General features: G+C 73.6%; 45 protein-coding genes (1 of these 45 running past the window's edge). 28 read left to right on the top strand and 17 right to left on the bottom strand.

The window, feature by feature from the left end; all coding sequences use genetic code 11:
- Positions 1–50, top strand: partial view of a metal-sulfur cluster assembly factor gene (locus ABZ444_RS22950; RefSeq protein ID WP_352325530.1) — the 3' portion only. 310 nt of this gene lie to the left of the window's left edge; only the last 50 of its 360 coding nucleotides appear in the window; its start codon lies off the left edge, out of view; its stop codon occupies positions 48–50.
- 307 nt (positions 51–357) lie between these two features.
- On the top strand, positions 358–2,280 hold the full coding sequence (locus ABZ444_RS22945) for a DEAD/DEAH box helicase (RefSeq protein ID WP_358000208.1): 1,923 nt from the start codon (positions 358–360) through the stop codon (positions 2,278–2,280).
- Between the two features lie 75 nt (positions 2,281–2,355).
- Here the strand turns inward: ABZ444_RS22945 and ABZ444_RS22940 are convergent, their stop codons facing one another.
- The gene (locus ABZ444_RS22940; RefSeq protein WP_358000205.1) at positions 2,356–3,378 is read right to left on the bottom strand and encodes an aminotransferase class V-fold PLP-dependent enzyme; all 1,023 of its coding nucleotides are present in this window, start codon (positions 3,376–3,378) and stop codon (positions 2,356–2,358) included.
- 150 nt (positions 3,379–3,528) lie between these two features.
- Here ABZ444_RS22940 and ABZ444_RS22935 point away from each other — a divergent pair, with 150 nt between their 5' ends.
- From ABZ444_RS22935 to ABZ444_RS22910, 6 genes are all read left to right on the top strand, one after another.
- Positions 3,529–3,792 (top strand): phosphoribosyl-ATP diphosphatase, encoded by a 264-nt coding sequence (locus ABZ444_RS22935; protein ID WP_189652386.1) that lies wholly within the window; start codon positions 3,529–3,531, stop codon positions 3,790–3,792.
- 58 nt (positions 3,793–3,850) lie between these two features.
- Positions 3,851–4,696: an ATP phosphoribosyltransferase gene (hisG, locus tag ABZ444_RS22930; protein WP_358000381.1), complete on the top strand. Its 846-nt coding sequence runs from the start codon at positions 3,851–3,853 to the stop codon at positions 4,694–4,696.
- Positions 4,697–4,766: 70 nt separating this feature from the next.
- Positions 4,767–5,651, top strand: a complete 885-nt coding sequence (locus ABZ444_RS22925; protein ID WP_357983299.1) for an ABC transporter ATP-binding protein — start codon at positions 4,767–4,769, stop codon at positions 5,649–5,651.
- Entirely contained in the window at positions 5,651–6,385 is a 735-nt protein-coding gene (locus ABZ444_RS22920; protein WP_358000202.1) for an ABC transporter permease, read from the top strand. Before ABZ444_RS22925 ends, ABZ444_RS22920 begins: the two co-directional genes overlap by 1 nt.
- Positions 6,382–7,515, top strand: coding sequence for a sensor histidine kinase (locus tag ABZ444_RS22915; RefSeq protein ID WP_358000199.1), 1,134 nt, complete (start codon positions 6,382–6,384; stop codon positions 7,513–7,515). The genes ABZ444_RS22920 and ABZ444_RS22915 overlap by 4 nt, the downstream gene beginning before the upstream one ends.
- Positions 7,512–8,117: a response regulator transcription factor gene (locus tag ABZ444_RS22910; protein ID WP_358000196.1), complete on the top strand. Its 606-nt coding sequence runs from the start codon at positions 7,512–7,514 to the stop codon at positions 8,115–8,117. The genes ABZ444_RS22915 and ABZ444_RS22910 overlap by 4 nt, the downstream gene beginning before the upstream one ends.
- A gap of 22 nt (positions 8,118–8,139) precedes the next feature.
- On the opposite strand, the gene ABZ444_RS22905 is transcribed toward ABZ444_RS22910, so the two are convergent.
- Positions 8,140–9,165, bottom strand: coding sequence for an EAL domain-containing protein (locus tag ABZ444_RS22905; protein WP_358000193.1), 1,026 nt, complete (start codon positions 9,163–9,165; stop codon positions 8,140–8,142).
- A 119-nt stretch (positions 9,166–9,284) separates the two neighbouring features.
- On the opposite strand from ABZ444_RS22905, the gene ABZ444_RS22900 reads away from it, so the two are divergent.
- Positions 9,285–9,938: an acVLRF1 family peptidyl-tRNA hydrolase gene (locus ABZ444_RS22900; RefSeq protein ID WP_358000190.1), complete on the top strand. Its 654-nt coding sequence runs from the start codon at positions 9,285–9,287 to the stop codon at positions 9,936–9,938.
- Positions 9,939–9,961: 23 nt separating this feature from the next.
- Here ABZ444_RS22900 and ABZ444_RS22895 read toward each other — a convergent pair whose 3' ends face one another.
- Positions 9,962–10,786, bottom strand: coding sequence for an NAD(P)H-binding protein (locus tag ABZ444_RS22895; protein WP_358000187.1), 825 nt, complete (start codon positions 10,784–10,786; stop codon positions 9,962–9,964).
- A gap of 86 nt (positions 10,787–10,872) precedes the next feature.
- On the opposite strand from ABZ444_RS22895, the gene ABZ444_RS22890 reads away from it, so the two are divergent.
- From ABZ444_RS22890 to ABZ444_RS22870, 5 genes are all read left to right on the top strand, one after another.
- On the top strand, positions 10,873–11,451 hold the full coding sequence (locus ABZ444_RS22890) for a helix-turn-helix domain-containing protein (RefSeq protein WP_358000184.1): 579 nt from the start codon (positions 10,873–10,875) through the stop codon (positions 11,449–11,451).
- A gap of 156 nt (positions 11,452–11,607) precedes the next feature.
- Positions 11,608–13,206, top strand: coding sequence for an ABC-F family ATP-binding cassette domain-containing protein (locus tag ABZ444_RS22885; RefSeq protein WP_358000181.1), 1,599 nt, complete (start codon positions 11,608–11,610; stop codon positions 13,204–13,206).
- A gap of 113 nt (positions 13,207–13,319) precedes the next feature.
- Positions 13,320–13,535 (top strand): helix-turn-helix domain-containing protein, encoded by a 216-nt coding sequence (locus ABZ444_RS22880; RefSeq protein ID WP_125642298.1) that lies wholly within the window; start codon positions 13,320–13,322, stop codon positions 13,533–13,535.
- 145 nt (positions 13,536–13,680) lie between these two features.
- Positions 13,681–14,508, top strand: coding sequence for an enoyl-CoA hydratase/isomerase family protein (locus ABZ444_RS22875; RefSeq protein ID WP_352363543.1), 828 nt, complete (start codon positions 13,681–13,683; stop codon positions 14,506–14,508).
- 103 nt (positions 14,509–14,611) lie between these two features.
- Positions 14,612–16,501, top strand: a complete 1,890-nt coding sequence (locus ABZ444_RS22870) for an ABC transporter ATP-binding protein (RefSeq protein WP_358000178.1) — start codon at positions 14,612–14,614, stop codon at positions 16,499–16,501.
- Here the strand turns inward: ABZ444_RS22870 and ABZ444_RS22865 are convergent.
- A complete protein-coding gene (locus ABZ444_RS22865) occupies positions 16,473–17,357 on the bottom strand; it encodes a sulfotransferase (protein ID WP_358000175.1) in 885 nt (294 codons plus the stop codon). The two genes, ABZ444_RS22870 and ABZ444_RS22865, sit on opposite strands and share 29 nt — an antisense overlap.
- A gap of 101 nt (positions 17,358–17,458) precedes the next feature.
- Between ABZ444_RS22865 and ABZ444_RS22860 the strand changes: the two genes are divergently transcribed.
- Both ABZ444_RS22860 and ABZ444_RS22855 read left to right on the top strand, forming a co-directional pair.
- Entirely contained in the window at positions 17,459–18,352 is an 894-nt protein-coding gene (locus ABZ444_RS22860) for an LD-carboxypeptidase (RefSeq protein WP_358000172.1), read from the top strand.
- A 41-nt stretch (positions 18,353–18,393) separates the two neighbouring features.
- Positions 18,394–19,269 (top strand): hypothetical protein, encoded by an 876-nt coding sequence (locus ABZ444_RS22855; protein WP_358000169.1) that lies wholly within the window; start codon positions 18,394–18,396, stop codon positions 19,267–19,269.
- A 70-nt stretch (positions 19,270–19,339) separates the two neighbouring features.
- Here the strand turns inward: ABZ444_RS22855 and ABZ444_RS22850 are convergent, their stop codons facing one another.
- The 4 genes from ABZ444_RS22850 to ABZ444_RS22835 all read right to left on the bottom strand — a co-directional run bounded on the left by ABZ444_RS22850 (position 19,340) and on the right by ABZ444_RS22835 (position 31,384).
- On the bottom strand, positions 19,340–21,649 hold the full coding sequence (locus ABZ444_RS22850; RefSeq protein WP_358000166.1) for an excinuclease ABC subunit UvrA: 2,310 nt from the start codon (positions 21,647–21,649) through the stop codon (positions 19,340–19,342).
- 91 nt (positions 21,650–21,740) lie between these two features.
- Positions 21,741–22,112, bottom strand: a complete 372-nt coding sequence (locus tag ABZ444_RS22845; protein WP_358000163.1) for a hypothetical protein — start codon at positions 22,110–22,112, stop codon at positions 21,741–21,743.
- A gap of 70 nt (positions 22,113–22,182) precedes the next feature.
- The gene (locus tag ABZ444_RS22840) at positions 22,183–25,167 is read right to left on the bottom strand and encodes a BTAD domain-containing putative transcriptional regulator (protein WP_358000160.1); all 2,985 of its coding nucleotides are present in this window, start codon (positions 25,165–25,167) and stop codon (positions 22,183–22,185) included.
- 151 nt (positions 25,168–25,318) lie between these two features.
- Positions 25,319–31,384, bottom strand: a complete 6,066-nt coding sequence (locus tag ABZ444_RS22835; protein ID WP_358000157.1) for a phospholipase A2 — start codon at positions 31,382–31,384, stop codon at positions 25,319–25,321.
- 228 nt (positions 31,385–31,612) lie between these two features.
- On the opposite strand from ABZ444_RS22835, the gene ABZ444_RS22830 reads away from it, so the two are divergent.
- The 5 genes from ABZ444_RS22830 (at position 31,613) to ABZ444_RS22810 (ending at position 37,128) form a co-directional block, all read left to right on the top strand.
- Complete coding sequence (locus ABZ444_RS22830; protein WP_358000154.1) at positions 31,613–33,382, top strand: ABC transporter ATP-binding protein; 1,770 nt, start codon at positions 31,613–31,615, stop codon at positions 33,380–33,382.
- 50 nt (positions 33,383–33,432) lie between these two features.
- A complete protein-coding gene (locus ABZ444_RS22825; protein WP_358000151.1) occupies positions 33,433–35,346 on the top strand; it encodes an ABC transporter ATP-binding protein in 1,914 nt (637 codons plus the stop codon).
- Complete coding sequence (locus ABZ444_RS22820; RefSeq protein ID WP_358000148.1) at positions 35,343–35,723, top strand: VOC family protein; 381 nt, start codon at positions 35,343–35,345, stop codon at positions 35,721–35,723. Before ABZ444_RS22825 ends, ABZ444_RS22820 begins: the two co-directional genes overlap by 4 nt.
- Positions 35,724–35,777: 54 nt before the next feature.
- A complete protein-coding gene (locus ABZ444_RS22815) occupies positions 35,778–36,608 on the top strand; it encodes an NAD-dependent protein deacetylase (RefSeq protein ID WP_358000146.1) in 831 nt (276 codons plus the stop codon).
- A 232-nt stretch (positions 36,609–36,840) separates the two neighbouring features.
- The gene (locus tag ABZ444_RS22810; RefSeq protein WP_358000143.1) at positions 36,841–37,128 is read left to right on the top strand and encodes a YchJ family metal-binding protein; all 288 of its coding nucleotides are present in this window, start codon (positions 36,841–36,843) and stop codon (positions 37,126–37,128) included.
- Here the strand turns inward: ABZ444_RS22810 and ABZ444_RS22805 are convergent.
- The 5 genes from ABZ444_RS22805 to ABZ444_RS22785 all read right to left on the bottom strand — a co-directional run bounded on the left by ABZ444_RS22805 (position 37,098) and on the right by ABZ444_RS22785 (position 43,535).
- On the bottom strand, positions 37,098–38,162 hold the full coding sequence (locus ABZ444_RS22805; RefSeq protein ID WP_352329660.1) for a DUF917 domain-containing protein: 1,065 nt from the start codon (positions 38,160–38,162) through the stop codon (positions 37,098–37,100). The two genes, ABZ444_RS22810 and ABZ444_RS22805, sit on opposite strands and share 31 nt — an antisense overlap.
- Positions 38,155–39,672 (bottom strand): hydantoinase/oxoprolinase family protein, encoded by a 1,518-nt coding sequence (locus tag ABZ444_RS22800; protein WP_358000141.1) that lies wholly within the window; start codon positions 39,670–39,672, stop codon positions 38,155–38,157. The genes ABZ444_RS22805 and ABZ444_RS22800 overlap by 8 nt, the downstream gene beginning before the upstream one ends.
- 75 nt (positions 39,673–39,747) lie before the next feature.
- Positions 39,748–41,067 carry a cytosine permease gene (locus ABZ444_RS22795; protein ID WP_358000139.1) on the bottom strand — a complete coding sequence of 440 codons (1,320 nt, stop codon included), beginning with the start codon at positions 41,065–41,067 and terminating at the stop codon, positions 39,748–39,750.
- Positions 41,068–41,145: 78 nt separating this feature from the next.
- Entirely contained in the window at positions 41,146–42,462 is a 1,317-nt protein-coding gene (locus tag ABZ444_RS22790) for a hydantoinase/oxoprolinase N-terminal domain-containing protein (RefSeq protein WP_358000136.1), read from the bottom strand.
- The gene (locus ABZ444_RS22785; protein WP_358000133.1) at positions 42,459–43,535 is read right to left on the bottom strand and encodes a DUF917 domain-containing protein; all 1,077 of its coding nucleotides are present in this window, start codon (positions 43,533–43,535) and stop codon (positions 42,459–42,461) included. The genes ABZ444_RS22790 and ABZ444_RS22785 overlap by 4 nt, the downstream gene beginning before the upstream one ends.
- An 89-nt stretch (positions 43,536–43,624) precedes the next feature.
- Between ABZ444_RS22785 and ABZ444_RS22780 the strand changes: the two genes are divergently transcribed.
- From ABZ444_RS22780 to ABZ444_RS22760, 5 genes are all read left to right on the top strand, one after another.
- A complete protein-coding gene (locus ABZ444_RS22780) occupies positions 43,625–45,049 on the top strand; it encodes a helix-turn-helix domain-containing protein (RefSeq protein ID WP_358000130.1) in 1,425 nt (474 codons plus the stop codon).
- Positions 45,050–45,388: 339 nt separating this feature from the next.
- A complete protein-coding gene (locus ABZ444_RS22775; protein WP_358000127.1) occupies positions 45,389–45,568 on the top strand; it encodes a hypothetical protein in 180 nt (59 codons plus the stop codon).
- Positions 45,569–45,670: 102 nt separating this feature from the next.
- Positions 45,671–47,677, top strand: coding sequence for a M14 family zinc carboxypeptidase (locus ABZ444_RS22770; RefSeq protein WP_358000124.1), 2,007 nt, complete (start codon positions 45,671–45,673; stop codon positions 47,675–47,677).
- Positions 47,678–48,042: 365 nt separating this feature from the next.
- Positions 48,043–48,600, top strand: a complete 558-nt coding sequence (locus tag ABZ444_RS22765) for a hypothetical protein (protein WP_358000121.1) — start codon at positions 48,043–48,045, stop codon at positions 48,598–48,600.
- Between the two features lie 134 nt (positions 48,601–48,734).
- Positions 48,735–52,904 (top strand): serine protease, encoded by a 4,170-nt coding sequence (locus tag ABZ444_RS22760; RefSeq protein WP_358000378.1) that lies wholly within the window; start codon positions 48,735–48,737, stop codon positions 52,902–52,904.
- A 3-nt stretch (positions 52,905–52,907) separates the two neighbouring features.
- On the opposite strand, the gene ABZ444_RS22755 is transcribed toward ABZ444_RS22760, so the two are convergent.
- Entirely contained in the window at positions 52,908–53,738 is an 831-nt protein-coding gene (locus ABZ444_RS22755) for an SAM-dependent methyltransferase (protein WP_358000118.1), read from the bottom strand.
- Between the two features lie 132 nt (positions 53,739–53,870).
- Between ABZ444_RS22755 and ABZ444_RS22750 the strand changes: the two genes are divergently transcribed.
- Both ABZ444_RS22750 and ABZ444_RS22745 read left to right on the top strand, forming a co-directional pair.
- Positions 53,871–54,521, top strand: a complete 651-nt coding sequence (locus ABZ444_RS22750; protein ID WP_358000115.1) for a nitroreductase family protein — start codon at positions 53,871–53,873, stop codon at positions 54,519–54,521.
- 135 nt (positions 54,522–54,656) lie between these two features.
- Entirely contained in the window at positions 54,657–55,406 is a 750-nt protein-coding gene (locus ABZ444_RS22745) for a GNAT family N-acetyltransferase (RefSeq protein ID WP_358000112.1), read from the top strand.
- Positions 55,407–55,420: 14 nt separating this feature from the next.
- On the opposite strand, the gene ABZ444_RS22740 is transcribed toward ABZ444_RS22745, so the two are convergent.
- The 3 genes from ABZ444_RS22740 to ABZ444_RS22730 all read right to left on the bottom strand — a co-directional run bounded on the left by ABZ444_RS22740 (position 55,421) and on the right by ABZ444_RS22730 (position 57,489).
- Entirely contained in the window at positions 55,421–56,455 is a 1,035-nt protein-coding gene (locus ABZ444_RS22740) for a DUF5685 family protein (protein ID WP_358000109.1), read from the bottom strand.
- 71 nt (positions 56,456–56,526) lie between these two features.
- Positions 56,527–56,955 (bottom strand): hypothetical protein, encoded by a 429-nt coding sequence (locus ABZ444_RS22735; RefSeq protein WP_358000106.1) that lies wholly within the window; start codon positions 56,953–56,955, stop codon positions 56,527–56,529.
- Between the two features lie 3 nt (positions 56,956–56,958).
- Positions 56,959–57,489: a hypothetical protein gene (locus tag ABZ444_RS22730; RefSeq protein ID WP_357989002.1), complete on the bottom strand. Its 531-nt coding sequence runs from the start codon at positions 57,487–57,489 to the stop codon at positions 56,959–56,961.
- Between the last annotated feature and the right edge of the window lie 182 nt (positions 57,490–57,671).

Genomic DNA, 57,671 nt, shown 5'->3' with positions numbered 1-57,671 from the left:
TCACTGACGAGGGGCGTGAGCAGCTCCGTATGCTAGGCTTCAACGTCTGATCTTTCTAGCTGTTACGGCTGGCGTTGGGCGTCAGCCGTAACAGTGTGCCAGGGAGGGGTTCGGAAGGCCCGTACCCAGCCAGGGAATATCCGATAACATCCCCGGCGTTGGCACCAGGTATACACCAGACGCCTCATCTCGCGTCATCGCGCCGCCTGCGGCCGGTGCCCCGGTGTATCCCCCCTGTGAAGTCCCGCCTCGATGGCGGGCGTACTGCAACTTGTACGGCATCAGGCCGTATGTCCCGGCTCGTCCTTTCGCAGAAGTGACGCGCCACTTCGACTGAAAGGCACGAATTTCGTGACCATGCTTGACTCTGTCATGCCCGCGATCGACGAGACCGCCCCCGAGGCGGGCCCGTCGGAGTTCGAACTGCTCGGCCTTCCCAAGCCGCTCATCAGCGGTCTGGCCAAGCAGGGCATCGACAGCCCGTTCCCCATCCAGAGTGCGACGATCCCCGACGTGCTCGCCGGCCATGACGTCCTGGGCCGTGGCCAGACCGGCTCGGGCAAGACCCTGGCCTTCGGTTTGCCGACCATGGCTCGCATCGCGGGGGTGCGGCCCGCCGCCGGCCACCCGCGCGCGATGATCCTTGTGCCCACCCGTGAGCTGGCCCTTCAGGTGCACGACGCGCTCGAACCGCTCGGACGCGGCCTCGGGCTGCGGATGAAGGTCGTCGTGGGCGGCATGTCCATGGGCAAGCAGATCGAGGCACTGCGCCGCGGCGTCGACATCGTGATCGCCACCCCGGGCCGCCTGGGCGACCTGATCCGGCAGGGCGAGTGCTCGCTGGCCCAGGTCCAGGTCTCCGTCCTCGACGAGGCCGACCACATGTGCGACCTCGGCTTCTTCCCCGTCGTCACCGAGCTGCTGGCCCAGACCCCGACCGACGGGCAGCGGCTGCTGTTCTCGGCCACCCTCGACGGCGACGTCGACAAGCTGGTGCGCCGCTTCCTCAAGGACCCGATCACCCACTCCGTGGCCCCGGCGACCTCCCCGGTCGACACCATGGAGCACCACGTGATGCAGGTCACGCGTGACGACAAGTTCGACGTCACGGCCGAGATCGCCAACCGCGAGGGCCGTACGATCATCTTCGTCCGCACCCAGCACGGCGTCGACCGGCTGTGCAAGCAGCTCGCCCGGGTCGGCATCAAGGCCGGCGGCCTGCACGGCGGCAAGCGCCAGAACCAGCGCACCCGCATCCTGGCCGAGTTCCGCGAGGGCTCGATCAACGTGCTGGTCTGCACCGACGTCGCGGCCCGCGGCATCCACGTCGACAACATCAGCCTCGTGCTGCACGTCGACCCGCCGCAGGACCACAAGAGCTACCTGCACCGCGGCGGCCGTACCGCCCGCGCGGGCGAGAAGGGCACCGTCGTCACCCTGGTGCTGCCCAACGAGCGCCGCTCGACCGACGCCCTGACCAGGCGCGCCGGCATCCACCCGTTCCGGCTCAAGGCCACCCCGGGGCACCCCCGGCTGGCCGAGGTGGCCGGGGCCAGGATGCCGAGCGGCGAGGCCATCCCCGTGTGGGAGCCCGACGTGCGCAAGCCGCTGCGCCCGCGCCGTGAGGGCGGTCACGGCGGCGCCGAGCGCCGGGGCGGGCGTCGTCCGCGCCGCGAGTTCGACGGCGAGCGCCGTCCGCGCCGGCACGAGGACGGCACCTTCGCCGGCGGCGGCGACGACCGCCGTCCGCGCCGCCACGAGGAGGCCGGTGGCGAGGACCGTCGTCCGCGCCGGCACGCCGAGGGCGAGCGGCCGTTCGGCGGTGGGCAGCGCTCCGGCGAGCCGCGCACGTTCGGCGACGACCGCAGGCGTGGCGACCGGCCGCGCGGCGGTTTCCGTTCCGACGACCGTCCCGCCCGTCAGGACGACCGCGGTGGTTTCCGCTCGGATGACCGTCCCGCCCGTCAGGACGACCGTGGTGGCTTCCGTTCCGACGACCGCCCGTTCCGCCAGGACGACCGCGGCTACCGGTCCGAGGGGCCGCGTGGCGGCGGGTTCCGTGACGGCCAGCGCAGCGGCGGCGGCGGTTTCCGCTCCGACGACCGCGGCCGCTTCGGCGCCGACCGTGGCCGCCCGTTCTCGGGCGACCGTGACCGGCCCGCCCGCTCCGATGAGCGCGCCCCCCGCGACGGCTTCCGCTCCGGCGGCGGCTTCCGTTCCGAGGAGCGCGGCAACGGCGGCTTCCGCCGTAACAACGGCGGCCGCCGCTTCGAGCGCTGACCCCGGCTGAACGACCGACTGCCCGTCGCACCTCCCACCGGGGAGGGGCGGCGGGCTTCGTCGTTCCCGAGCGTCCTACGAGGTCAGGACCTCAAGAGCGCGGTCGACGTCGTCCGTGGTGTTGTAGACGTGGAAGCCCGCACGGACCCGGCCGGCGCGCACCGCTGCGCGGATGCCGGCCGCCGCCAGCCGCTCGCCCGGCGCCTCCACCGACACGATCGCCGAGTCGGACGGTTCCAGCCCCAGCCCGGCCCTGAACCGGTTGGCCAGCCCGACGTCGTGCTCGTGGACGCGCTGGGCGCCGATCTCGTTGAGCAGTTCGAGCGCGGGCGCCGCGCCGACGTAGCAGAACCAGGCCGGCGACAGGTCGAAGGCGCGGGCGTCGGCGGCCAGCCGCAGCGGCGGCCCGTAGTAGGAGCCGCCCGGATCCTCACCGGCGTACCAGTTGGCCGCCAGCGGGCGCATGAGGGAGCGCACCCGGGGCGACAGGTACCCGAACGCGGCCCCGCGCGGCGCCATGAGCCACTTGTACGCCGCGCACGCCAGCACGTCGATCCCGTCGGCCACCGACACCGGCAGCCACCCGCACGCCTGGGAGCCGTCGGCGATGACCAGCGCGTCGTGGGCGCGGGCGGCGGCGACGACGTCGTGCAAAGGCGTCACGTAGCCGGTGGCCGACTGGACGAGGCTGAAGGCGACGGCGTCGATCCGGCTCGTGACGGCGTCGGCCAGGCGCTCGGCGGGCACGGTCTCGACCTCGGCCGCCACCGCCCACGGGAACAGGTTGCTGGTGAACTCGATCTCCGGCACCAGCACCCGCGCCCCCGGCGGCAGCGCGGTCGCCACCGTGGACATGATCTGCGACACCGTCGAGCCGACCGTGACGTCTGCCGGGCCGGCGCCGACCAGGTGGGCGAAGGCCGTGCGGGCCCGGCCGACCGAGGCGTCCCAGGGCGCCCAGTCGCCGCTGCCGTGCCGCCACTCGGTGAGCACGGCCTGCAACTCCTCGAACGCCGGGCGGGGCGGAAGGCCGTACGAAGGGGTGTTGAGCCAGCCGGGATCGGCGTCCCAGAGCTTGCCAACGGTCGCGATGTCCATGACCACCAGCCTAGAAGGGCCTTCTGGAGATCAAGCGGCGCCCGTACGACGGGCAGGAAGCGGCCGTCTCGCGTGGCGGACTCCGGGCGGCGTCACCGCCGCGCGCAGACTAGGCTTGTCAGGCACGCCACCCGACCGACGAGAGAGACCATGAAGACCTTCGAAGAGCTGTTCGCCGAGCTGTCAGACAAGGCGCGTACCAGGCCCGCGGGCTCGGGCACCGTGGCCGCGCTCGACGCCGGCGTGCATGCCATCGGCAAGAAGGTCGTCGAGGAGGCCGCCGAGAGCTGGATGGCCGCCGAGCACGAGTCGAACGACAGGGCGGCGGAGGAGATCTCCCAGCTCCTCTACCACGTGCAGGTGCTCATGATCGCCAAGGGAATCGGGCTCGACGAGGTGTACAAGCATCTCTAGGGCGCCTCGCGCCCGCCCCGGCGTCCCATCGACCATGAGTGAGGAAGAAGACCCGAACATGCTGCGTCTGGCCGTACCGAACAAGGGCGCGCTCAGCGAAGCCGCCCAGAACATGCTCAAGGAGGCCGGCTACCGGTCCCGCAGGGACAGCAAGGAGCTCGTCGTCGTCGACGAGGACAACGGCTGCGAGCTGTTCTTCCTGCGTCCCCGCGACATCGCCGTCTACGTCGGGGAGGGCACCCTCGACCTCGGCATCACCGGCCGCGACATGCTGATCGACTCCGGCGCGCCGGTCGAGGAGATCATGCCGCTCGGCTTCGGCGGCTCCACCTTCCGCCTGGCCGCCAGGGCGGGCACGATGTCGTCGGTCAAAGATCTCGACGGGCAGCGCATCGCCACCTCCTACGCGGGGCTGCTCGACAAGTACCTGTCCGACCAGGGCGTCGACGCCCGCGTGATCAAGCTCGACGGCGCCGTCGAGACCGCGATCCGGCTCGGCGTGGCCGACGCGGTCGCCGACGTCGTGGAGACCGGCACCACGCTGCGCAACGTCGGCCTGGAGGTGTTCGGCGAGCCGATCATGCGTTCGGAGGGCGTGCTGATCAAGCGGCAGAGCGCGCCGGAGACGCCGGGCATGGGCCAGCTCGTCCGCCGCATCCAGGGCGTCGTGCACGCCCGCGACTTCGTCATGATGGACTACGACATCCGCGCCGAGCGCATCGAGGAGGCCATCGCCCTCACGCCCGGCATGGAGGGGCCCACGGTCTCGCCGCTCCACCGCGAGGGCTGGGTCGCCGTCCGGGCCATGGTCCGGCGCAAGGGCCACCAGCAGGTGATGGACCAGCTCTGGGACATCGGCGCGCGGGCCATCCTGGTCACCGACATCTACGCCTGCCGCCTCTGACAAATGTCACGGTCAACCCCGGAAGGATCACACTAACGGGGGAAAAGCCGCGCCCGTAGCGTTTGCTGACATGAACGCCATCGTGTTCGACCAGGTCAGCAAGCGCTACGGGGACGTGCTTGCCGTCGACGACCTCTCGCTCGCCATCGAGCCGGGCAAGACCGTGGCCCTGCTCGGCCCCAACGGCGCGGGCAAGTCCACCTCGATCAACATGCTGCTCGGCCTGCTGCGTCCCAGCAGCGGCACGATCACCATCCACGGCCGCACGCCCGACCACGCGGTGCGCTCCGGCGAGCTGGGCGCGATGCTCCAGAACGGCGCCCTCATCCCCGAGCTGTCGGTCAAGGAGCTCATCGACCTCGTCCGCCGGCTCTACCCCGACCCGCTGCCGCTGGCCGAGATCCTCCAGCTGGCCGACCTGTCGGACCTGGTCAAGCGGCGCGCGAACAAGCTGTCCGGCGGCCAGACGCAGCGCGTCAGGTTCGCCCTGGCCATCGCCGGCGCGCCGAAGATCCTGCTGCTCGACGAGCCGACCGCGGCCATGGACGTGGAGTCCAGGCTGCGGTTCTGGGCCAGCATGCACGACTACGCCGCCGGCGGCAGGACCGTGCTGTTCGCCACCCACTACCTGGAGGAGGCCGACGAGCACTCCGACCGGGTGATCGTCATCGCCCGCGGCCGGCTGGCCGCCGACGGGACCGCCGCCGAGATCAAGGCGGGCGTGGGCGGGCAGGTCGTCCGCTTCACCCTGGGCGACCAGCCCGCGGCCGGGCTCGACCGGCTGCCCGGCGTCACCGCCGTCGAGGTGGCCGCCGGCACCGCCACGCTGCACACCTCCGACCCCGACGCGACCGTGGCCGCCCTGTTCCGGGGCACCGAGCTCGACGTACGGGGCCTCCAGCTCACCGGCGCCGACCTCGAAGACGCCTTCCTCGCGCTCACCAGGGAGTCCTGATGTTGTTCTACGCCAAGACCGAGGCGATGCGCATGCTGCGCAACCGGCGCTACATCATCTTCGTGGTCATCTTCCCGGTCGTGCTGTACCTGATCAACGCCAACATCTACGGCAAGCAGACCGACGGCGCCGGGGTGAGCTACAGCGTCGTGCTGATGGTCTCCATGGCCGCCTACGGGGCGCTGGCCTCGTCGATGATGAGCTCGGCGGTGCCGTGGGCGACCGAACGGCAGTCCGGCTGGCTGCGCCAGCTCCAGATCACCCCGCTGCCGAACTGGATGATCATCGCCACCAAGCTCGGCACCGCCATGCTGCTCGTGCTGCCCTCGCTGCTGCTGGTGGCCGTCGTCGGGGTCGTCCAGCAGGGCGTGTCGATGCCGGTCGGCCGGTGGGTGCCGCTGCTGCTGGCCATGTGGCTGGGGACGATCCCGTTCATCGCGCTGGGCCTGGCGATCGGGTCGCTGCTGACGGCCGACGCCGCGCAGCCGGCCGCGATGATCTGCATGTTCGTCCTGGCCATCGCGGGCGGCCTGTGGTTCCCGCCCGAGGTGTTCGGCGACACCATGCGGACCGTGGCCGACGTCATGCCCTCCTACCACTACGCGAGCCTCGGCTGGAGCATCGTCGCCGGGAACGGCGTCGCGCTGACCGACGTGCTGGTGGTCGGCGGATGGGCGGTCGTCCTGGGCGGGGCTGCCGCCTACCTCTACCGCCGGGCTACTGTTCGGGCATGAGTTTCGCCGACAAGCTGCACTTCGGCGACGGGCGGCCGTCGCCCAGGCGGCGGCTGCTCGGGATGTCCGTCGGCATGGTCTACCTCGTCTTCCCGATCGCCGAGATCGTCGCGGGCGGCGTCACGGGCGCCCGCGCGGTCTGGGGGGCCGTGGCGCTGGTCGCGTTCGTCGGCTGCTTCGCCGCCACGGTGATCAGCGCCAAGAGCTTCCACGAGCGCTCGCGCGCCACCTTCCCCCTGCTCGGGGTGACCGCGGTGATCGCGGTGATCAGCGCGTTCGCCTTCGGCGGCGCCTGGCTCACCCTGCCCGTCTACACGGTCGTGCTCTACGGGTTCACCCTCCCGCCCGCCTGGGCGCTGGCCGGGGTGGGCGTGAACCTGGCGGTGGTGGTGGCGGCCGGGGTGCTGACCGGCGACGAGTTCGCCGGCGTCGTCGTCCTGGGGCTGCAGGTCGTCACGCTGGGCGTGTTGTTCATCAGCATCCGCAACAGCAGGGTGCTGACGCTGAGGCTGCACGAGGCGCAGGGCGAGGTGGCCAGGCTGGCGGCCACGGAGGAGCGCCTGCGCATCGCCCGCGACCTGCACGACCTGCTCGGCCACAGCCTGTCGCTGATCGTGCTCAAGAGCGAGCTGGCCGGTCGGCTGGCCGAGGAGTCGCCGCAGGTGCGGCAGGAGATCGCCGACATCGAGTCCGTCGCCAGGCAGGCGCTGGTGGAGGTGCGCGAGGCGGTCACCGGCTACCGGCAGCGCAGCCTGTCGGAGGAGCTCGACGGCGCCCGGTCGGTGCTGCGGGCGGCGGGCGTGCGGGCCGAGGTGCGGGTGTCCGGCACACCGCTGCCCGACCTGCTCGACGGGCTGTTCGGCTGGGCGGTGCGCGAGGGCGTCACCAACGTCGTACGGCACGCGCGGGCCGCCCGTTGCGAGATCCAGGTGACGTACGACGGCGAACACGCCACCCTTGAGATCATGGACGACGGACGCGGCGGCGAGCCGCAGGGCACCGGCAGCGGGCTCAGCGGCCTGCGCGAACGGGTGACGGGCGCGGGCGGCACCATGGAGGCCGGCGGTGCGCCCACGGGCGGGTTCCGGCTGCGGGTGCTCGTCCCGGCCAAGGTGGGGACGGCCGCGTGATCCGGGTGATGCTGGCCGAGGACCAGGGCATGATCCGCGGCGCCCTGGCCTCGCTGCTCGGCCTGGAGCCCGACATCGAGGTGGTCGGCGAGGCCGCCGACGGGAACGAGGCCGTCGCCGTCGCGCTGGCCGTGACCCCCGACATCGCGCTGCTCGACATCGAGATGCCCGGCAAGGACGGCCTCACCGCCGCCGCCGAGATCGCCGCCCGGGTGCCGGGCTGCCGGGTGATGATCCTGACCACGTTCGGGCGGCCCGGCTACCTGCGTACCGCGATGGAGGCGGGGGCGGTGGCGTTCCTGGTCAAGGACAGCCCGGCCAAGGACCTCGCGGCGGCCATCCGCCGGGTGCAGGCGGGGGAGCGGGTCATCGACCCGGGGCTGGCCGCGGCGGCGCTGAGCGCGGGGCCGAACCCGCTGTCGGCGCGCGAGCGCGACGTGCTGGCCGCCGCCGCCGACGGCTCCACGATCGGGGACGTCGCCCGGCGCCTGCACCTGTCGGAGGGCACCGTGCGCAACTACCTGTCCTCGGCCATCCAGAAGACGCACGCGCGCAACCGCATCGAGGCCGTGCGGCGGGCCAGGGCGCAGGGCTGGGTCTAGCCGGGGCAGGGCCGGCGGGGGCTCACGTCCGCATGGCGGCGATCTGGCGGATCAGGTCCGACACCCGGACGATGCCCAGGCAGCGGTTGAGCTCGTCGGTGACCACCAGGTCGTCGTAGATGCGGGCCGCGTCCCGGCCGGCGGCCTGCATGGCGGCGATGGCGGGGGTCGTCCTCGGGACCGTGCGCGGCGGGTCGGCCAGGCGCTGGGCGGGCTTGGCGCCGTGCAGGGCGTGCCCGTACCGGGCGGCGAAGGACAGCAGGAAGCGGCTGCGGTCCAGGCTGCCCTTGGGGCGCTGGTACTCGTCCACCAGGATCACGCTGGTGATCGTGGGCTCGTGCCCGAACGCCGCCACGACCTCCTCCGCCTTGGCGCCGGCCGGCAGCGTCACCGCCGGGATCAGCAGCTCCTGCACGCGCGGGCCGAGCATCAGCGTGTCCGGCGACTCGTCGGCCACCGGGAGCGGCACCCGGATCTTGCCGTCGGGGCCGGGCGCCAGCAGCGGGCCGTGGGCCAGGCGCACGCCCAGGCCGCGGGCCACCGCCACCTGCCCCTCGCGCTCGACGCCCGGGGCCAGCACGTGCGCGCCGATCCCGCGGGCCAGCGTCACCACCGCGCGCGCCACCGCCGCCGCCCGGTGGTCGCCCGGCAACCTGGTCACCAGCTCCTCGTCCAGGGCCAGCAGGTACGGCGCGGAGTCGGTGACGACGTCCAGCGCCGGGCCGCCCGCGCCCACGTCGGCGAAGCCCAGCAGGTAGCCGATCGTGCGCAGCCCGTCGAGGCCGACCTTCAGCAGGCGGCGGTCCTGCTCCTGGCACGTTCCGGTGAGCATCAGGATCGCCTCACGAGGATGCCTGCCCGCCCGCCGCAGGGCCTCGTGGAGCGGCGCCAGCGCCCCGGCGCCCGAGAGCACCACGTGCAGGGGCAGTGGCAGCACCATGGGCAGCGGAGCCGCCCGGAGAACGCCCGCCGGGTCGACGGCGGCGGGCTGCGCGATGACGGCCCCGTTGTCGAGATCCACTACGGGGCTGGTGAGCAGGGAGGACACGTTCAGATGATCCGACCGGCACAGTTACGGCAGAAGCCCCCCGAAACGAAGTTCACCGACATTTCCGCTATAGTTCCCCCCTTCTCGTGAAGGGAATGTCGTTCGGTTACCCTTCCCGCATGAGCGCGCGTCCGGCCAGAGGCGGCGGCCGCTGGGTCACGGTGCCGCCCGAGCGCGTGCACCCCTGGATCGACGGGTTCGCCGGCCGCCACGGTCCCTTCGAGGCCGCCGGCGACGACCGCGTGGTCCGCCTGACCGCCGCCGACGGCGCGCTGGCCGAGCTGCACGTGCCGTTCCCGCCCATGGCCCCCGGCCCGCCGCACGTGACCAGGCTGGTCGCGCACGCGCAGGCCGCGCGGCGGGTGGGCGTGCTGCTGGTGCGGCTCGGCGGTTACGCGGCCGGTGTGTTCCACGGCGCCGACCTGCTGGACTCCAAGGTCGGCTCCCGGCTGGTGCAGGGCCGTACGGCGGCCGGCGGGTGGTCGCAGCAGCGCTTCGCCAGGAGGCGGCAGAAGCAGGCGGCCCAGGCTTTCGACAGCGCGGCGGAGACGGCGGTGCGGGTGCTCTTGCCGGCGCTCGGGGAGCTGGAGGCGGTGGTGCTCGGCGGCGACCGGCGGGCGGTCGACGCGCTGCGCGGCGACCGGCGGCTCGCGCCGGTGTTCGCGCTGGAGAGCGAGCCGTTCCTGGTTGTGCCCGACCCGAGGCTCACGGTCCTGCGCGACGCGCCCGCCCGGTTCCGGGCCGTCCGGATCCGGGTGGTCGACCCGTCCTGAGCCCTGAGGGGTCGATCAGGCGGTCAGGACGCCGGGAGGAAGGCGTCGGCGTGGTCGGCGACGAAGGCGGCAAGGGTCCGGGGCGGGCGGCCGGTGACGTCCTCGACGGTCGTGGTGATCTCCGCCCAGCCGGTCTCGCTCAGCGTCGCCTGCGCGGTGGCCAGCTCGGTGGCGAACGGCTCCGGGATCCCCTGCCCGGCCAGCAGCGCGGCCATCTCGGGCACCGGCAGGTCCACGTAGGAGACGGGACGCCCGAGCACGCCGGTCATCGTCGCCGCGATCTCCTCGTGGCTGGGCGACTCGGGCCCGGTCAGCAGGTACGAGCCCGACGCGCCCACCGGCCGGGTCAGCAGGGCGGCGGCCACCGCGGCGATGTCCCTGGCGTCGATGTAGTTCATCCCGCCGGTGCCCCAGGAGCCGTGGAAGCGGTCGCCGCGCACCTCGCCGAGCAGGTTCTGCATGAACCCGGTCGGCTGCAGGACGGCGTGCGGCACGCCGGAGGCCCGCAGGTGCTCGTCGACCTCGCCGTGGGGGCCGGCGCTGAGCGCGGCGCCGGGGGCGGCGTCGCGTACGGAGACCTCGACGATCTGTGCCACGCCCGCCTCGGCGGCCAGGTCGACGACCTCGTTGAGCCGCTCGGCGAACCCGGGGAACGGCGAGCTGTTGAGGAACAGCCGGTCGCCGGGGGACAGCAGACCGCCGATCGTCTCCGGCCGGGTGAAGTCCCCGACGGCGTGCCGTACGCCCAGGTCGGCGGGCGTACGGGACACCGCGAGCACGTCCTGGCCGGCGAGCTGGGCGACCAGGGCCCGGCCGATGGACCCGGTCGCGCCGGTGATCACGATCATGATGGCCTCCTAAGTGGAATCTCTTCGTCCGCTTACCCGGACGGTACACTAAGCGGAAACAGTTCGTCCACTTAGGAGGTCGGGACGTGCGCGCGGACGCCAGAAGGAACCTGGTCAAGATCCTCGACGCGGCCGCGCGGGTGATGGCCGAGCGTGGCGTCAACGCGCCCATGGAGCTCATCGCGCGGCAGGCCGGCGTCGGCGTCGGCACCCTCTACCGCCGCTTCCCCGACCGCGACGCGCTCATCGCCGCGCTGGGCGAGCATTACGTCCAGTCGCTGGCCGAGGCCCTGGAGGACGCCGTCGACGGCGAGCGGGACGCCTGGAGCGCGCTGCGGGGCTTCGTGGTGTGGGCCGCCGCCCCCGGCCGCGTCGCGCTGGCCGCCGCGCTGGCCCACCTGCCGCAGGAGGCGATCGCGGGCACGGCGGAGTTCGCCGAGAGCAAGGAGCGCTGGCTGGGCCTGCTCCAGGGGCTCGTCCGCCGGGCCCAGGCCGAGGGCGGCATGCGTCCCGACGTGACCTGGGAGGACGTCGTCAGCCTGCTCAACGTCTTCACCTGCCACCCCGACGGGCTGCCCGCCCCCGTGGCCGCCCGTCCGGAGAAGTACCTGCACCTCATGCTCGACGGGATGGCCGCCGGGGCCGCGACTTCGCTGCCGGCCTGACGGCGTCCGTCACACGCGTACCGGGGGCACCTGGAGCCCCCATAAGCAGAGGTAGTGCCTGGCACGGGGGCCCTACACTGATCTGTATGCATACTCCCGATTGACCGGCGGTCGCACGCCCAATCCTCGTTTCCTAGCTCGGGAGTGTCCGCCAACATGATCATCGCCAATGACATCGAGCTGCGCGCGGGCGCGCGCCTGCTCATCGAGAACGCCTCCTTCCGGGTCAACCCCGGCGACAAGATAGGTCTGGTCGGCCGCAACGGCGCCGGCAAGACCACCCTGACCAAGGTGCTCGCGGGGGAGGCGCTGCCCGCCGCGGGCGCGGTCACCTCCTCCGGCAGCATCGGCTACCTGCCCCAGGACCCCCGTACGGGTGACCTTCAGGTGCTGGCCCGCGACCGCATCCTGTCCGCGCGCGGCCTCGACGAGGTCCTGCGCAAGCTGCGCGAGGCCGAGGTCGGCATGTCCTCGGCCGACGAGCGCACCCGCGAGAAGGCCGTCAGGCAGTACGGCAGGCTCGAGGACCAGATGCACGTGCTCGGCGGCTACGCGGCCGAGTCCGAGGCCGCCTCCATCGCCTCCAGCCTCGGTCTGCCCGACCGGGTCCTCGGCCAGACGTTGCAAACGCTTTCCGGCGGTCAGCGGCGCCGCGTGGAATTGGCGCGAATTCTTTTCAGCGGAGCGGAAACTCTCCTTCTCGACGAGCCGACAAACCACCTAGATGCGGACTCAATCGGGTGGCTTCGTGATTTTTTGCGATCTCATCAAGGTGGCTTGGTGATCATCAGTCACGACGTCGGCCTTCTTGAAGCCACGGTCAACAAGGTCCTCCACCTCGACGCCAACCGCTCGGTGATCGACCACTACAACGTCGGCTGGACGACCTACCTGGCCCAGCGCGAGACCGACGAGAAGCGCAGGAAGCGCGAGCGCGCCAACGCCGAGAAGCAGGCGGGCGCGCTGCTGGCCCAGGCCGACAAGATGCGCGCCAAGGCCACCAAGGCCAAGGCGGCCCAGGACATGATGCGCCGCGCCCACCGGCTGCTGGCCGGCACCGAGGAGGAGCGCCAGAGCGACAAGGTCGCCCGCCTGCGCTTCCCCGAGCCCCTGCCGTGCGGCCGCACGCCGCTCATGGCCGAGGGCCTGTCGAAGTCCTACGGCTCCCTGGAGGTGTTCACCGACGTCGACGTGGCCATCGACCGAGGTCACAGGGTCGTCATCCTCGGCCTCAACGGCGCCGGCAAGACCACGCTGCTGCGCATACTCGGCGGCATCGAGTCTCCCGACACCGGCGAGCTGCGGCCCGGCCACGGCCTGAAGGTCGGCTACTACGCCCAGGAGCACGAGACCCTCGACGCCGGCCGCACGCTCCTGGAGAACATGCGCTCGGCGGGCGGCGAGTTCACCGACACCGAGTTGCGCAAGGTCCTCGGCTCGTTCCTGTTCTCCGGCGACGACGTCGACAAGCCCGCCGGTGTCCTGTCCGGCGGCGAGAAGACCCGGCTCGCGCTGGCCATCCTGGTGCTGTCGAGCGCCAACGTCCTGCTGCTCGACGAGCCCACGAACAACCTCGATCCGGTCAGCCGCGAGCAGGTTCTCAACGCTCTGAGGTCGTATTCAGGAGCAATCGTCCTCGTCACCCATGACGAGGGTGCCGTTGACGCCTTGTCACCGGATAGGGTGATCTTGCTGCCTGACGGAACTGAAGACGCGTGGAGCGACGAATTTTCCGATCTTGTGGCACTTGCCTGATCTTAATTTGAGTGGGTACGGATCTTTTCCCGTGGAGTAGGTAGCCGATCCCGCTGAAATGACTGATCATGGCGGAGTAACGCTGCGGAAGTCCGGCACTACAGGAGGTACTCGTGGCCGAGACACTGAAGAAGGGCACCCGGGTCACCGGGGCCGACCGGGAAAAACTGGCCGGCGATCTCAAGAAGCGCTACGCGCAGGGCGAGAGCATCCGCGCCCTGGCCGCTTCGACCGGTCGGTCTTACGGGTTCATCCACCGCATCCTTAGCGAGTCCGGCGTGACTCTGCGCGGGCGCGGCGGGGCGACTCGAGGCAAGTCCAAGCGCTGACGGCTGCCTTGGAACGTGCGACCGCAGCCGCCCGTCCCTAGTCAGCCGCTGTCGCGCCCGAGCCAGAATCATATTCTGTAAGCTCGGGCGCGACGGTCAGCCTTGGTGGCGCACCCCGTGCGCGACCGGACACAGGGAGCAGGCGATGGCGGAAGCACAGGCACCACAGCGCGGGGGGAACGCGGAGGACGTCTCTGCCGAAAGGCTGGCGGAGATCGGGCTTCGCTATGAGGTGGACGGTGAGATAGCGACGATCACGCTGGACCGGCCGGAAAAGCGCAACGCCCAGACGTTCGCGACATGGTCGGCGTTGGCTCGCATCGGGGAGAGCCTTCCCGAACAGGTGCGCGTCGTCGTCGTGAAAGGTGAGGGACCGTCCTTCTCGGCAGGAATCGACCTGCGGATGTTCACACCGGAGGGAGTGCCCGGACAGGGCTCGTTCAGCTCGGCCGCCGCAACCGACGGCGAGACCTTCGAGCAGCGCATACGTCAGGCACAGGACGGTTTCCTGTGGCTGCGCCGCCCGGAGATCGTCTCCATCGCCGCCGTGCAGGGGCACGCGATCGGCGCGGGGTTCCAGCTCGCGCTCGCCTGCGACCTGCGGATCGTGGCCGACGACGTCACCTTCTGCATGAAAGAGCCCGCACTGGGCCTGGTCCCGGATCTGACGGGGACCAAACCGCTGGTCGAGCTGGTCGGACTGGCCAAGGCGATCGACATCTGCCTGACCGCCAGGAACGTGTACGCCGAGGAGGCCATGCGCATCGGCCTCGCGGAGCAGGTGGTCGCCGGGGGCGACCTGGACAAGACCGTACAGAACAAGATCGCGGAGCTGCTGTCGACGAACCGGGACGCGGCGGTGGCGACGAAGCGCCTCCTCCAGGGGGCGCGGGCGCGCACCCTGGAGGAGCAGAGTGCGGCCGAGGGCAGGGAGCAGGCCAAGCGCATCAAAGCCCTGTTCGGACCGCGGTAGGACGGCCGGCCGGAGGCGGGGCTCCGGTTCGCCGTGAGCGGATCGCGGAATCGCCGGAGGCCCTCGCGACGCTGAATCCGGGGGAGGAGGAGGGATCCCCCGTATGGCGATGATGGGAGGGGGCTTCGGCCCTCAGGTCTGGACGTCGCTGCGCCGTGACGGCTCGGTGACCAAGCAACGCATCGCGCCGGGCACGGTCCGGCGCATCGGCCGGCACGCGCGCCCGCACACCAGGAAGATCGCGGCGTTCCTGCTGCTCGTGGTGGCCGGGGCGGTGATCGTGGTGGCCAATCCGCTGCTGATGAAGGCGATCATCGACGACGGCATCCTGACCGGCCGCACCAACGTGGTGATCGGCCTGGCCGTGGCCATCGCCGCGCTCGCGGTCGTCGACGCCGCGCTGACGCTGGCGCAGCGCTGGTTCTCCGCGCGCATCGGCGAGGGGCTCATCTACGACCTGCGCACCGAGGTCTTCGACCACGTGCAGCGCATGCCGGTGGCCTTCTTCATGCGGGCGCAGACCGGCGCGCTGGTCAGCAGGCTCAACAGCGACGTGATCGGCGCCCAGCGGGCGCTGACCAGCACGCTGTCGTCCGTGGTGTCCAACGTGGTCAGCCTGGTCCTGGTGCTGGGCGCGATGCTGGCGCTGTCATGGCAGGTCACGCTGGTCGCGCTGGTGCTGCTGCCGATCTTCATCGTGCCCGCCAAGTACGTCGGCCGGCGCATGTCCGCGCTGACCCGCGAGCAGATGCAGCTCGACGCCGAGATGAGCTCGGTCACCACCGAGCGCTTCAACGTGGCCGGCGCGATGGTCGCCAAGCTCTACGGCAGGCCCGAGGACGACGCGGCCACCTTCGCCGCCCGCGCGGCCCGCGTCCGCGACGTCGGCGTGACCGTCGGCATGTACGGCACGGTCTTCCGGGTCGCGCTCGGCCTGGTCGCCGCCCTGGCCACCGCGCTGGTCTACGGCATCGGCGGCGTGCTCGCCGTCGGCGGCGCCTTCGAGCTGGGCACGCTGGTGGCCCTGACCGCCCTGCTGATGCGCCTGTACGGCCCGCTGACGTCCCTGTCCAACGTGCACGTCGACGTGATGACGGCGCTGGTCAGCTTCGACCGCGTCTTCGAGATCCTCGACCTCAAGCCGATGGTCGCGGAGCGGCCCGGCGCGCGTCCGGTGCCCGAGGGCCCGGTCACCATCGAGTTCGACGACGTGCGCTTCCGCTACCCGGCGGCCGAGGAGGTCTCGCTCGCCTCCCTGGAGTCGGTGGCCCGCCAGGACTCCGGGGGCCCGTCGCAGGAGGTGCTGAAGGGCGTCTCCTTCACCGCGCGGCCGGGCGAGATGATCGCGCTGGTCGGCCACTCCGGCGCGGGCAAGACCACCATCACCTCCCTGGTCTCCCGGCTCTACGACGTCAACGCGGGGGCCGTCCGGATCAACGGGCTCGACGTGCGCGAGGCCACGCTCGACTCGCTGCGCGACACCGTCGGCGTCGTCATGCAGGACGCCCACCTGTTCCACGACACGATCGGGGCCAACCTCCGCTACGCCAGGCCCGGCGCGAGCGAGGAGGAGATCCGCGACGCGCTGCGGGCCGCGCAGATCGGCGACCTGGTCGAGGGGCTGCCCGACGGGCTCGACACCGTCGTCGGCGACCGCGGCTACCGGCTGTCCGGCGGCGAGAAGCAGCGGCTCGCGCTGGCCAGGCTGCTGCTGAAGGCGCCGCGCGTGGTCGTGCTCGACGAGGCGACCGCGCACCTCGACTCCGAGTCCGAGGCGGCCGTGCAGCTCGCGCTCAAGACGGCCCTGCACGGCCGTACGTCGCTGGTCATCGCCCACCGGCTGTCCACGATCAGGGAGGCCGACGAGATCCTCGTCGTGCACGACGGGCGCGTGGCCGAGCGCGGCCGGCACGAGGAGCTGCTGGCGCGCGGCGGCCACTACGCCGAGCTCTACCGCACCCAGTTCAGCTCGGGAGGTAGCCCAGCCGGGTGAGCTCCTGCCGGGCGACCTTCTCCACCAGCTCCAGGTCGGCCGGCCGCAGCCGGGCGCGCCAGGCGCCGACCTCGGGGACGCGCGAGCCGTACAGCGCGATCTTGGACACGCGCGCCTCCAGGAACTCGGTGAGCGCGGCGAGCGTGTCGGCGGGCTTGAGCGCCAGGTCCTCGTAGCGGACGGTGAGGAGCTGCCGCTCGGGCAGCTCCCGGCGCAGCTCGGCGCTTAGCCGCACGGCGCTGCGCCAGCGCAGCGCCGCCTTGCCCGCCGCGGGCATGCCCTTCCACCGGTCGAGGTGCTCGTCCTTGTTGACGCCGAGGAAGGCGTTGGGGAACTCGGTGCTGTCGGAGAGCATCGCGGGCTTGAACCAGGCCAGGCACGCCGGGTCGCCGAGCATGCCGGCGACGGCGTCCCTGCCGTCCCTGATGAGCTGGACGAACCGGGCGTCGGGGAACGCCTGGAGCAGCACGGGCGCGCTGTAGAGCAGGTCGGGGCTGCCGTCGCCGAACCGCGTCACCTCGCCGGGCTCCACGCACGGCCCGCTGCCGGTCACGCCGCCCGCCTCCCGGCACGGCTCGGCGCACTGCCCGCACGACCGCGGGGAGACCTGCCAGGACTCCGCCAGCGCGTCGCGCAGCACGCGGACCGCGCCCGACGTACGGCCGATGGACGGTTTGCGGGCGAAGGCGTACACGACGTGCGTCACGCTCGCGCGGCCCGTCGTGACGTGGAAGCCCGGGGACCGTTTCAGGGCGCGGGCCAGCAGGTCCGCGCCGGAGTGCGGGGCGCCGAGCAGGAAGACGGGCCTGCGGACCTTGATGCCGTTGACCACGAGGATGTGGGGCGGAAGTCGCATACTGGACCACAAGTGTGACACCGTTTGGCAGGTGAACGAGCCAATCAGCGTTTCGGTGCTTACCCGGGCCCCGGCGCTCCCAGGCGTGCAGGAGTTGACCGATGCAGCAAGGTGACACCGTCGCGATCGTCATGCCGTCGGGGCCGCCCTCACCCGTCCTGTTCAGGCGGGGCGTCGAGCGGCTGGAGGCCCTCGGGCTGAAGGTGGTGGCCGGGACGCACGCGCTCGACCGCCAGGACCTCGACTACCTGGCCGGCCAGGACGCCGCCCGCGCCGCCGACCTCCAGGCCGCCTGGTGCGACCCGGCCGTGTCGGTGGTGTTCTGCGGCCGCGGCGGCTACGGCGCGGCCAGGCTGCTCGACCTGCTCGACTGGGACGCCATGCGCGCGGCCGGGCCCAAGGTGCTGGTCGGGTCGAGCGACATCACGGCGCTGCACAACGCCTTCGCGATCGAGCTGGGCGTGCCCACGCTGCACGGGCCGATGACGGCCTGCGACACGATCGCCGCCGAGCAGGGCCCCGAGCCGCGTTCGTGGGAGAGCCTGCGGGCGGCGCTGGCCGGGGAGAGCGCGACCGTGCGGGGCGACCGGGTGCTGGTGCCCGGACGGGCCGAGGGCGTGCTCACCGGGGGCAACCTGTCGCTGCTGGCCTCGATGTGCGGTACCCGGTACCAGCCCTCGTTCGACGGCAAGCTGGTGCTGCTGGAGGACATCGGCGAGGAGCCGTACCGGATCGACCGGATGCTGACGCAGCTGCTGCAGGCCGGGGCGTTCGACGGCGTGCGCGGGATCGCGCTCGGGTCGTGGGTGGACTGCGGCGATCCGTACCCGGTGCTGGCGGACCGGCTCGTGCCGCTCGGGGTGCCGGTGGTGGCCGGGCTGCCGGTGGGGCACGGGTCACCACAGATGAGCGTGTGGCTGGGGGAGCTTGGGGCTATCGATACCGAATCGTGCTCCCTGGCTGGTCCGTTCCGCGACGGCGAGCAGGCAAGGTAGGAAGACACCTAAAGGGACGAATCCGACAGAGGGGACGGTGTGTGAGCTTCTTCAGGCGTGACCGGGAGCCCTCCCGCCGGCCGATCGAGGACGTCGACCTCGACTCCCTGCTCGGCCTCGTCGCGGAGTCCCTGGGGTTCGTGTGCGAGTTCGCCCGCGACGGCGCGTCGCTGACCCTGCGCGGCGACGGCGTCGCGGAGCTGGTGGTGAAGCTGACCGGGCTGCGCCGCGAGGCCGGGCGCCGGGCCAGGGAGGACTGGCCGGTGCTGGTCTCCGAGCACCTCGCGCACGCCCTGGCCACCGCCGACGAGCGTTACGACGCCTGCGACCTCGACCAGGTCGCGCCCCTGCTGCGCACCCGGGTGGAGGCGGTGGACGAGGTCCCCGACCTGACCCGGGTGGTGGGGCGGCACCTCAACGCCGACCTGGTGGAGCTGCTGACCGTCGGCTCCCGCCTGGTGCGGCCCGAGGAGGCCGGCTGCTGGCCCGTCCCGACGGCCCAGGCGCTCGACCTGGCCGTGGCGAACGTCCGGCGGGCCGAGCGGCTGCAGGTCGAGCGCATCGAGCTGGGCGGCACGCCGGTGACCCGGCTGACCGGCATGAGCCCGTCGGCCGCCACGCATCTGCGCTGGCTCGGCGACCACCTCACGGTGCCCGCCGACGGGGTGCTGGTGGTGCTGCCGGACCCGTACACGGTGCTGGTGCGCCCGGTGGACGGCATCGGGGTGGTACGGGCCATCGAGCGGCTGCGGGTGCACGCCGCCCGCACGGGCGGGCTGAGCGCGCAGGTCTACTGGTGGCACCAGGGGCGGCTGACGCTGATCAAGGCCGACATCGTGTTGCAGCAGGGGCAGACGAGGCTGGTGGTGGCGCCGCCGCCGGAGTTCGCCCGCATCCTCGCCCGCCTGGCCGTCTGAACCCCCGTCGGGGCCGCCTGAACCCCCGTCGGGCGGGCCCCCTGAGCCCGGTGGCCCAGGGGGCGTCGCGTCACTCCTGTCCCACGTAGTCGCGCAGGTGCACGGCGGTGAGCGAGTCGCCCTCCGCCACGAGCTCGGCCGGGGTGCCGGTGAACACCACCTGGCCGCCGTCGTGGCCGGCGCCGGGACCCAGGTCGATGATCCAGTCGGCGTGGGCCATCACCGCCTGGTGGTGCTCGATGACGATGACCGTGTTGCCGTCGTCCACCAGCCGGTCCAGCAGGGCCAGGAGCTGGTCCACGTCGGCCAGGTGCAGGCCGGTGGTGGGCTCGTCCAGCACGTACGTGGTGCCGTTCTTGGCCATGTGGATGGCCAGCTTGAGCCGCTGGCGCTCGCCGCCCGACAGCGTGGTGAGCGGCTGGCCGAGCCCGAGGTAGCCCAGGCCGACCGAGTCGAGGCGGTCGAGGATCGTCCTTGCCTGGCCGCTCGGGAAGAACTCGCGCGCCTCGGCCACCGGCATCTCCAGCACCTCGCTGATGTTCTTGCCGCGCAGCCGGTACGTCAGCACCTCCGGCGTGAACCGCCGCCCCTCGCACGCCTCGCACACCGAGGCCACGTCGGCCATCATCGCCAGCTCGGTGTAGATCAGGCCGATGCCCTTGCAGGCCGGGCAGGCGCCCTCGGAGTTCGCGCTGAACAGGGCCGGCTTGACCCCGTTGGCCTTGGCGAACGCCGTGCGGATGGGGTCGAGCACGCCCGTGTACGTGGCCGGGTTGCTGCGCCGCGAGCCGCGGATCGGCGACTGGTCGGCGACCACCACGCCCTCGCGGCCGGACACGTACCCGTGGATGAGCGAGCTCTTGCCCGAGCCGGCCACGCCCGTGACGACGGTGAGCACCCCGAGCGGGATGTCCACGTCGACGCCGCGCAGGTTGTGCAGCGTGGCGCCGCGCACCTCCAGATGCCCCTTGGCCGGGCGGACGGCGCCGCGCAGCGCGGCCCGGTGGCCGAGGTAGCGGCCGGTCAGGGTGCCCGAGCCGGGCAGCCCGTCGAGGTCGCCGGCGTAGCAGATGCGGCCGCCGCCGGTGCCCGCGCCGGGACCGAGGTCCACGATGTGGTCGGCGATCTCGATCACCTCGGGCTTGTGCTCGACCACGAGCACGGTGTTGCCCTTGTCGCGGAGCTGGAGCAGCAGGTTGTTCATCCGCTGGATGTCGTGCGGGTGCAGCCCGGCCGTCGGCTCGTCGAAGACGTAGGTGACGTCGGTCAGGCTGGAGGTGAGGTGCCGCACCATCTTGACCCGCTGGGCCTCGCCGCCCGACAGCGTGCCGGACTCGCGGTCGAGGCTGAGGTAGCCGAGGCCGATCTCGACCAGCGAGTCCAGCGTGTCGCGCAGCCCGTGGAGCACCGGGCCGACGCTCGGGTCGCCGATGCCCTTGACGAACTCGGCCAGGTCGTTGATCTGCATGGCCGAGCAGTCGGCGATGTTGCGGCCGTCGATGCGGGAGGACCGGGCGGCCTCGTTCAGGCGGGAGCCGCCGCAGGCGGTGCAGCCGGTCAGCTTGAGCGCCCGGTCGGCGAAGGCGCGCGCCTGCGGCTGCATCGACTCACGGTCCTTGGCCAGGTACTGGCGCTTGACCTTGGTGACGAGCCCTTCGTAGGTGAAGTTGCTGGTGCCGTACCTGATCTTCGTGGCCGGCTTGTCGAGCAGGTCCGCCCACTGCTCGGGGGTGAAGTCGCGCAGCTTGGTGTCGGGGTCGTACAGGCCCGAGCCGACCATGATCTGCCAGTACCAGGTGTCCACCGCGTACCCGGGGACCTTGATGGCGCCCTCGTTCAGCGTCTTGTCCCGGTCCACCAGCTCGTCGACGTCGACGCCGGCGACCTTGCCGAGCCCCTCGCACTCGGGGCACATGCCCTCGGCGCGGTTGAAGCTGAACGCGAACGGCGGCCCCACCTGCGGGGAGCCCAGCCGGCTGAACAGGATCCGGAGCATCGTGTAGGTGTCGGTGGCCGTGCCCACGGTCGAGCGGGCGTTGGCGCCCATCCGCTCCTGGTCCACGATGATCGCCGCGCTGAGGTTCCGCAGCGAGTCCACGTCGGGACGGGCCAGGCTCGGCATGAAGTTCTGGACGAACGTGGTGTACGTCTCGTCGATCAGCCGCCGGGACTCCGCGGCGATCGTGTCGAAGACGAGCGAGGACTTCCCGGAGCCGGACACGCCGGTGAACACGGTGAGGCGGCGCTTGGGCAGGTCGAGGTCGACGCCGGTGAGGTTGTTCTCGCGGGCGCCGCGTACCTGGATGACGTCGTGGCTGTCGGCGGCGGTGTGATCGGCGGATCGGGTGCGTACGGCGTCGGACTTGGCGCTGGTGGCCACGGAATCCCTTCTTGTCACATCAAATGGGGAGCGGGTAGGCGATCGTACCGTACGCAGTACGGTCGCCGTGGGCTCCGCGGGATCCGGGCGATCAGCGGGATCTGGCGACCAGCGACGTGACGAGCGAGGCGGCCAGGGGCAGCAGTGTCAGGCCGGCCAGGAACATCAACCCGATCGGCCACAATCCCTGCCCGCCCCCGCGCAGCTCGCTCACCACCCCGGCGGCGAAGTGCACGAAGAACGGTGCGGCGGCCACCGCCCCCCACAACGGATGCGGGACGGCCCACGCGGCCAGCCCCGCCAGGACCGCCAGCGCCGCGAAGGCCGGAAGAAGCGCCGGGGAGTCCAGGATGTCCTTCGGCGCGCCGGGCGCCACCGCGGGCGCGGTGAGCACGCACACGGCCACGGCGGCGACGCCTCCGGCGATCAGGATCACGGCCCACAGCAGGGCGGAACGCGGCATCTCACTCCTCACCTCGGTTCTGACGGCCAGCATGCCCGCGACGGGGACGGGGACACGAGCGCGCGGATACTCAACCCGTCCGAGGAGAACCGGCAAGCGACTGAGCCTCCAGCCGGGCCGCGGCCGCCGCCGCCGGGTCGCCCGCCGCCGTGTACGCCTCGGCCAGGCTGTCCAGCGCCCCCGCCAGGAACTCCTGCCAGCCCCGCGCGCGCCACAGCCGCACCGACTCCTCCAGGTGGGCGACGGCCTCGTCCACCAGGCCCTCGGCCAGGTCCACCCCGCCCAGCACCCACAGCGCGTCGGCCTGGTGGTGGGCCAGCCGGTGGGAGCGGCTCAGCAGCTCGGCCGCCTCGGCGATCGCCCTGGCCCGCGGGTCGTGGTGGCCGGCGTACAGCTTGGCCAGCGCCACCAGGCCCATGGCCTCCAGCAGCGGGTCGCGGATCTGCCGGTAGATGGCCAGCGCCCGCACCATGTACTCGAGCCCGGCCTCGAACTCCTTGGCGTGGGCGTGGGCGAGGCCGAGGAACTGCAGGGTGGTGGCCTCGAAGCGGGGGTTGCCGAGCTTGGCGGCCAGGTCGAGACCGCGCAGCAGGTGGACGATGGCCATCCTGATGTCCCTGGTGCCGTAGGCGACGGCCATGCACACGTGCGCCCTGGCCTCGCCGCCCTGGTGGCCGCTGCGTTCGGCCAGCTCCAGCGCGATGCGGCCCGAGCGCAGGCCCTGCGCCATGTCGCCCCTGGCCGCCTCGCCCCAGGCGCGCAGGACGTACGCGTCGGACAGGCCGCGCCGCTCGTCCAGCTCGGTGAACATGGTAATCAGGCGTTCGGCGCCGTCGTACTGGGCGGCCATGGCGCCGCCGGTCTCGGTCCAGGTGGTGGCGTGCATGAGGCCGCGCCTGATCACCGCCTCGCCCAGCCGGTCGCCGGCGGCCAGGCAGGCGGCCAGCACCCGCTCGTGCAGCGCCCGCCAGTCGTCGAACAGGCCGCTGACGTCGAAGTAGCGCTCGGCGCAGCAGGCGGTGTCCCAGGCGACCTCGGCCAGGCCGAGCGCGCACGCCTGCCGGATCGCCGCGACCAGCGCGGTGCGCTCGGTGTCGAACCAGGCCATCGGGTCCTGCCGGATCTCCCACGGCGTGCCGTCGGGCGAGCTCCAGCGCGGGGCCGAGCCGTGGATGATGGCCGAGGAACTGCCCTGGACGCGTTCGGTCGCCTGCTCGGCCAGCGCGAGCCAGCCGCCGAAGGCCCGGCCGAGCGCCGCCGCGACCGCCTCGGGCCGGTCCTCCAGCTCGGCGCGCTCGCGGGCGTACAGGCGGACCAGGTCGTGGAAGCGGTAGCGCGGCTGCCCGGCCGGGTCGACGCCGCTGATCAGCACGAGCTGGGTGTCCACCAGCGACTCCACCAGCTCCTCGCCCACCGGTACGGGCAGGTCCAGCAGCGCGCCCGCCACCCATCCGGCGAAGTCGGGCACCTCCAGCGTGCCGAGCAGCCGGAAGGCCCGCCGCGCGGCCGGTTCCAGCCCCACGTAGCTGAGCGCCAGGCTCGCCCGGACCGCCAGGTCGCCGGTCGCGAACTGGTCGAGCCGCCGCCGCTCGTCCTTGAGCTGCCCGGCCAGCAGGGTCAGCGGCCAGTGCGGCCGGGCCACCAGCCGGGCCCCGGCCACCCGCACGGCCAGCGGGATCCCGTCGGAGAGCCGGACGATCTCCGCCGCCGCCTCCGGCTCGGCCGCCACCCGCCCGGCGCCGGCGATCCTGGCCAGCAGGCGCACGCCCTGCCGCAGGTGCAGCACCGACAGCTCGATCAGGGCCGCGCCGGACAGGCCGCTCAGCCTGGCCCTGCTGGTGATGATGACGGCGCAGCCGGACGTGCCGGGCAGCAGCGGGCGCACCTGCTGCTCGGAGGCGGCGTTGTCGAGCACGATCAGCATGCGCCGCTCGGCCAGGCTGCTGCGGAACAGCGCGGCCCGCTCGTCCACGCTCTCGGGCAGCGTGGAGCGCGGCACGCCGAGCGCGGTGAGGAAGGCGGCCAGCACCTGGCCCGGGTCGGCGGGGCTGGCCTCGGCGCCGTGCAGGTTCGTGTGGAGCTGGCCGCCCGGGTAGTGGCGGGCGATGCGGTGCGCGGCGTGCACGGCCAGCGTGGTCTTGCCGACGCCGCCCATGCCCGCGATCACGCACACCCGCACCTGGCCGGGGCCCTGCGGCGGTTCGTCGCCGAGCTGGGCGGTGAGCTGGGCGAGCTGCTCGCCGCGTCCGGTGAAGTCGGAGATGTCGGTCGGGAGCTGGGCGGGGGAGCGCGCCGCGGGCGCGGCGGCGCCGCCGGGGGCCGGGTCGAGGGTGCCGGTGAGGATGGCCTGGTGCAGGCGGTTGAGCTCGGCGCCGGGGTCCAGGCCCAGCTCGGCGGCGAACACCCGGCGGGCCTCGCGGTAGCTGGCCAGCGCCTCGGCCTGCCGTCCCGACCTGGCCAGGGCGAGCATGAGCTGGCGGCGCGGGCGTTCGCGCAGCGGGTGCTCGGCGACCAGCTCGGCCAGCTCCGCGATGAGCACGGCGTGCAGGCCGCGGGCCAGGTCCGCCTCGATCCGGTGCTCCAGGGCCGCCAGGCGCTCCTCCTCCAGGCGGCGGGCGTGGTCGCGGAGCCCGGCGGTGAGGTTCAGCCCCGCGTAGGCGGGGCCGCGCCACACCTCCAGCGCCTGCCGCAGCAGCGCGGCGGCCTGTTCGTGGTCGCCGCCGGACAGCGCGTCGCCGCCCCGGCCGGCCAGGGTCTCGAAGCGTTCGGCGTCCAGCTCGCCGGGGTGTACGGCCAGGACGAAACCGGCGTCGGTGCGGGTGATGCGGTCCTGGCCGAGCGTGCGGCGGAGCTGGTGCACGTACAGGCGGAGGTTGTCGGCGGCGGTGCGCGGCGGGCGCTGCTCCCACAGGGCCTCGACGAGCGTGGCGGGGGAGACCGGGCGGCCGGCCCGGCACAGGAGCTCGGCCAGCAGGGTGCGCTGCTTGCCGACGCCGAGCGGCAGCGGCCCTTGGTCACCCGAGACGTGAAGCGGCCCAAGTACGGCGAACTCCATCGCGCTCCCGGCAAGGACGTTGGTGCACAAGGAAGATCAAAGCTGCTTCAATGTGCATCAACGTCCGACTCCCGTCAACCCTGCGCCGACCGGGAGAAAAGGCACCGGCGGGAGCCTTTCGTGGTAGCTCCCGCCGGTGGCTCATCCTAGGTCACGGGTGGCCGAAGGCGACCACCGAAAGGAAGTACGCGTACGCGATGCGGCGACATGTCCCCTTGAAGAAGTAGTGGGAGCAGACGCCCCAGTACAGGACGTAATAGAAGATGTAGTCCACCTGGTACTTGCTATGGACATACCCCATATTTCGCAGGGCGTACCCGTAGTCGTGCATCATGCACGCCTGGCGGAAGTCGTAGCCGAGCGGCTTGTCCGGTGACTTGGTGCAGTAGTCGTAGTACACGCCGCGCACCCACCAGCCGGCCGGCGTCTTCTTCCACTGCACGTAACGCCAGCTCCCGTGGTAGTAGGCGTAGCTGACGCCGCAGTGGTTGAAGGCGAAGTGCCAGAAGTTGGTGCACCAGTACCACTTCTTGCCGTCCAGGTCGGCGTTGGAGGTCGGCGACTGGTTGGCGTAGTCGTAGGCGTTGGCGCTGCCGCCCTCCACCGGGTCGGTCTGCAGGAACCGCCCGAGTTTGGGCTGGTAGAGCCGCACGCCCATGAGGATCGTGCCGTCGGGGGTGTCGGCGGCCCGCTCGGCCGCGCCGTGCCAGCCGTAGCGCATCGCGGGCTGGCCGGCGCGCGGGTTGCCGAACTCGTCGAAGTCCAGCGCCAGTGGCACGCCGTCGGCGTGGACCACGTTGATGTCGTCGTGCAGGTTCGTCAGCTGCAGCCGCACGTCCCCGGTCGCCGAGGTGACCGCGGCCAGGCCGCCGGAGATGGAGTGCACGTTCCTGGTGACCGCGCCGCCCTCCACGACCCAGGCGGGCGTGTCGTCGTCGGCGTCGAAGTGCTCGACCCGCTTGCCGGCCGCGCTCCACGTGCCGCCGGACAGCTGCTCCAGCGTGGTGGTGTTGCGGCGCAGCTCCGGGTCCAGCGTGTACGACTGCCGCACCGCCCCCGACGTCATCTGCCGGACCAGGTCGGTGGTGTAGTACTCCGCCTTCAGCCCGGCCGGCGTGGCCGTGGTGCGGCCGTAGGCGTCGTACTCGTAGCCGGCGTCGGCCAGCCGGTCGCCGCCGTCGTAGGCGTGGTTCTCGGTGACCGCCCCCGAGCCGTCGCAGGCGCTCGTGGTCAGCCCGGTCCTGTTGGAGTTGGCGTCGTAGCCGTAGGCCCGGCGCGAGCAGAGGCCGCTCACGGTGTCGTCCACCGAGGCGATCCTGCCCAGCTTGTCGTAGCCGATCTTCTGGGCGGACAGCCCGTTGTGGCTCACCTGCTGGCCGTGGATCGACCAGGTCACCGAGTCGTCCAGCAGCCGCACCCCCGCCGCGGTCCGGTAGACCCGCGAGACCGGCGCGCCGGACGGGTCCCGGGCGAGGTCGTAGGAGAGGCCGCCCGGCAGGTTCTCGTGGCTGATCGAGCCGTCGACGGTGTACGTGGCGGTGAACGTCCCGGCCACCGAGTCGGTCATGGTGGACAGCGCGCCGCGCACGTCGTCGTAGGCGTAGGTGACCGTCGAGGGCGCGCCGTCGGTCTTCCTGGTGATGCGGTCGAGGGCGTCGTACTCGACCCTGGTCACGCCGCCGTCGGCGTCGGTGTAGGACGTCTGGCGGCCCAACGCGTCGTACTCGCGGGTGATCGAGGTCCCGTTGGAGGCCGTGCTCCCGACCGCCCGCCCGGCCGCGTCGTAGGTGGTGCTCACCTCGGGCACCGCCGTCCCGGCCCCGCCGGTCACGGCGGTCCGCACGATGTCGCCCGCCGGGTTGTACGTGGTCGTCGTGGTCCTGGTCACCCCGTTGGCCGTCTCGGTCACCGACGACACGCGGCCGCCGGGCTCGTAGGCGTACACCTTGGTGACCAGCTCGGCGGGACGGGTGCCGCTGTCACCGACGCCCGCCTTGGACCTCGTCCGGCACAGCTGCCCGGCCCACTCGGCCTTGCCGCCGCACGCGCCGGTGCCGTCGGCGGTGTAGTACTCGCTGGTCGTGGTGCCCGCGTCGTCGCCCGACGACTTCGGCATCGTGGTGGCGACCACCCGCCCGTCGGAGTCGTACGCCGTGGTCCTGGTGATCGCCAGGCCGCCGGGGTCCTCCACCGTCTTGACGCTCTTGCCGGTGTTCCAGTCGTAGTACGTCCGGCTCGTCCGCACGTCGGCGTCGGAGGCCGCCCCGGGCACGTACGCGCCCACCGCGACCGTCGTGGCCAGGTTCGACACCTTGGCGTCGGCCGGCCGGCCCTCGTCGAAGGTGTTGACCGTGTGCTTCCTGGCCGCGACCTGCGCGCCGTTCAGCGTGACCAGGTGCAGCGGGCCCAGCTCGGAGACCATCCGCTGCCCGTCGGTGCTGTAGGCGGACTCCTCGGCCAGCAGCCGCGCCCGGTCGGCGGGCGAGGCGTTGAGCAGGCCGAGCCGGGTCAGCTCGGCGCCCGCGTCCGGCGTCTGACCGAGGGCGAGCGCCCTGTTGCCGGCCGACAGCGACGACACCGTGTTGCCCTGAGCGTCGTACTGGCTGGTGGAGACCGCGCCGCCGGGCTCCACCCGGTTGACCGTCTGCCCGGAGACGTTCAGGTAGGTGATCGTGGCGCGGACGTAGTCGGAGGCGGCCAGGCCGCCGCGCCCGGTGTGGTTGGCCGGCACCTGGTCGGCCGGGAAGATCGCGGTCGCGTCCACCGGGGAGTCGCCCTGCCCCCAGGCGGCCGTGGCCGTCTCGCTCATCCCGTACGGCGCCCCCGTCCCGCTGATCGGCACGTCGTAGACCACCGACGTGACCGCGGCGCCGTTCGTCTCGCTCGGCGTGCCGGGCCGCAGCGTCGGGCGGGAGACGGCGAGCAGCATGCCGTCGGCGGCGGTGTCGGCGTTGCCCGCCTTGCCGTAACTGAACGTCCACGGCAGCTCGCCGGGCGGGGTGTAGCGGTTCACCCGGCCGCCGAGGTCGTAGTCGTAGCGCGTCCTGATGCCGGGGGTGGCCGGGTTCCACTGCTCGCGCAGGCGGCCCAGGTCGTCGTAGCGGTACTCCGACAGGCCCAGCGGCGCGCTCGCGCCGCCCTCCCACAGGCTGATCGCCCTGACCTGCCCGGCCACGTCGCCGAGCTGCGCGCCCGCGGTCGTGGTCGTGGCGTAGTCCAGCCTGATCAGGCGGCAGCCCTGCGGCAGGCTCGCCAGCGTGTCCACGTCGCAGTCGGCCTGCGTGTACGACGGTGCGATGATCTTGATCGGCCGGGCCAGCGCCTTGCCGTCCGAGCCGGTCACCGACTGCCACACGAACGCCGTGCTGCCCTTGCCGCCGGCCGGGTAGACCGCCCGCACCAGGTAGATCGGCGCGGCGGCGGCCACCTTGGCGAACACCGTGCGCTCGGCCGAGTTCGTGTCCGACAACGTGTAGCGGTCGGCCGCGGCGTCGAAGGTCAGCTGCAGGCTCGCCGCGTCCTGCTGCGGCTCGTACGAGCCGTCGGCGTTCTTGGTGAAGGCCACCGCCGAGCCCTCGCCGCTCAGCTCGACCGAGGTGGAGGAGGTGGCCCGGAGCTGGGCGAACGTGCCCTGACCCGACTGGGCGAGCCCGGTCGGCGTCCACTCGGTGCCGAAGATCGCCGCCACGCCCGGCAGCGCCGAGCCCTTGCGCGGGTCACGCGAGGAGAACGAGCGCATCAGGCCGATGCCGTACACGTTGGCGTCCGTGGCGGCCATCCTGAAGTCGCCGGTCAGCGTGTTGACCGAGCCGGGGCCGACCGGCTGGGTGGAGGCGCCCTCGCCGTCCCGGTCCACGACCAGGTCCACCGGCTGGGAGGCGGCCGTGCCCGAGGAGGTGACGAACTCGGCCCTGATCTCGATCGAGCCGTCCTCGGCCAGCGTGTGCGTGGTGTCCCAGACCAGCTCGGGCGAGGCGCCCGCGCTCATCGCCACCGGCCAGGTGACCGCCGACCCGCCGGACCTCCTGCGCACGTCGGCCGCCGGCACCTGGTGCCAGGAGTCGGCCTCACCGCGCCGGTAGGAGAAGGTGACCGCGCTCAGCCCCGCGCTGCCCGTGGCCGAAAGGACCGTCCGGCGGGCGGTGGACTGCCCGTCCTTGGGCGAGGTGACCGCCGAGCCGCCCACGTTGAACGCGTACGTCGTCGCCGGCGACAGGTTGCCCGCCTTGTCCTTGACCCACGCCTTGAGCGTGTGCGGGCCGTCGGCGGGCGGCGTCCAGCTCACCGTGTGCGGCGCGCCGGAACCGGCGGCGGACTGCTGGGCCCCGCCGTCGAACGACCACAGCACCGAGGACGCGTCGGCCGAGGCCGGGGTGATGGTGAACTGGCCGGCCTGACCGGCGCCCTTGGCCCACGCGTCCTGCGGGTAGTCGCCGGAGGACACCTCCGGGGCGGGCGGCGGGGCGGCGTCCACCGTGAAGGCGAACCACGCCGACCAGGGGCCGTAGTCGGTGCCGTCGTGCGAGCGCACCCGCCAGGCGTACGACGTGTTCGCCAGGGCCGTGCCGGTCTTCCAGGAGGCGGTGGCGCCGTTCGCCACGTTCGCGGCCGAGCCGCCGGTCACCTTGGTCGCGTGGTCGGCCGTCCAGATCTCGAAGTCGGCCCGCTGCGCCTGCCCGTCGGCGTCGCTCACCTTGGCCGACAGCGTCGGCTGCGCCGCGCCCACCATGGCCGGGCCGGCGCACACCGAGCAGGGCGCGACGGCCAGGGCCGACGGCGTGCCCGGCAGCGAGTTGTAGGTGATCGCGATGTTGGGGTTGTTGGCGAAGCGCTTCCAGTAGTAGTTGTCGGTCTCGCTGCCGGCCTTGACCATGAAGGTGACCGACGTGCCGTTCGCGCTCACCACGCCCTGCACCGCGCTGGTGACGTCCCAGCCGACCCAGGCCGCCGGGCAGCTCGACGCGCCGCCCTGACCGGCCGACGACCAGCCGTAGGCGACGTTCTTGGCGCCGATGTTCAGGTTCGAGGCGGGCTGGTTGTTCCACGTCGTGCCCGAGCCGACGGCCGCGGTCCTGTGCAGCTCGACGTTCCGCGCCGAGCAGGACCAGGCCCACGTCTCCTTGATGTTGAACGTGGCCGCCGTGACGTGCTTGCCGGCCAGGCCCGACAGGCCCATGTTGAAGAACGAGCGCCGCTTGTAGCCGCCGCCGTTGCTGGTGCCGGCCGTCGCGTCGTTCGTCGAGTTCCAGTACGCGCTGGAGGGATAGGCCGAGTCCACGTACGTCCAGCCGGACCTGGCCGAGGTGAAGCTCGGGTCGATCGTCACCGGGTAGACCGTGGCCGGGTCGGCCAGCAGCGCGGCGTCGGGGGTGACGCGCAGCTCGCGGCCCGACAGCCGCACGCCCATCCTGGCCCGCCGGCCCGGCTGGGCGGCCAGCGCCGGGGTGGCCGGGTTGCGGGTCATGGCCGACTCGGTGGCGGCGTCCCACATCTCCGGCGCCGCCGAGCCGAACACCGGCTCGCCCCCGGCGTCCAGGATCGAGACGTTGCCGTGCTTGTCGGTCCTGACCTCGCCCTTCTTCACCGACGTGGCGAACCTCAGCTCCTTCAGCGCCGGGTTCACCGCGGCCTGCCGGGTCTTGACGACGAGCTTCTCGGCGAAGCCGTCCACGTCCGCGGTCAGCACCAGGTCCACGCCCGGCAGCACGTCGGGGTAGGTGGCGGTGGCGCCGTCCAGCACCGGCTCGGGCAGGGCGCCGAGCGGCGTGCCGAGGGTGAGCCGGGTGCCCCGCTCGGTGGCGGTGACCAGCGGGCCGTCGCCGCCGCCGGAGAAGCTGTAGGAGACCGCGGCGGCCTTCGGTGTGACCGTGCCGTCCTGGCTCGCCGCCAGCGTCGGGTCGGCGGGCACCCACGCCTCGCCCCGCCTGACCCGGACCGGGCGGTAGCGGTGCTCCTGGGTGACCGTGCCGGCCGGGTCGACGAAGAACTCGTCGGTCTCGGTGGTCAGCGAGACCGCCTTGACGCGCTTGCCGCAGACCGCGGCGGCCAGCCGGGCGGAGATCTCGGTGGGCATCTCGTCCGGGCAGGCGACCGCCGCCCGGGTCTTGGCGGGCGCGGGTGGGGCGGCCCGCGCGGGGATCGGCACGAGGGCCGTGGACGTCAGCAACAGGACGAGGAGCGGCGGTAAGGGAGTCAGCCGCCTGGGTTTCTTCAACACCGTCCAACCTCCGCGGGGGGTGTAAGGCCGTTCGGTGCTCAGCATGAGCAGCGGCTGTATAGGCGGCGTATAGATCCCGTAGGCGGCCAAAACCGGTTGCGGCGCGGCGCGGGCGGCTGTTGTACTTCCCGGCGGCACCGGTCGCCGGACGAAGGAGCGGATCGATGAGGACAGCGTTCATGACCTCCCAGCACAGGACACCCACCTATTCAGAGGGCATGACGCTTCTTGAGATCTCCGCTCACCAGGACGCATCCGCATGTAGATAGACCCGCCCGGCAGGCCCTGCGCCACCTGCGGCCCGCCCCGCGCGCCGCGCTCGCGCTGGGCGCCGCCACCGCCGCGGCCACGGCGCTGCCACTGGCCGCGCCGCACGTCACCCGCCGCTTCGTCGACGACGCCGTCGCCGGTGCCGGGCTGCGCCACCTGATCCTGATCGCGCTCGGCTACCTCGGCCTGGCCGCCGCCGGTCAGGCCGCCCGCATGGCCGCCGCCTGGCTCGCCGGCCGCCTGGCCTGGGACGGCACCAACCGCCTGCGCGAACACCTGGCCGGGCACGTGCTCGGCCTCGACCTGGCCTTCCACGCCCGCCACTCGCCCGGCGAGCTGATCGAACGCGTGGACGGCGACGTGGCGGCCGTGGCGGACTTCGTCGTGGCCTTCGTCCTCGACGTCGTGGCCGGGCTGTTGCTGCTGGCCGGTGTGCTCGCCGTCGTGTTCACCGTCGACTGGCGGCTGGGCGCGGCGCTGCTGGCGTACTGCCTGCTGGTCGGGCTCGCCATGGCCGGCGCGCAGCGGCTCGCCGTGCCGTCGGCGACCCGGTCGCGGGAGGCGAGCGCCGCGCTCTACGGCCACCTCGAAGAGCGCCTGGCCGGGGCCGAGGACCTGCGGGCCAACGGCGCGGGCGGGCACGCGCTCGGCCGCTTCCACCAGGTCGCCGGGGCCTGGTTCCGCGCCGAGTGGCACGGCTCGCGCATCGCGGGCGGCCTGCTCGCGGCCACGAACGTGGCGTTCGCGGCCGGGACCGCGCTGATGCTCGCCCTGGCCGCCTGGCTGCTGGACGCCGGGGCGCTCACGGTCGGCACCGCCGTGCTGCTCTTCCAGTACACGCTGATGATCCGCACGCCGTTCGAGCGGCTGATCGACCAGCTCAGGCAGTTCCAGGGGGCACTGGCCGGGTTCGCCCGCATCGGCTCCCTGCTGGCCGAGCGGCCCGCGCTGCCCGTCCACGCCGCACCCCGGCCGCTGCCCGCCTCCGGCGCGCTCGGCGTGCGGCTGGACGACGTGAGCTTCGCCTACCCCGACGACGGCGAGACCGCGCTGTCGGGCATCACCCTCACCCTGGCCCCCGGCGAACGCCTGGGCCTGGTGGGACGCACCGGCAGTGGCAAGACCACCCTCGCCAAGCTGCTGCTGCGCCTGTACGACCCGACCGGCGGCACGGTCGGGATCGGCGGCCTCGACCTGCGCCAGTCCGACCCGGAGTCGCTGCGCCGCCGGATCGGGGTGGTCACCCAGGACGTACGGCTGTTCGCCGGCAGCGTCCGCGACAACCTCACCCTGTTCGGCGCCCTGACCGACCCCCGCCATGACGACGCCCATTTGCTGGAGGTGCTGGCCGGGGTGGGGCTCGGGGGCCGGCTGGCCGCGCTGCCGGGCGGGCTCGACGGCGAGCCGGGCGGACTGTCGGCGGGGGAGGCCCAGCTGCTCGCCTTCGCCCGGGCCTTCCTGGCCGACCCCGGCCTGGTCATCCTGGACGAGGCGTCCAGCAGGCTCGACCCGGCCACCGAACGGCACGTCGAGGACGGCGTCCGGCGGCTGCTGGACGGGCGGACCGGCGTGCTCATCGCGCACCGGCTCTCCTCCCTGGCACACGTGGACAAGATCGCCGTGCTGGAACGCGGCAAGCTCGTCGAGTACGGACGCCGCGCCGACCTGGCCGCCGACCCCGGCAGCAGGTTCGGCCGGCTCCTGGACGCCGCGGGGGTGAGCCGGTGAGCGCGCGCCGGGCTCAGGCTCGGCCGGCTCCTGGGCGCCGGGATGAGCCGGTGAGCGTGCGCCGGGCCCTGGGCGTGACGGGCCGCCTGATCGGCTTCGACGTGCGCCTGTACGTGCTGCAGATCCTGCTGTGGCTGCCGGTCCACGCGCTCCCGCTCGGCGGCGGCCTCGTGCTGCGGCAGCTCTTCGACCAGATCAGCGGGCACAGCCCGGCGACGTTGCGGCAGTCGTTGTGGTTGTGCGCGGCGTTCGCGGGCGTCGAGCTGGTCCGCGGGATCGTCCTGGTGTTCGCCTGGTCCTACGGCTCCTACTGGTGGGACGCGGCGGCCACGCTGCTGCGCGCCAACGTGCTGGGCTCGGTGCTGACCGCGCGCGGCCCGGTCGCCGCCCGGCTGCCGCGCTCCCCGGGCGAGTCGCTGGCCCGGCTGCGCGACGACGTGGCCGAGCTGGTCGAGCTCGCCGACGAGTCGGTGCCCCTGGCCGGCGGCGTGCTGTTCGGCGGGGCGGCGCTGGCGGTCATGATCTCGATCGATCCCGTCGTCACCGTGACGCTGGTCGTGCCGATGCTCGCGATCGGCGTGCTGAGCAGGCTCATGGGACGGGTGATCAGGCGGCGGCACCAGCGGGCCAGGGAGCTGGGCGCGGGCGTGACGGCCTTCGTCGGCGAACTGTTCGGCGGCGTGCTCGCGCTCAGGACGGCCGGGGCCGAACGGGCGGCGCTGGAACGCCTGCGCACCCTCAACGCCCGCCGCCGGGACGCCGCCGTACGCAGCCGCCTGGCCACCGACCTGCTGGAGGCCGCCACGGGCACCACGGTCGAGCTGGGCGTCGGCGTCGTGCTGCTGCTGGCCGCCGGGGCGATGCGGCGCGGCGAGTTCACCGTGGGCGACCTCGCCCTGTTCACCAGCTACGTCGGCTGGCTGACCGCGCTGCCGCGCACCATCGCCTCCGTCCTGTACCGCCTCCCCAGGGCGGACGTCTCGGCCGAGCGTCTGACCGCCCTCCTCGCCCCCCACCAGGACACCGCCGACCTCACCCACGACCACCCCCTCCACCTCAACCCGCCTCGGCCTCCATCAGCCCAATCCCCGGGCCACCCCCTGCCCCTCCGCCCCACCCCGCCCCCGGGAGGACCACCCCCGAACCGCACACTCCGCCTGCGCCCCACGCTGCCTGCCCCTCCGGCAGAGCTGCCTCCGAGCGGCGAGGGGCCGGCCGCGCCGACGACGCTGGAGGTGCTGGAGGTGCGGGGGATGAGTGTGCGGCATCCCGGTGGCCGCGGGGTGCATGACGTGGACCTGACGCTCCGGCGCGGCACGTTCACCGTCGTCACCGGGGCCGTCGGCGCGGGCAAGACCACGCTGGTGCGTGCCCTGCTCGGCCTGCTGCCCCTGGACGCCGGGACGATCACCTGGAACGGCCGCCCGGTGCCCGACCCCGGCGCGTTCCTGGTGCCCGGACGGGCGGCGTACGCGAGCCAGATCCCGCGCCTGTTCTCGGAGACCCTGCGCGAGAACCTGCTCCTCGGCCTGCCCGCGGGCGACGCCGACCTGGCCCGCGCCCTGGAGCTGGCCGCCTTCGAGGACGACCTGGCCGCCATGCCGGACGGCCTGGAGACCGTCGTCGGCCCCCGGGGCGTGCGCCTGTCCGGCGGTCAGGTGCAGCGCGCCACCGCCGCCCGCGCCCTGGTCCGCGCCCCGGACCTGCTCGTGGTGGACGACGTGTCGTCCGCCCTGGACGTCGGGACCGAGAACCTGTTGTGGGAGCGCATCGCCCGGCACGGCCCCGCCACGCTGCTGGTGGTCTCCTCCCGCCGGGCCGCGCTCGAACGTGCCGACCAGGTGGTCGTCCTCGACCGGGGCCGGGTCGCGGGCCGCGGGCCGCTGGGGGAGTTGCTGCGTACGTGCCCCGAGATGCGGAGACTATGGAACGGAGAGCCGATCGAGGAACGAGGGAGCACATGAGGATCGACCGCCTGGACCACCTGGTGCTGACCGTCGCCGATGTCGAGGACGCGGTGCGCTTCTACACCACGGTGCTGGGGATGGAGGCGGTGACGTTCGGCGAGGGGCGGCGGGCGCTGGCGTTCGGGCAGAGCAAGATCAACCTGCACGAGGCGGGCCGCGAGTTCGAGCCGAAGGCGGCCCGGCCCGCGCCGGGCAGCGCCGACCTGTGCCTGATCACCGCCGACCCCATCGAGACGGTCATGGACGAGCTGGCCCGCCACGGCGTAGGGATCGAGGAGGGCCCGGTGGAGCGGACCGGAGCGCTCGGCCCCATCAGGAGCGTCTACCTGCGCGACCCCGACGGGAACCTGGTCGAGCTCAGCAACTACCTCTGACCGGGCATTATGGATGGTGTGCAAGAGACTGCGACAGCACACGTGCCGGCATCCATGACGGCGCCCGTCACGTCACCCGCGATCGCGTCGCTGGCCGAGCTGGTGGCCGGTGGCGGTGTCGTGGTGCTCAGCGGGGCCGGGCTGTCCACCGAGTCCGGCATTCCCGACTACCGAGGCCCGACCGGGCGGGCCAGGCGTGCCGAGCCGATGACGTACCAGCGCTTCACCGGCAGCGCCGAGGCGCGGCGGCGCTACTGGGCGCGCAGCCACGTCGGCTGGCGGCAGATCGGCCGGGCCGCCCCCAACGCCGGCCACCGCGCGGTGGCCGAGCTGGAGCGGCGCGGCCTGCTGGCCGGCATCGTCACCCAGAACGTCGACGGCCTGCACCAGGCCGCCGGGGCGCGCCGGGTGGTCGAGCTGCACGGCGGCCTCGACCGCGTCGTGTGCCTGTCGTGCCGCGAACGCACCCCGCGTGCCGAGCTGGAGCGCCGCCTCAGCGCGGCCAACCCGCGCTGGGCCGCCGAGGGCCGCGTCAACCCCGACGGCGACGCCGCCCTCACCGACGCCCAGGTCGCCGGGTTCCAGGTGGTCGACTGCGTCTCCTGCGGCGGCCTGCTCAAGCCCGACGTGATCTTCTTCGGCGAGAACGTGCCGAGGGATCGGGTGGCGGAGTGCTTCGCGCTCGTGGGCGGGGCGCGCTCGCTGCTCGTGCTGGGGTCGTCGCTGGCGATCAGGTCGGGGCTGCGCTTCGTCACCAGGGCGGCCGAGCTGGGGCTGCCCGTCGCCATCGTCAACCAGGGCCCGACCGGCGCCGACGCCGACGCCGCGCTCCTGCTCGACGCCCCGCTCGGGACGACCCTGACCGAACTGGCCGCCCGCCTCTAATGGGACCCCACACTCGTGCCCGGCGGCGCCGCAAGGGCGGCGCGGGGCCGGCACGGGAACGCCGCAGGGTTGGTACGGGGGTGACAGGGGAACGGCGCGGGGGTGGCGTAGTGGCGGCAGAATGGGGGGCATGCCTCCTCGTCCATGCCCCTGTGGTCTGCCCGCGTCCTACGCGGACTGCTGCGGGAGATACCACCGCGGTGAGGGGTCGGCCCCCACCGCGGAGTCGCTCATGCGGTCCAGGTTCAGCGCGTTCGCCGTGGGCGACGAGGCCTACCTCATGGCCACCTGGCATCCCGCCGACCGCCCGGCCCGCCTCGACCTCGACAGGAAGGTCGCGTGGGTGGAGCTGGAGGTGCTGGAGAGCACCGGCGGCAGCCCCGTCCACACCGAGGGCACGGTGCGGTTCCGTGCCCACTTCGTCAACCGGCGGGTGCCGGGGGTGCTCGACGAGCACAGCAGGTTCGTCCGGCTCGACGGCCGCTGGGTCTACGCCGGGGTCGTGGCGAGCGGGCGGTAGTCGCAGTCGTAGCCGAAGTACCGCGGCCCGGCCAGCTCCAGCCCGCCCGGCGAGGTCCAGCGCGGGTCGCAGGGCACGGCGATGACCGTGACGCGCAGGCCGTAGCGCATGGCCTCGGTGGTGACCGGCTCGCCCGAGTCGGTGTCCAGCACGCAGATCAGGTCGGGCGTGGTGGCCACGATCTCGCCGTCCCGGCGGGCCAGCAGGTGCTCGTTCTGGAAGCTGAGCTCCAGCGTGCCGGTGCCTTCCAGGCGGGCCTGGCCGCGGGCGAAGCCGCCGGTGGTGCGGCGCTCGACGTCCACGACCTTGCCGGTGAACAGCTTCAGGCCGCCCAGCACGTCCAGGGCCGCCGCCACCGGGTCGGCGTGCCCGGCGCGGGCCAGCCGCACGGCCCGGCCCAGGTCCTCGGCCAGCGTCAGCGTGGCCGGCACCAGACCGTCGCGCAGCTGGTCGCCGCGCATGACGGTGTCGGCGCAGGAGACCTGGCAGCCCATCTGCACGCACGCCGCCCTGGCCAGGCGCTCGGCCCACACGTTGGACACCGTCTCCAGCACCAGCGTGTTGCCCTTGTCGTCGGCCAGCGCCATCGGCGTGTTGGGCACGCCGATCAGCGTCGGCAGCACCATCTGGGCCTCGGGGAAGGCACGGCCCATCGCGTCGCCGTCCACGATCGGCAGGCCCGCCTGCGCGGCGGCGGCGATCGGGATCATCGAGTTCACGCCGCCGACCTCGATGGGCACGATGTGCGTGGCCGGACGGCCGAGCACCGCCTCCAGGGCGCGCAGCGCGGTCAGCTCCTCGGTGCCCGCCGGCAGCTTCTCCAGCAGGACGGTCGGCGCCCCCATGCCCGAGACCGCCACGACGGTCGCGTCCGCGGGCACCTCGTCGATGGCCACCAGCGGCACGGGGCCGTGCCTGCGGATGGCCTCGCGGGCCAGCAGCTTGCCCACGTACGGGTCGCCGCCGCCGCCGGTGCCGAGGATCCCGGCGCCGCGCGCCATGTCGTCCAGCCGGTCGATTCCGATCTCACGCATCGATCTTCTCCAGGTCCAGGTCGCCGACGGCCTTCACCCTGATCCGGGTGGCGTCGCCGGGCAGGTAGGCGAGCGGCAGCTCCTCCACGTCCACGATCCGCACGCTGCCCGCGCGGGCGCCGCCGCGCTCGGCGCGGATGATCGCCTCGCTCTTGGCCTCCTCCAGGATGCGTTCGCGCGGGCCGGAGAAGACCCGGTCCACCTCGCCGCCGACCTGGGCGATGGCCGCGCCGACCGCGTTGGCCACCTCGAAGTGCGCCGGGCGGCGCACGTCGTCGAAGCCCGGCAGCTCCTGGATGAGCACGCTGCCGCCGCCGACCAGCACGACGGGCAGCGGTGCGGACGAGGTGCGCATGCGGTCGACCGCCTCCGAGACGCGCTCGGCGATGAGCTTGAGCGGGCGCTGCGGGTCGACGTGGGCGACCCTGCCGCGGTCGCCGATGTCGGCCAGCCCGGCGGCCACGGCCAGGTCGGTGGCGGTCAGGGTGCCGCCGCCGAACACCAGCGCCTCCTCGGTCAGCCGGTAGCCGACGCTGCGCGGGCCGGTGGTGCCGTCCTCGGCGACCAGCGAGCCGCCGCCGATGCCGATCGACAGCACGTCGGGGATGCGGAAGTTGGTGCGCACCTCGGCGACCAGCGCCTCCCCGGCGGCCTCCCGCGGGAACCCGCCGACCAGGATGCCCACGTCGGACGTGGTGCCGCCGATGTCCACCACCGCGCAGTCGGTCAGCCCCGACAGGTACGCCGCGCCGCGCATCGAGTTCGTCGGCCCGGACGCGAACGTCGCCACCGGGTAGCGGCGCGCCTGGTCCACGTCCATGAGGGTGCCGTCGTTCTGGGACAGGAACAGCGGCGCGTCGATCCCGGCCACCCGCAGCGCCTCGCCGAAGGCGGCCACGGTCCGGCCGGCCAGCGGGCGCAGGGCGGCGTTCACGATCGTGGCGTTCTCCCTGGCCAGCAGGCCGACCCGGCCGACCTCGCAGGACAGCGACAGGTGCACCTCGGGGCCCAGCTCGGCGGCCAGGATCTGCGCGGCCTCCCGCTCGTGGGCGTCGCTGACCGGGGAGAACACCGAGGAGATCGCGACCGTGCGCAGGCCGCGCCGCCTGATGTCGGCGGCGACGCCGCGCAGCTCGTCCGGGTCGAGGGCGGAGATGGGGGCGCCGTCGTACTCGCAGCCGCCGTGGCACAGGTAGACCGCGCCCTCGACCGCCTGACGCAGGCGGTCGGGCCAGTCCACCAGCGGCGGCAGCGCGGCCGTGGCGGGCAAGCCGAGCCGGACGGCCGCGACCGGCTCCAGCCGGGCGGCCTCCACCAGGGCGTTGACGAAGTGGGTGGTGCCGATCATCACCGCGGACACCCGGGTGGCGCCCAGGCCGGCCAGGGCCGCGGCGACGCCGCCCGTGACGTCCGCGGTGGTGGGGGACTTGACGGTGGCCAGCACCTGGCCGTCGTCGCCGATGAGGGCGGCGTCGGTGTTGGTGCCGCCCACGTCGATGCCGATACGCATGAAGGAGGACTCTCTTCTCGGACGGTGAGCGCGGGCCGCGCGACTCTCGGACGGTGAGCGCGGGCCGCGCGACTCTCAGACGGTGAGCGCGGGCCGCTCGACGGGGACCTCGCGGGTGCCGCGGACCAGGCCGAGCCGGCCCGCGACGACGTAGCCCAGGCCCGCGAGGATCAGGGAGTTCAGGGCCGGGATGCCGATCCACTGGTAGTGGTCGCTGAGCCAGCCGACCAGCGCGGCGGCGGCCCAGATGACCAGCGTGGCGGGCACCCACGTCGGCTCGGTCTCGGGCAGCGTGCCGGTGGCGCGCGAGGCGTCCAGCACCGGGCGCCAGCGGCGCACCACGAAGTACTCGGCGACCATGATCCCGGCCACGGGGGGCGTGATGACGCCGAGGATCAGCAGGAAGTCGGTGAAGCGCTCCAGGATCCCGGCGGCGGCCAGCACGCTGCCCAGGACGCCGATGCCGACGGTGACGGCGACCCGGTTCAGCCGCACCCCGACCGTCGACTCCACGGCGTTGAGCAGGCCGAGCGCGGCGGAGTACAGGTTCCAGTTGTTGATCTTGACGGTGGCCGAGATGAGGACGATGACGCCGATCACGCCGGAGGAGGCCGTGATGATCGCGATCACGTCCGAGGACTTGACCGCGTAGGCCAGCAGCACGCCGGCCAGGCCGAGCACGTACTCGCCGAGGGAGATGCCGACGAGGGTCTGCTTGACGACGTCGCCGGTGTTGCGGTTGAACCTGGTCATGTCGGGCGTGGTCACCGCGCCGATGATGTAGGAGCCGGCCACGATGGTGGCGCCGGTCGCGATGCTGATCGGCTCACCGAACGGCGGCGAGGCCACCAGGGACCCCAGGTCATGTCGCGAAATTTCCACCCACATCGCCCAGCCGGCCAGGCCGAGGAACGCCGGCACGGTGATGAACGCCGTCATCCCCATCGCCTTGAACCCTCGGATGACCAGCAGCGTCACGCCGATGCCCGCGATCATGGACCACCCCCAGAGCGGCAGCCAGGACATGATCGAGTGCAGGCCCGAGGCGAAGACCGCGGTCTGCACGCCGAACCAGCCGAACAGGCTCAGGGCGATGATCACGCCGATGATCGTGGAGCCGTACCGGCCGAAGCCGGTCCAGCGGGCCAGCATGGAGGTGGACAGGCCCTCGCGCATCCCGGCGATGCCGACGAAGATGCACACCACCTCCAGGATCACCGAGCCGAGCGTGAACGCCCAGAACGCCCCCCAGAACGACAGCCCGGCGCCGAGCGTGGCGCCCAGCAGGAACTGCGTCAGGTCGGAGAGCTGGCCGAACCGCTGCACGGCCACGTTGAACCAGGAGTAGCGGGCGGCCTGCGGCACCCGCTCCAGGGGGTAGTCGGAGTCGGTCATGGTGGTCTTCCTTCGCATCGGGGGGTCGTGGCGGGGGCTCACGAGCAGGGGCTCACGAGCGTGCGGTGTCAGGGCTGGTCACAGGAGCGAGGGCGGCCCGGCGGCGCGGGCGCGCAGCCGGACGAACGGGCCGGGCAGATAGGCGAGCGGGATCTCCTCCACGCCGACGACCCGCACCCGCCGCGGATCGGCCCCGGCGCGGACGGCCGCCGCCCTGGCCTCCTCGGCGACCGGTTCGAGCGCGGCGGCCAGTGCCGACCGGTCGGGCAGGCGGACGATGCGCTCGTACTGGCCGCCGACCGGGCTGACCGCCGCGCCGATGGCGCCGGCCGCCGGCCCGTGCTCGGGATGCAGCCCCTCCGGCACGGCGTGCTCACCACCGCCGACGACCACGAGCGGCAGCAGCCCGGCGCCCGGCTGCAGCCGGTCCACGGCCTCGGCCAGCTCCGTCGGGTCGACCGGCCGCGGCACCCTGATCAGCCCGGGGATGCGCAGCCCGACGGGCACGCCGCCGATGTCCGCGCCGCCCACGGCCTCCTCCGGATAGCCGCCGGCCAGCACGCCGACACGGACACGGGTGGCGCCCACGTCGGCGACCACCGCGTCACCGAGCCCGGTCAGCGCGCCGGCGCCGCGCAGCACGCTCGCCGGTCCGCTGCCCAGGCTGAGCCCGGGATGGCGGGCCAGGTGCTCAAGGCTCATCAGCGTGCCGTCGCCGCGGGTCACGAACACCGCCGCCCCCGGGCACAGGCCCGCCAGCGCGGTGGCCAGCCCGCCGGAGACCGCGCCCGCGAACCCCGACAGGGCGGCGTCCAGCACGGTCGCGTTCTCACGTTCCAGCAGGCCGAGCGAGCCGAGGTCGGCCGACAGCGCGATCGGCACGTCCTCGCCCAGCTCCGCCCGGACGATCTCGGCGGCCTCGCGCTCCTGCTCGCCGTCCAGAGGCGAGAACAGGCCCGCGACGGCGACGGCCTGCGCGGTGCCGGCCACGCCCGCGGCGAAGCGGGCCACGGCGTCGCGGTCGAGGGGCGTGCGGTCCTCGCGGTCGAGGCCGCCGCCGCCGTCCACGACGGCGGTGCCGGCGTTCACCGCGGCGCGCAGGTCGGGCGGCCAGCCGGACAGCGGGCGCACCGCGGTCGCCGACACGCCCGCGATGCGCAGCACGGCCACCTTGCGCAGCCCGGACCGCCTGGTCACGGCGGTGGCGGCGCCACGCAGGCCGACGGCGACCTGGACCGGCTCGCCGTCCATCGGCAGGCGTTCCAGCGCGGCGCGCACGCCGGCCACCGGGTCGCCGGGGATCGAGGCGATCTTGACGGTGGCCAGCACCCGGCCGTCGTCGGCGACGACGGCCGCGTCGGTGTTGGTCGGCCCGACGTCCACCCCGGCCCTCACGCCCCGGCCTCCCGCCCGGTGGACCCGGTGGGGGAGGGGCTGAAGGCCGTGCCCGCCGGGGTTTCCGGCGTCGCGGGGGCGGGGGGCGCCTGCGGTGGGGGAGGGGTGGGAAGTCCGGTGAGACCGAACGCGGCGGGCCCGGCCAGCAGCAGCCCCTCGGGGGTGTGCCAGACCGGGTCGCAGGGGACGCGCACCACGCTGACCCGCAGCCCGTACCGGACCTGCTCGGCCTGCACGACCTCGCCCGTACGCGTGTCCAGCATCGCGATCACGTCGGGCACCACGGCCAGCGGCACGCCGTCCTCGACGACCGCCAGGAACTCGCTGCCCGCCTGGACGCGGACCAGCCGCCCCTGGTCGTACCCGAGCCCTTCGACCAGGATCGACCCGGCCGTCTCCGCGACCTTGCCGGTGACCAGCGGGTCGGGCAGCCGCGTCCCCAGGCGCACGGCCCGGGTGACCGACCCGAGCGCGGTGGAGCCGGCCACCTGGTCGCCGCGCATGATGTACTCGCTGGTCGCGACCTGGCCGCCGAACGCCTCCAGCGACGCCCGTACCAGCCGTTCCAGCCAGCCGCCGGTCACCCGGTCGACGACGACGGTCCGGCCGCGCTCGTCGCACAGCACGGCAGGGGTGGGCGCGATGCCGCGCAGCTGCATCACCGTCTGGTCCATGCGGGGGAAGGCGCGGCTCATCCCGTCGGCGTCCACCAGCGGCAGGCCGACACGGGCCGCCCAGGCCACCGCCAGGCAGCCGTTCGCGCCGCCGATCTCGCTGGCCAGCACCGCGCCGACGGGCGCGTCGTACAGCTCCTCGATCTTGTCGCGCAGGTAGACGGGCTCGTCGGTGCCGCCGACGCGTTCGGACATCACGGCCGAGGAGCCCGCGGTGCCCACGGGCATGACCAGCAGCTCGGGGTCCAGCTCGGCGGGCTGCACGACGCGTACCGGCCCGTGGTCCTCCAGCGCCTGCAGCGCCGCGGCGCGCGCGATGGTCACGGGACCGCCGCCGCCCGAGCCGAGCACGGCGCAGCCGCGGGCGAAGGCGGGCAGCAGCCCGGTGTCGAGGTCCATGCTGACGAGGTTACGAAGCCGCAGGTCAAGCCGGATGTTCCCGCCGCACCTTTTTGCCGGGCTTCGTGTGCCGATGGCACACTGATGGCATGTTCCTGCTGGAAGAGCTGCGTCCGCTGGCCGGGCCGGGCGTGCCGGCGGCGGCCTCGGGCGTGCGCCTGGTGGAGGACCTGGGCCGGATCGCGGGCCAGCCGCCGGGGTCGGTGCTGGTCCTGACGGGCGCGGCCGCGCGGCAGGCGGCCGGCTACCGGCTCGACGTCGCGCTGCGCGACGCCGCCGCGGCCGGCGCCGTGGCGCTCGTGCTCACCGCGGAGTCCGCGGCGGCCCTGGAGGCTCTGGAGGCCGCGGTCGACCGGAGCGCCGCCGCGCTGGCCGAGCGGGGCGGGGTCGCGCTGCTGGCGGCCGACGGCGACCTGGCGGAGCTGGTGGTGGCCATCGACCGGGCCGTCGCGGGCGACGCCGCCGAGGCGCTGGTCCGTACGGCGCGCGCCGCCGAGGCCGTGGCGGGGGCGGGCGGCGTCCCCGAGCGCATCGCGGAGGCGGCCGGCGCGGCTCTCGGCCGTCCCGTCCTGGCCGAGGGCGGCGCGTTCACCGCCCAGGCGGGCGGGCCCGCCGGCACGCACTTCGACCGGGCCACCGGGATCGTGCTCAGGCTCGCCGCCCTGGCCGCCGCCGTGGGCCCGTCCGACGAGCTGCCCGGACGGTCCCGCGCCCAGCTGCTCACCGAGCTGCTGGTCGCCCCCGAGAACCAGGCGCAGGAGCTGGCCCCCCGCGCCAGGGCCCTCGGCCTGCCGATCGACGACTGGCACGTCGTCCTGCGCCTGGAACCCGCGAAGGACCCCGCGAAGACCCCGGACGCCGCCGCGGACGGCCCGGCCGACGGCGGCCAGGAACGCTACGCCCTGCTGGAGACCGCCGCCTCGCGGGCCGTGCGCGCGGCCCGCGAGCTGGGCGGCGCCGCCTGGAACGCCGCGCTCGCCGGCGACGCGCTCGTCGTGGTCCGCAGCCAGCGGCGCGACCAGGGCAGGGCGGGCCTGCGCGAGGCGGTGCGCGACGCCGCCCGCCTGCTCGACCGGGTCCGCCCGGCGGGCGCCGAGCTGCGTTGCGGGGTCAGCACCGCCCACCAGGGCCTGCTCGGCCTGCGCACCTCCGCCTCCGAGGCGCGTACGGCCCTGCGCCGCAGCACCCTGCCGCTGGCCACCTACGACCTGGCCGGCCTCGACCGGATGCTGGAGGAGTGGTATGCCTCCGACGCCGCCCAGCACGCCGTCAGGGAGCTGCTGCAACCGATCCTCGACCTCGGCGGCGAGCGGGCCGGCCACCTCCTGGCCATCCTGCGCGCCTACCTCGACCACAACGGCTCACCCGCCCGCGCCGCCGAGGAGCTGCACCTGCACCGCAACGCCGTCAGCAGGAACGTGCGCCGCATCGAGACCCTGCTCCAGGCCGACCTCGCCGACCCGCGGCAACGCCTGGCACTCCAGCTGGCCTGCCGCGCGGCCTCCTCCCGCTGAAGGACGGCCCTCCGGGACCCCGCTCCCACCCCGCTCCCAGCCCGCGCTCGCCCGCCAGGACGAGGAGACCCGGCGGCCGGCTCCCTGGATTCGGTGGCATGAGAAGAGCGCGGCGGACGGCCGCCTGATGCGCGGGCCTGGTGCTGATCGACGCCACCGACGAGGGGGCCGTGGCGGCCATGCGGGTGTCCCGGCCGCTGATGGCCGCCCAGCTCACCGCCAACCAGGCGCCGGCCAGGATCGGCCTGCTCCGGCTGGCCGGGGACCTTCTGGTGCCCGGCGACGCCACCCCCGCGGGAGGTCGCCGGGACGGCGGAGGAGCCGGGTGGGCCGCCGGTCGTGGTCGTCATCCCGTCCGGCGGGCCGCGCAGTGCCCTCGACCAGGCCCGACGCGTGGCCGCCCGGTCCACGCTCGGGCGGGTAATGGTGGCCGGCACCTCCGAGCACTACGTGCACCACCGGCAGCCCGATCTTGTCGTCGCGGCGATTCGGGACGTCGCCGCCTTCACAGAAAGGTGAAACTGGGTCTTGCCGGTTGGGTCAAGTCGGCTTTCAATGATCGGGATACCGGTGATCCTGGAGGAGCCGATGCGTGGCTTGAGGGCGTCCGCAGTCATCTTGATGATCGTCGTCTCGACGTTCCTCGCCTCCGGGCCGTCGTCGCTGCCGGCGGTGGCGGGGCCGGCCGATCCCGAGCCGGCGTCGCTGGTCACGCTCTCCGTGCCCGACAGGGCGGCGATGGAGCGGCTGGTCGCCTCCGGCGCCGACCTGACCGAGCGGGTCCGTCCGCAGGCCGACGGCAGCGTCCAGGTGGACGCCGTGCTCACGGCCGGCAAGCTCGCCGAGCTGCGGGCGATCGGCGTGGGCCTGGCGTCCGGCACGCCGCCCGCCGCGCGGCAGGCGCCGTCCGCCACCGCCGCGCAGGACCAGATCGTCATCGAACGGGCCGTCTGGTACAAGTCCCGCGACGGGTACTTCCTGTCGGTCGAGGCCAGCAGCAGCGCGGGCGAGACGGCCGCACTCACCGCCACCTGGACGGGCCGCCGCGGCGCCACCGGCCAGGTCGCGATGGTCCCGTACGTGGACGCCGGCGCCTACCTGGGCCACCAGTTCGGCACGCCCGCCCCGGTGCCGGCCGAGCCGCAGCGCGTCACGGTCACCTCCGCGACCGGCGGCAAGGCCGAGGCCCGCGTCCGGGAATGGCCCGACGGGGAGCGTCCCGACCACCGGGCGCCGGGCTACCAGAAGGACTTCGTCACCCAGTACATGCCGCCCGCCCAGCTCAACGAGCGCATCCAGGCGCTGCACCGGCGGTACCCGGCCCTCACCGACGTCATCCCGCTGCCCAACCTCACCAACGGCTACCGCCGCCGCGCCCAGGCACTGATCGGCACGCCGCCCGGCGCCGCGATCGTGGTCACCTCCGACGCCTACGGCTCCGAGGGCGGCAACGACCTGTCCGTCGAGCTGGCCGCCCCCGGCGCGCCGGACCGGCCGCTCCAGGTGAGCGTGGCCGGCAGGCAGGTGACGGTGAGCCTGGCCACCGACGGCTCCGGCACGCCGGTCAGCACCGCCGCCCAGGTCGTCGCCGCGATCAACGCCACGACGGGCACCGGGCTCAAGGCCGCCGCCTACCGCACCGACCCCGGCGCCGGCGTCATGGCCCCGGCCCCCGCCACCCGGCTCACCGACTCGCTCAAGGCGCCCGCCGACGTCTCCCGCAAGCCCATGCGGGTGCTGGCGCTGCGCGTCGGCGTCCACCGCGACGGCTCGCGCACCGGCGTGCTGGCCTACGCCCAGGAGCACGCCAGGGAATGGGTGGCGCCGCTGGTCACCGTCGAGGCCGCCGAGCGGCTGCTGCGCAACTACGCCCGCGACCCCGCCACCCGCAGGCTGCTGCAGCGCACCGACATCTTCATCGTCCCCACCGTCAACCCCGACGGCGCGAACTACAGCTTCTACGACTTCAACGGCCAGCGGAAGAACATGACCAACCACTGCCCGGCCGCGCAGTCCGACCCGGCGCAGCGCAACACCTGGGGCGTGGACGTCAACCGCAACTACGCCGTCGGCTCCCTGTCGGACGGCTACTTCGGCGCCTCGGCCAACTGCCAGAGCGGCACGTACGCCGGTCCGGCCGAACATTCGGAGCCGGAGAGCCGCAACGTGATGTGGCTGGCCGAGACGTACCGCAACATCCGGTTCGCCATGAACGTGCACAGCTACGGCGGGTACTTCATGTGGCCGCCCGGGGCGTACAAGCTCGACGGCCGGGTGGCGCTGCCCAGGCCGAGCGCCCAGGAGGAGGCGTACTTCATGCGCTCGGCCCGCACGATCGAGCAGGCCATCGCCGCCGAGCGCGGCACGGTCATCTGGCCGCAGCAGACCGGGCCGGTGACCGACGTGCTCTACTCGGCGGCCGGCAACTCCGCCGACGAGCTCTGGTACGACCACGGCATCTACGGCTGGGACTTCGAGGTCGGCGCGGACCTGTGGAACCCGACGGCCCGGACGTGGGAGGGCGTGGGCTTCCAGCCGCCGTTCGAGGAGGGGCACGCCGAGGCGATGGAGTTCGCCGCGGGCCTGATCTCGCTGGTGGGAGTGGCGGCCGACTTCCGGAGGCCGTGACCGCCGCGCGGTTCGTGCCCAGGTCATGGCGTTCGCGGGGGCCGGGAATGCCCGCGCGTTGCCCGGGGTTTACATACGGACACCCCGAGCCGGTGACCTGGGCTTTTGCCCATGTTGGGGTTGCTTGCCCGGGGTTTACGGTACAGCAGCAGATCTTTGCCCGTTTTGGGGTGTTTGGTTTGCGTTTGTCCGTTTCTTGGGTTAGTGTTGTACCTATCGGCGGGTGAGTGACCCATTCGGGTCCGCCCCCGTTGCGCTCCACGTAGCGACCGATGGCGTTTGTGCCCGGCTACGACCTTCATGTCTTGTCTGAGTCAAGCGAGCGCATGCCCCCCTGATGATCGATGTCACCAAGGAGACTGCTGATGACTGCTCGCCTGCGTTCTTTCGCCATGCTTTCGGCCGCTGCTCTGTCGGCGCTGACGATCGGTGCCGCCGCCCGTCCCGCGCACGCTGATGCGGATGTGCACGGTCGGGGTGTGCTGGCCGGTTCGACGACGGCGTCCTACTTCTGGGACGACTCCTCGGGTCGCGCTGGTGACACGGGTCTGCCGGCGGCTGGTAAGCCGATGCAGAAGGGTCTGGCGGCTTCGCCGTCGTGGCCGCTGATGACCGAGGGTTACGTGGTCTATCAGGGTAAGAAGCTGCCGTTCTTCGTGGGTGACCGTGGTCCTGGTGATCCCTCCAGTCGTGGGGTGATGCTGGACCTGGACGCCAAGACGTTCGCGGAGCTGACCGGTGGCCGGTTCAATCCGGACACGCTGGGTGTGGACGGTGTGCAGGGCGAGGGTCACATCAAGATCCAGTACGTGGTCACCAAGTGGGGTGACGGTGTGGGCAGGAAGGCCGCTCCGGTGGCGTTCGACACGGGTGCCTGGCGTCAGCAGGACACCGGCACGGCTCCGCTGTCGGTCAAGAAGTAGCACGCACGAACAGGAGAAGGGCGTTCCCCGTGGGGGGACGCCCTTCTCGCATGTCAAGGAACGGCAAACGCCGCCCCCGCCCACCGGCCATACTGGCTCACCTGACCCAGAGTGACGGACGGTGACCACAAGTGATGGAAGCGGGGCCCGACGAGGCGCTGAATCTCGCCGTCCTGCGCGTGCGCGGCCCCGAGGGGGCGGTGGCGGGCGCGGGCTTCCTCATCGCGCCCGACCGCGCCCTGACCTGCGCGCACGTCGTCTCCGGCGCCCTGGGCCACGCCGACGGCCCGCCCCCGCCGGGCGCCTGGGTCACCGTCGAGCTGCCCTTCGCCGGCGACCACGCGCCCGTGCGCGCCCACGTCGAGCACTGGGTCCACACCGCCGCCGACGGCTCGGGCGACATCGCCGTCCTGCGCCTGGACGCCGCGCCCCCGGGCGGACGCCCGCTGCGCATGGCCGAGCCGCGCAGCCTGTGGGGCCACCGGGTCGTCGTGGCCGGGTTCCCGCACGGCCTGCGCGGCGGCGGCTGGCACACCGGCCGGCTGCTCGGCGGCACCCAGCAGGGCTGGCTCCAGTGCGCCCCCGACGACCCCCGCGGCGTGCCGATCGAGAGCGGCTTCAGCGGCAGCCCCGTCTGGGACGTCGAGCTCGGCGACGTCGTCGGCATGGTGGTCGCGGCCCAGCCCGGCGGGCCCCGCCAGGCGTTCGTGATCCCCACCCGGTCGCTCACCCGCGCCGTCCCCGCCCTGGCCGCGACCGTACGGCCGGCCTCGCCGTTCCGCGGGCTGTCGGCCTTCCGCGAGGGCGACGCCGCCGTCTTCTTCGGCCGCGACGTGGAGACCGCCCGGATCGCCCGCCTCCTCCAGGCCCACCCCGAGGTCACGCTCACCGGCCCGTCCGGCTGCGGCAAGTCCTCGCTGGCGCTGGCCGGGGTGGTGCCCGCCATGCGCCGCCAGGGCTGCCAGGTCGCCGTCCTGCGCCCCTCGGCCGTGCGGTCCTGGGCCGACGCGCTCGCCGCCGAACTGGCCGCCCTGTCGCACCCGGGCCTGACCGGGGCCGACGCGCTGGCCAGGGCCGACGCGCTGCGCGAGCCGCTGAGGAACGGCCGGCTGCCCGACGTCGTCGCCCAGGTCCTGCGCGACACCGGCGCGACCGGGCTGCTGCTCGTCGTCGACCAGGCCGAGGAACTGCTGGTCGGCGACCCCGAGCAGGCGGACGAGGCGGCCGGGGTGCTGGCCGCGGCCCGCGCCTGCCCGGCCGTCCGGGTGCTGTTCACGCTGCGCGCCGACTTCCTGCCCGCCGCCCTGTCCCATCCCGCGCTCGGCGGCTCGCTCGGCCGCGAGACCTACGGGCTCACCCCCATGACCCGCGACCAGCTCCGGCAGGCCGTCGAGGCGCCGCTGGACGCCGTCCCCGCCGTGACGTACGACCCCGGCCTGGTCGACCGCATCCTGGGCGACGCCGGCGGCGCGCCCGGCGCCCTGCCGCTGATCGGCTTCCTGCTGGACCGCCTCTGGCACGAGCAGCAGGGCGGCCGCATCACCCACACCTCCTACGAGGCGTGCCGCGGCGTACGCGGGGCCCTGGGCGCGCAGGCCGAGCAGGTCTGGGCGGCGTGCGTGCCCGAGCAGGACACCGCGGCCGGGGAGGAACTGCTGTCCCGGCTCGTCCGGGTCGCCGCCGGCGCGCACGCGCCGCTGCGCCGCCGGGTCACCCGGGAGGAGGCGGGGGAGCAGCGCTGGCTGACGGCCGGCCGGCTGGCCGCCGGGCGGCTGCTCGTCATGGACACCGGCGAGGACGGCCGCCAGACCGTGGAGCTGGCCCACGAGGCGCTGATCACCGAGTGGCCCCTGCTGGCCGGGATCGTGGCCGCGGACCTGAAGTTCCTCGAATGGCGCGACCTGCTCCACCAGGACATGGGCCGCTGGCGGCAGGCCGACCGCGCCCCCGACCGGCTCCCCGGCCCGCCCGAGCTGGCCGCCGCCGCCCGCTGGCTCGCCGAGCGCCCCGGCGACCTGACCGAGGACGAGCGCGACTACCTGCACCAGGGCCGCCGCCGTCAGCGGCGGCGCACGCTGCGCCGCCGGGGCGCGATCACCGGCGCGGGGGTGGCGCTGCTGACGGTCGTCTCGCTGGTCGCCTGGACGCTCTACCAGGGCCGGATCGGCGAGCAGCGGGCCGCCGAGTCCCGCTCCCGCGCGCTGGCCGGCGCCTCGGCCGACCTGGCCGAACGCGACCCCGAGCTGTCGTCGCTGCTCGCCGTCGGCGCCTACCGCTCGGCTCCCACCCAGGAGGCCAGGGCCCAGCTCCTGCAGCGCTACGTCGAACACCGGTACACCAAGGGCGTGGCCACGGGCGCGCTCGGCTCGATCACCGCCGCCGACGCCAGCGACGACGCCCGCGTCCTGCTGGCCACCACCACCTCCGCCTCCGGCCGCGCCACGCTGTTCACCCGCGGCCCCGACGGCCGCTACCGGCCCGCCCACCTGCCCGACCGGGGCGGCACCAGCAGGCCCGCCGTCTCCGCCGACGGCGGCCTGATCGCCTACGCCCTCGACGACGGCGGCATGGTCTGGCACCGCGTCGACCCGCGCGACGGCGAGCTCCTCGACCAGGGGCACGTCCTGGCCCGCCAGGACCGGCCGGCCCCGGCCGACGGGCTCGCCGCCGACGAGCCCGCCGCCGACGTCAGGGCGGACGGCGACGACGGCTGGATCGTCACCGCGGGCCCGAAGAAGCTCGTGCTCCAGTCGCTCGGCACCACCGGCACGCCCCGCACCTGGGTGTACGACCTGCCCGCCGACCTGGTGCGCTTCGGTCCCGACGCCACCACCCTGGTCGTCCGGGAGAAGGGCGCGGCCAAGGTGTACAGCAGCAAGGGCAGCCCGGTGTGGCGGCAGCTGACCATCCGCGAGCTCGGCCCGGCCGACGGCCTGGCCGTCTCCGGCGACGGCGCCACCGCCGTGACCTGCCGGACCAGCGACGACGGCCGCGCCGCCACGTACACGGGGTTCGCGGTGCGCGACGGCGAGCGGCTCGGCGGCTTCCAGGCCGGCCGCCCGTGCGGCGCCTTCGTCGTCGACCGCGAGGGAAGGCGCGTGGCCGAGCAGGGCGCCTCCGGCTGGGAACTGGTCGACCTGGCCGGCGGCCGCACCCTGTCGCGCGCCTGGATCGACGCCCAGACCAGCGCCGCCCCGGTCGCGCTGGTGGGCGCGCCCGGCGCGCAGGAGCTGCTCACCAGGTCGCCCGACACCCTGGTGCTGACCGCGCTGCGCGACGGCGAGCAGCTCATCGGCAACCCGGCGCTGCTCCAGGGCGGCACCCGGATGGTCGCCCAGGCCGACGGCGGCGCCCGGCTGCGCCTCATGGAGACCGGCGAGCCGCAGCGCACCCTGGCCGACGTCTCCCGCGCCAAGAGCCCGAAGGGCCTCGACGCCGACGGCGACCCCGTCGTGGACGCGTCAGGACGCCTGCTCGCCGACGCCGTCGCCGCCACCAAGGTCGCCATCCGCGCACTGCCCTCGCTGTCCCCCGTCACCGAGGTCACCACCGCCCGGCCGCCCGAGGGCACGCACCTGACCTACTTCTTCAAGGACGGCGACCTGTTCACCTTCGCCGGCCGCCGCCTGGAGCGCTGGGAGCCCGCCACCGGCCGCCGCAAGAGCGCCTTCGACGTCGCCGGCCCCGGCACGGTGGTCACGGAGGTGCAGGTCAGCCCGTGGAGCGACGGCCACCTCATGGTCGCCGTGCAGGGCGCCGACCACCTGCGCACGATCGACCTGCGTACCGGCGAGGAGGTCAAGGACCGCCGGCTGACCGTGGGCTCCGACGTCGTCAGCGGGTTCGTCTTCGACCACGCGGGCACCCACCTGCTGCTGTTCCGCAGCGGCATGCTGCCCGAGGTGTGGCTCACCCGCCCGCTCAGGAAGGTGCTCGGCCCGCTGCGCTCGTCGGGCGAGAACATCCGCGGCGGCGAGCGCATGACCTCGATGATGCCGGAGAACGCGGGCCGGCTGTTCCTGTTCCGCGAGCGGGAGATCAGCGTCTTCGGGCTCGGCGAGACCGGGGTGTCCTACGAGGAGGGCTACACCTTCCGCCAGGCCCAGGACTTCCTCGACATCTCGCCCGACGGCTCGCTGCTGCTGCGCCTCAAAGGCGGCGACGGCGCCGCGGGCTACTCCACCGACCTGCTCCGGCTCGACCCGGACACCTGGCGTGCGCGGCTGTGCGAGGTGTTCGGCCGCCGCTTCACGCCCGGCGACCGGCAGCAGGTGCCGATCGCCCTGCCGGACGCGGTCTGCTGACCGTCAGGGCTTGCGCCCGACCCCGCCCAGGAAGGTGTGGTACGTGATGCCCAGGGCCGGCCGGTAACCCGGCTCCGGCCGCCACTCGGCCAGCGGCACCAGGCCGGGCTCCAGCAGCTCCAGGCCGTCGAAGAAGCCGAGGATCTCCTCGCGGGTGCGCCACCGCCCGGTGCCCATGGTGTCGTTGAACAGCCGCTCGGCCTCGAACGCCTGCCGCGACACCTCCGGGCGCTCCTCCATCGGGTTGTGGAAGTGGGAGACGGCGACGTGGCTGCCGGGCGCGAGCCGTCCGGCCAGGCGCGCGGTGATGCCGGCCGGGTCCTCCTCGTCCGACAGGTGGTGCAGGATCCCGAACAGCAGCAGGCCCACCGGCTCGTCCAGGTTGAGTAGCTGCCTGGTCTCGGGATGGTCGAGGACGTCGTCGGGCCGGCGGATGTCGGCCTCGATGACGGTGGTGCCGTCGTCGACGGCGAGCAGGGCCCGGCCGTGGACCAGCACGATCGGGTCGTGGTCGACGTAGACCACCCGGCAGCCCGGCGCGGCCGCCTGGGCGATCTCGTGCACGTTGCCCTGCGTGGGCAGGCCCGACCCGATGTCCAGGAACTGCCGGATACCGGCCTCGACGACCAGGTCGCGGACGACGCGGGCCAGGAAGTCCCGGTTCGACCGGGCCGCCTGCGGGGCGTCCGGGGCGATCCGGAGCGCCATCTGGGCCACCTCGCGGTCGATCTCGAAGTTGTCCTTGCCGCCGAGCATGTAGTCGTAGACGCGGGCGACGCTGGGCTTGGTGGTGTCCACGTCGAGGGCGGGCGCGCCCTGCTCGTCGTCGGCCACGGTCGGCTCCTTCGGTTGCGTCGGGCGAGTCCGGCTGGCGTGATCATACGTCCCGGGGCGCGGAAAAATCAGGCCCGGGCCGGGCCGTACGGGCTACGGGATTCCGGCGGCCCGCGTTGACATGATGAGCCCATGACGATGGAACCACTGGCCCCGGACACCCTGCTCACCACCACCCGCAGCGTGCGCAGGCGCCTCGACCTGTCCCGCCCGGTCCCGGCGGAGCTGGTCCGCCAGAGCCTGGAGGTCGCGCTCCAGGCGCCCAGCGGCGGCAACCGGCAGGGCTGGCACTGGATCGTGGTCACCGACCCCGAGCGGCGCAAGGTGATCGGCGACTACTACCGGCGGTCGTGGAACAGCTACCACACCTCGGACGGCTCGGCCCGCTCGATGTTCCGGGACGACCCGGCCCGCGCGGCGGTCCAGGAGCGCGTCAGCGGCAGCGCCGCCTACCTGGCCGAGCACATGGGCGACGTGCCGGTGCTGGTGATCGGCGCGATCGAGCTGCCCGGCGGCCGCCTGCCCGAGGGCAACCAGGCCGGGCTGTGGGGCTCGCTGCTGCCCGCCGCGTGGAGCTACATGCTCGCCGCCCGCGCCCGCGGCCTCGGCAGCGCGTGGACCACCCTGCACCTGGAGTACGAGAGCGAGATCGCCGAGCTGCTCGGCATCCCGGCCGAGGTGCGCCAGGGCGTGCTGCTGCCCACCGCGTACTTCACGGGGGAGACCTTCCGGCCCGCCGCGCGGCAGCCGCTCGACGAGGTGCTGCATCTCGACCGCTGGTGACCCGGCGACCCCGCGGGGGCGCCTAACGTGGAGATCCCGAGGACGCGGTCGTCTACATGTGGTGGAAAACCGGTTGTCCGTCGGTGGGCGCGGCCCTACCTTGTGACCGTCATACGTCGACCGAGAGGACTTCACTTGCTGGGCGCCCGCGTGCACGCATACCTTCGAGCGGCGGCCGGAACCCGGGCACACCGGGCCGGGCCGTTCCTGATCCGCTTCGACGAGCACGACGACGCGCCGCCGTTCAACTACGCCATCCCCGACGACGACCTCGCGCCCACCGGCGAGCAGGTGGCCGCGCTGGCCGCCGCCTTCCGCGAGCGGGGCAGGACACCCCGGCTGGAGTACGTGCCGCAGGTCGCGCCCAAGGTGGAGGAGGCCCTGCTGGCCGCCGGGTTCGCCGTCGAGGGGCGCTTCCCGCTGCTGGTGTGCCCGACCGGGGCGCTGGCCGAGCCGCCCGCCGACGCCGCCGTACGGCTCGCGCTGGTGACCGACGACCCGGGCCTGTGGCAGGTCGCGCGGGTGATGAACGCGGCCTTCGACGCGCCCGAGGCCAATGAGCACGACGTCGCGCGGCTGCGCGGCGTGCTCGGCCGCGGTGGCCTGGTGGCCGCGGCCACCGACGCCGCCACCGGCGAGGTCGTCGGCGCCGGCCAGCTCGGCGGCCCCCAGGACGGCGTGGCCGAGATCGCCGGGATCGCCGTGCGCGACACGCACCGGCGGCGCGGCATCGGCGGAGCCGTCACCGCCCTGCTGACCAGGGCGGGCGTCGAGGCCGGCATCACGATGCCGTTCCTCACCCCGGCCGACGACGCCGCGGGCCGCGTCTACGCCCGCGTCGGCTACCACAAGGCGGGCGAGGTCCTGCACATCTCGGCCCCCTGAACCCGCTCGCCGGCTCAGCCGCAGTCGCAGCAGCCGCCGCAGTCGGGGCAGTCGCAGCTGCTGCAGTTGTCCAGGTAGCAGCGTTCGCAGCAGGGCCGGCCCGCCTTCTTGCTCCACCTCGGCCGCCAGAGGCCGCAGGTCAGGAACGTCGCCACCCCCGCCCCCGACTTGCGGATCCAGCCGGGACGCCGGTAGGAGGCCGCGCCGAACGCGCGCTCGACCGCCCGGCGCACCTCGGCGCCGAGCAGCCGCTCCACCAGGTGCCGCTCGGCCAGCTCCAGGTCGGCCACGGCGAGGGCGAGCCCGTGGGCGGCGTCGTCGCACAGCCGCCGTGCCCGCTCGCGGCCCGTGCCGGTGGCGGTCAGCGGGTTGAACGCGCCCCGCCCGTCGTCGGCCGCCTGGTCCTCGACGGCGTCGAGGAGGTGCGCGATGCGGCCGAAGAACCGGCCGGCCTCGGCCAGCGCCGCCGCGTTCCCCGGCCGTCCGGCCAGCACCGCGGTGTGGGCGAAGGCCGCCGCCACCGCCTCCTCGGCGGGCGCCGTGAGGTCGAGCACGTCCATGGGGGCGGCCAGGGCCCGGCGCTCGCGTTCGAGCTGCCGGTCGACCGTCGCCGACAACACGGCGGTGTCGAAGCCGACGCCGGCGGCCAGCCGGGCGCCGCCCGCCTCCCAGCGGGCGGCCAGCAGGCGGCGGGCCGGAGCCGTGCCCGGGGCGGCGTCCCGGTCGGCCACCTGGTCGCGCAGTCTGCCCGCGGCCAGGACGAGCGACACCCCCGCCGCCAGCCGGGCGCCGCGGCCGTCGGCGTCCACCACGTCGGCGGAGCGGAACCCGCGCAGCGCGCACGGCCCGGCCGTCCGGTGCGGCACGGCGGCCGGGAGCTGGGCCTCGGTCAGCACCGAGAGAATCAGCGTGTCGTAGTTGGTGGTCAGCCGGGCGGCGTGCCCCTGCCCGTCCCGCAGTGTCAGGCAGAGCCCGCACAGGTGCGCCCGCCATGCCGCGCGTACCGCCGCGCACCCGTGCTCGCCGCACGGACGGATGATCCCGAACACACAAACCTCACAAGATCCTGAAACGCTGGAGGAATCGTACGGGCGATCGCCCGTACGCGGCAGCGGCGGGTTCAAGCGCGGGGGCGGCGCGCCCGTCTGGCCGCCACCGTCAGCACGGCCGCCCCGGCCAGCGTGAGCAGCGCGGTGAACAGCCACTCGTCCGAGCCCTCCGGCCCGTAGACACGGGTCAGGCGGCCCGTGTCCACGGCGACAGTGGCCTGTCCCGCCGCCAGGGTGCCCCGGTCGCTGCCGTACAGCTCGACGTCGCGCCGCCGGACCCGCCCGTCGCCGGAGGCGAAGTCCCCGGCCCAGACGCAGGACTCGTGCCCGGGATGCTGCACACACCGCAGCTCCCGGGCGGTGAACGCGCCGCTCACCCCGTCGGCGCGGGCGGCCCGTACGACCGGGCCGAACTCGGGCACGGACACGAACAGCAGCAACAGCCCCACGACGGCCAGCACCACCGTGAACCCGCTCGGACGTCGTCTGGTGACCGCCATGAGCTAGTGCGCCACCGCGCAGGTGCAGGCGGCCCCGCCGTGCTCGGCGGCCCGGCGGTGCAGCAGCATCGCCACCACCATCGGCGCGAAGACGACCGCGTTGTAGAACAGGTGCAGCTCCATCCGGGGCAGGAAGATCTGCAGGACGCTGGTCGGGACCGGCCGTCCCAGCAGGTAGAGCCCGGTGATCTTCTGCACGAGCAGCAGCAGGTGCTCCATGTGGTGCCAGACCTGGATGCCCAGGGAGATGTTCCACCACGTGCGCGAACGGCCGGCGAACCCCTTGCGCAACATCAACAGGCCCACGAGCATGAGCAGCGCGTACCCGTAGTGCATCCACTCCGAGGTCACCAGCCACGGGAACGGCAGGCCGAGCACCCCCCGGGCCTCGCTCAGCGGCCACCCCCAGACGTAGACCTGCACGGCCTGCACCAGGTGCTCGGCCCAGTGGGCCACCACGATGAGCATGAAGACCGTGAGTGCCGCCTTGTGGTGGCGTCCGTTGAGCGTGGACGCGCTGATCGTCGTCGCCATTCCCTCACCTCGTGTCTGTTGCGCTGACGCTGGCGCAACGATCTCGGACGGCACTGGGAACGGGCTTGCATCCTCTTTGCAGTTGGCTGGTAGCGGCGAGTACGGCCACGCACGTCTTCGCCGTCACCGGGGAGCGATCAGGCTCCTGACTTCCGGGGCCGGTCCCCGGCGGGGGACCGGCC

This window comes from Nonomuraea sp. NPDC005730 (assembly GCF_040630865.1).
GTDB lineage: Bacteria > Actinomycetota > Actinomycetes > Streptosporangiales > Streptosporangiaceae > Nonomuraea.
Note: the sequence above shows the minus strand (reverse complement) of the source record. Positions and strands in the feature narration are given on the sequence as shown.

What these genes read in the sequence shown, in the direction of transcription:
- ABZ444_RS22945 (WP_358000208.1), top strand. Translation starts at nt 358, where the DNA reads ATGCTTGACTCTGTCATGCCCGCGATCGACGAGACCGCCCCCGAGGCG.
- ABZ444_RS22940 (WP_358000205.1), bottom strand. Translation starts at nt 3,378, where the DNA reads ATGGACATCGCGACCGTTGGCAAGCTCTGGGACGCCGATCCCGGCTGG.
- ABZ444_RS22935 (WP_189652386.1), top strand. Translation starts at nt 3,529, where the DNA reads ATGAAGACCTTCGAAGAGCTGTTCGCCGAGCTGTCAGACAAGGCGCGT.
- hisG (WP_358000381.1), top strand. Translation starts at nt 3,851, where the DNA reads ATGCTGCGTCTGGCCGTACCGAACAAGGGCGCGCTCAGCGAAGCCGCC.
- ABZ444_RS22925 (WP_357983299.1), top strand. Translation starts at nt 4,767, where the DNA reads ATGAACGCCATCGTGTTCGACCAGGTCAGCAAGCGCTACGGGGACGTG.
- ABZ444_RS22920 (WP_358000202.1), top strand. Translation starts at nt 5,651, where the DNA reads ATGTTGTTCTACGCCAAGACCGAGGCGATGCGCATGCTGCGCAACCGG.
- ABZ444_RS22915 (WP_358000199.1), top strand. Translation starts at nt 6,382, where the DNA reads ATGAGTTTCGCCGACAAGCTGCACTTCGGCGACGGGCGGCCGTCGCCC.
- ABZ444_RS22900 (WP_358000190.1), top strand. Translation starts at nt 9,285, where the DNA reads ATGAGCGCGCGTCCGGCCAGAGGCGGCGGCCGCTGGGTCACGGTGCCG.
- ABZ444_RS22895 (WP_358000187.1), bottom strand. Translation starts at nt 10,786, where the DNA reads ATGATCGTGATCACCGGCGCGACCGGGTCCATCGGCCGGGCCCTGGTC.
- ABZ444_RS22885 (WP_358000181.1), top strand. Translation starts at nt 11,608, where the DNA reads ATGATCATCGCCAATGACATCGAGCTGCGCGCGGGCGCGCGCCTGCTC.
- ABZ444_RS22875 (WP_352363543.1), top strand. Translation starts at nt 13,681, where the DNA reads ATGGCGGAAGCACAGGCACCACAGCGCGGGGGGAACGCGGAGGACGTC.
- ABZ444_RS22870 (WP_358000178.1), top strand. Translation starts at nt 14,612, where the DNA reads ATGGCGATGATGGGAGGGGGCTTCGGCCCTCAGGTCTGGACGTCGCTG.
- ABZ444_RS22865 (WP_358000175.1), bottom strand. Translation starts at nt 17,357, where the DNA reads ATGCGACTTCCGCCCCACATCCTCGTGGTCAACGGCATCAAGGTCCGC.
- ABZ444_RS22860 (WP_358000172.1), top strand. Translation starts at nt 17,459, where the DNA reads ATGCAGCAAGGTGACACCGTCGCGATCGTCATGCCGTCGGGGCCGCCC.
- ABZ444_RS22845 (WP_358000163.1), bottom strand. Translation starts at nt 22,112, where the DNA reads ATGCCGCGTTCCGCCCTGCTGTGGGCCGTGATCCTGATCGCCGGAGGC.
- ABZ444_RS22840 (WP_358000160.1), bottom strand. Translation starts at nt 25,167, where the DNA reads ATGGAGTTCGCCGTACTTGGGCCGCTTCACGTCTCGGGTGACCAAGGG.
- ABZ444_RS22820 (WP_358000148.1), top strand. Translation starts at nt 35,343, where the DNA reads ATGAGGATCGACCGCCTGGACCACCTGGTGCTGACCGTCGCCGATGTC.
- ABZ444_RS22815 (WP_358000146.1), top strand. Translation starts at nt 35,778, where the DNA reads ATGACGGCGCCCGTCACGTCACCCGCGATCGCGTCGCTGGCCGAGCTG.
- ABZ444_RS22810 (WP_358000143.1), top strand. Translation starts at nt 36,841, where the DNA reads ATGCGGTCCAGGTTCAGCGCGTTCGCCGTGGGCGACGAGGCCTACCTC.
- ABZ444_RS22805 (WP_352329660.1), bottom strand. Translation starts at nt 38,162, where the DNA reads ATGCGTGAGATCGGAATCGACCGGCTGGACGACATGGCGCGCGGCGCC.
- ABZ444_RS22800 (WP_358000141.1), bottom strand. Translation starts at nt 39,672, where the DNA reads ATGCGTATCGGCATCGACGTGGGCGGCACCAACACCGACGCCGCCCTC.
- ABZ444_RS22795 (WP_358000139.1), bottom strand. Translation starts at nt 41,067, where the DNA reads ATGACCGACTCCGACTACCCCCTGGAGCGGGTGCCGCAGGCCGCCCGC.
- ABZ444_RS22785 (WP_358000133.1), bottom strand. Translation starts at nt 43,535, where the DNA reads ATGGACCTCGACACCGGGCTGCTGCCCGCCTTCGCCCGCGGCTGCGCC.
- ABZ444_RS22780 (WP_358000130.1), top strand. Translation starts at nt 43,625, where the DNA reads ATGTTCCTGCTGGAAGAGCTGCGTCCGCTGGCCGGGCCGGGCGTGCCG.
- ABZ444_RS22770 (WP_358000124.1), top strand. Translation starts at nt 45,671, where the DNA reads ATGATCGTCGTCTCGACGTTCCTCGCCTCCGGGCCGTCGTCGCTGCCG.
- ABZ444_RS22765 (WP_358000121.1), top strand. Translation starts at nt 48,043, where the DNA reads ATGACTGCTCGCCTGCGTTCTTTCGCCATGCTTTCGGCCGCTGCTCTG.
- ABZ444_RS22760 (WP_358000378.1), top strand. Translation starts at nt 48,735, where the DNA reads ATGGAAGCGGGGCCCGACGAGGCGCTGAATCTCGCCGTCCTGCGCGTG.
- ABZ444_RS22750 (WP_358000115.1), top strand. Translation starts at nt 53,871, where the DNA reads ATGACGATGGAACCACTGGCCCCGGACACCCTGCTCACCACCACCCGC.
- ABZ444_RS22735 (WP_358000106.1), bottom strand. Translation starts at nt 56,955, where the DNA reads ATGGCGGTCACCAGACGACGTCCGAGCGGGTTCACGGTGGTGCTGGCC.
- ABZ444_RS22730 (WP_357989002.1), bottom strand. Translation starts at nt 57,489, where the DNA reads ATGGCGACGACGATCAGCGCGTCCACGCTCAACGGACGCCACCACAAG.